Source organism: Streptomyces polygonati (assembly GCF_042650325.1).
GTDB lineage: Bacteria > Actinomycetota > Actinomycetes > Streptomycetales > Streptomycetaceae > Actinacidiphila > Actinacidiphila polygonati.
Window position 1 is genome coordinate 57,672 of the sequence record NZ_JBHSBB010000005.1, and the last position, 56,806, is coordinate 114,477.

Genomic DNA, 56,806 nt, shown 5'->3' on the forward strand with positions numbered 1-56,806 from the left:
CGGTGCCCAGCCAGCGGCCCGCCGTTCCGGGCGGGACGAAGAAGCCCATCCGGGAGTCGCCGAAGTCGGCGAGCACCGGGCCCGGCCGGCCCATCAGCCGGGTCAGGATGTCCAGGGTGGGATAGCCCAGCTCCCCGGACAGGATCAGTACGTCCCACACCCGCCCGGCGGGCAGCAGCGAGATCCCGAGCGGATTCCGCTCCCATTCGAAGCGGCACCCGTCGGGGTCGTCCGCCGCCGACACCAGCCATTCGATCGCGCTTCTCGATCCGGCGCCGCCCATACCGGCCCCTCCTTCTCTCCGTATGACCCGCGTGACGCTTGCCGTCACGGGAGGAGAGGGGGCCGGGCGCGGATTATGACGCGGGTTTCGCTACCGATCGGTGGTGGATTGCCGGCCGGGTGCGCGGGGCCGGCCGGCGGGCGGAGACGGGGACGGGAACGGCCGCCTCACACGTCGTACGCGCAGGGCAGCAGCGCCGGGTCGTCCATCGGCAGCAGCGCGATGCCCCCCGGGCGGTCGACGGCTTCGAACAGCAGCCGGGCGGCGGCGTCGTCGGGCACCTTGCCCTCGGTGCCGACGAAGTAGTCGGTCAGGAAGAGCCGGACCGGCTCGGAGGGGATCGCGGTCGCGCCGGCCAGCGAGGGGGCGGTGGCCAGCACTCCGAGCAGCATGCCCGGCACCCGCGCCGCGCCGGGGCGCAGCGCCGGCTGGAAGTACGGCGTGTCCAGCGCCCTGGCCCCCTGCCGCGCGTAGAAGCGCAGCCGGGCGGACGGATCCCCGCGCCGGGCGTCGGCCGCGTGGGCCGCCGGATGCTCTATCTCGGCCAGCGTGATCAGCGGGTGCAGTCGCTCCTGCCAGCTGCCGCGGACGGCCGACTCCATCAGCAGGCCGCCGATGCCGCCGGAGCGGGCGTCGCCGCGCACGGACATGTAGGCGAGCAGCAGGACACCGCTGTCCGCCGAGAACTCGCCCAGCGCCACCCCGACCGGCCGGTCGTGCGCCACGACCAGCGATCCGAGCATGCCGCCGCCGGCCAGCCCCGAGCGCAGCTCGTCCCGGGTGATCAGCTCGTCCGGCGGGAACGCGGTGACGAGCAGGTCGTCGTAGACGGCGTCCAGCAGGGGGTGGTCCGGGTCGAGGGCGGTCACCTGCATGAAAATTCTCCTCACCGTGACGGGGCGGACCGCGGGGACGACCGGTCTGTCGTCCTGGCCGGATCGTGCGCACAGCCTGACACGTCGGGGGCCCGCCGATACCCGGAACGCGGCCCCCGGCGGCGGGCCTCCCCTCTCGCGGGCCGGCGTCACGCCGCCGGATCGGCCAGCGGCTGTTCCAGGGGTGCTTCCAGTTCGTCGCGCAGGTGGAGCATGACCCAGTCGACCGTGGCGGCGAACTCCGTCTGGTCCCGGCCGAGGTCGCTTTCCGCCGGGCCGTCCGGAAGGCCGAAGGCGTTGTCGTCCTGGGCGTTGCCGTCCTGGGTGTTGCCGTCCTGGCCGGGCCGGACACCGCGGTGCGACCAGTAGGGGGCGAAGAGCGCGCCGATCCGTGCCCGTGCGGCGCGCACCTCCTCCGTGTGGCCCGCCTGCTCCGCCTGGCCGGCGCGGTCTGTCAGCTTCCGGCGGGCGCCGTCGTAGAGCGAGACGGTGTAGCGGGACGGGTACTGGTCGTAGATCTCCTGCCGGGTGTGGTAGACGTATCCGCGCAGCACGCTCCGGGCGTAGCAGTCGAAGGCCGCACGGAGGTCGCCTTCCGCCCAGGCGATGTCGCCGAAGGTCTGGGCGACGAACACCGGCAGTTCGTTCTCCTCCTCCTCGGTCATCCGCTCCTCGATGCCGGCCAGCAGGCCGCGCGCCACGTGCGGCTCGGTCGAGGCGTGGAGGTCGGCCTCCAGCCAGGTCGACCAGTTCGCGATCCACAGCTCCTCGTCCCGGGTGCAGGCGTCGGTGGCGGACCGGAAGAGGGCCGCGGCCCTGGCCCGGTCCGCTTCCGTGCCGGCGCTGCCGAACCAGGCGCAGTCGCCCTGCAGGATGCCCAGGAGGATGTGGATCCGGCGCAGGTCGGGATCTTCGGGGACCCGGCCGCGCCGGATGCCGAGGTAGCGGGCGACCGCGTCCAGGGCCGAGGCCGCCCGGTCCCAGCGCTTGCCGTCGGCTCCGGGCCGCTGGTGGGCGCGGCCCGCGACGTAGTTCTGCCGGAAGGTGTCGAGCCAGTCGACCCAGCGCAGGTCCAGGTCGGCGGGGAGCGAGTGGTAGGCCGCGATGAGCTGGCCGCAGTAGCTGGACGGCACTTCGGCGTCCCACCAGAAGAAGGCCTCGAAGAACAGCCGGATCATCGCGCGCCTGGCGGCGTTGAATTCCCTGCGGGGCATATGGGACGCGTGGTGCAGCCATTCCTGCGAGTCGCGCTGCCAGTCCGGGTTCTCATAACGCGAACCCGCCGCGTGCGGCGAGAGCTCGTCGAGTTCGTTCTCGAAATTCATGTGAACGCGGTAGTGGCGTTCGACCGCGGCGTGCTGCTCGGCGTACTCCTCCGGGCGTTCGTCGCGGAAGGCGCGGGCGAGGTTTTCGCGCAGGTAGTCGTGGAGTCGCCAGCCTTCGTTGACGTCGTCGTCGAAGGGGGTGGTGAGGTCGCTGCGGTGGAGCCAGTCGTACAGGCGGGTCGACTCCTCGGCGCTGACGCCGTGTTCGGCCAGCAGTGCCTCCAGGATGGCGGGGGTGCAGCGGCGCAGGACGGTGAGCAGGTCGAAGAGCGGGACGGGCCGGCCCAGCACCCGCTCGGCGTGGTCCTGGACGAAGGTGCGGACCGCCTCGAAGCCGCCCCGGCTGCCCCAGCCGGCGTCCCCGCCCAGCAGCCGCTCACGGGCCACGCCGACCGGGGTGTCGGCCGGCACCGAGCCGAGCAGGATCTCGCAGCAGGTCACCATGCCGATCGGGTGCCCCTTGGTGACGGAGGCGATCTCCTCCGCGCAGGCACGCGCCGGGCCCTCGCTCCAACCGCCGTCCACCAGCCTGCGGGTGACGTAATCAGCCGTCTCGCCCGGCGCGAGCAGCCCCAGCGTCACCCGCTGCGTACCGGCCGGCAGATCGGCGACGGCCGGCTGGGGGTGGCGGGCGTGCAGGACGGCGCCGGTGGTGACGCCGCGCAGTACGGCCATCAGCCAGCCGCCGACCGGAGTGCCCAGCACCCGCTGGGTGTCGTCCACCAGGGTCGCCAGTGGATGACTGCGCGCGATCATGTCCAGCACACCGGTCAACTGCCGCTGCATCTCCGCCAGTCGGACACCGGCGCCGGTTTCCCCGGCTCCCCCGGCTCCTGCGGCCGCTCCGACGCCGTCGGCGCCCGCGGTGCCGGTACGGTCCAGATAGACATCGCCGCGGGTGTTGGTCACGGTGACGGTGACATTCTGCGTGACGCTGGTGACCGGCAGACCGGCGTCACGGACGGTCAGGACCGCCGACTCCCAGTGCCGGCCCACCTCCCGGCTCAGCAGGGGCTGTTCGCCCTCGCCCGGGTCCCAGGCCCGGTGGAGGTCGGCGGCCAGCGCGTCGATGAGATACCGGCAGGCGGCGTAGTCGGCCATCGCCCGCTCGTCCTCGGCCATGGCGTGACCCCGCCCGTACTGCGGCGCGCTCGCGGTGATGAACAGCACCAGCCGCCCGTCCCGATGGAGCCCCGAGGCGACCTCGTCCAGCAGCAGCGTCTTGCCGCAGCCGGAATCCGCCACCACATCGAAGCGGACGCCGTCCCGGCTCCGCGCGGCGGCGAGGATCCGGTCGCGGGCGCGGCGCAGCGACGTCGTGTAGGCGACCGCCTCGGCCGCCTCGGCCCCCGCGTCCCGGCCGCTCGGCCGGGCGCCGCCGGTGAGCGGCCCGGGACCCGGCAGGGCGGCCGGCGCCGCGGGTGGACCGGCGGTGGCGGAGTCGATCAGGCTGACCTGCCCGCTCTTCCCCACCGAGAGGCTGACCGGGCCGGCGTCCGAGCGCACGGACCGCTCCACCAGGACGGTCTCCCCGCCGTCGAGCCGTACGTGCACCCCGGAGGGCTGCCCGGCTCCGGGCTGCTCCGGTCCGCCGGACGGCTCGTCCGGGGCCCAGCGGCGCACCGCGACAAGACCGAGGACCGACAGCACATAAAGGGCCAGGACGACCGCGCTCACCAGAGCGAACGAGCCGCCGAGTATTTCCCCCGCCACCTCGACGAGGACCGCGGCGCCGAATCCGGCGAGAAGAACGGGGTGGCTCGCGAGTCCTTCGGCAACCGTCGTCAGTACGGACAGATTCCCGGAGGAGGCCCCCGAGTCCGTCCCTCCCGCCGGGTCGTTCGAGTTCGGGTCGGACATCTGCGCCTCCGGTACTGGAACGCTTTCCCCGGCAGAATAGGAGCGGTTGAGCGGGGCCGGCAGTCATATCCGGAATTCGACGGCACTGGACCGATAACGATCCGGCGCCGCCGATGCCCGGCCGGCTCCTCAACGACCCGGCGACCGCACCCGGTCCACCCGCCCGCCACGTCCCGGAACGCCGCCGTTCCGGCCGGGCCTCTACGATGAACCCCCAGCCATCGGCCTCGGAAGGATGAGGATCCCGCATGCCCGACATCGCGACCGGTCAGCCGACCGGCACCCGCCTCGGCGGAGGCGGCGGAATCGACGCCTTCATCGCCGGACTGCCGAAGGCCGAGCTGCATGTCCACCACGTGGGCTCCGCGTCCGCGCGGATCGTGGCCGAACTGGCCGCGCGCCACCCCGGCTCGGCGGTCCCGGCCGACCCGGCGGCGCTGGCCGACTACTTCACCTTCCGCGACTTCGCGCACTTCATCGAGGTGTACCTGTCGGTCGTCGACCTGATCAAGGACGCCGAGGACATCCGGCTGCTCACCTTCGAAGTCGCCCGGGACATGGCCCGGCAGAACATCCGCTACGCGGAGCTGACCGTCACCCCCTTCTCGTCCGTCCTGCGCGGCATCCCGGACCGGGCGTTCATGGAGGCCATAGAGGACGCCAGGAAGTCGGCGGCCGCGGAGCTGGGCGTCACGCTGCGCTGGTGCTTCGACATTCCGGGCGAGCTGGGGCTGGAGGGGGCCGAGGAGACCACCCGGCTGGCCCTGGGCCTGCAACCCGAGGGTCTGGTGTCGTTCGGCCTGGGCGGACCCGAGATCGGCTTCCCCCGGCCGCAGTTCAAGCCGTACTTCGACCGGGCGCGGGCGGCCGGTCTGCACAGCGTGCCGCACGCCGGGGAGACCACCGGGCCGCAGACGGTGTGGGACGCGCTGAACGAGCTGGGCGCCGAGCGCATCGGCCACGGCACCACGGCCGCCGACGACCCGCGGCTGCTGGAGCACCTGGCCGAGCGGCGGATCGCGCTGGAGGTCTGCCCGACCTCCAACATCGCCACCGGCGCGGTGGCCTCGCTGGAGGAGCACCCGATCGGGCGGATGGTGGCGGCCGGCGTGCTGGTCACCGTCAACAGCGACGACCCGCCGATGTTCGGCACCGACCTCAACACCGAGTACGCGGTGGCGGCCCGGCTGCTGGAGCTGGACCCGGCGGGCGTGGCGGAGCTGGCGAAGAACGCGGTGGAGGCGTCCTTCCTAGACCCGGCGGGCAAGCGGGCGCTGGCCGGGGAGATCGACACCTACACCGCGGCGTGGGGCGGCTGACGATGGTGGACTTCCGGGTCACGGCGCAGTCGGTCGCCCATCGCGGGGATCCGTACCACTACCGCGAGAACACCCTGGCGTCGGTGCGGTCGGCGCTGGTCAAGGGCGCGGACGTGGTGGAGGTCGATGTCCGGATCACCCGGGACGGGGTGCCGGTACTGCTGCACGACGCGACGCTGGAACGGCTCTGGGGCTCGCGCGCCCGGGTGTCATCGCTGACGGCCGCCGAGGTCTCCCGGCTGACCGGTGGCGGGGTGCCGACCCTGGCCGCGGCGCTGGAGGAGCTGGGAGGCCATCCGGCCGCGCGCCTGCTGCTCGACCTCACCGAGACGGAGGACGCCGGCCCTTCGATCGCCGCGGTGCGGGAGGCCGGCCCGGCCGCCGGTCAGGTCTACTACTGCGGCAGCCTGCCGGCCATGGTCGCGGTGCGCGTCCACGACCCGGCCGCCGAGATCGCCATGACCTGGACGACCTCGCAGCGCCCGCCGGAATCGCTGGTCGCCGATCTCGCGCCCCGCTGGATCAACCTCCGCTTCGGCCTGATCGACCCGCCCCTGGTGCTCTGGGCGCGCGACCACGGCCTGCTGATCGGCGCCTGGACCCCCGACACCCCGCGGGCGATGAGCCGGCTGGTCCACCTCGGCGTCGACGCGATCACCTCCAACCGGCTGGAGACCCTTCAGCGGGTGCTGGCCGGCGGCGGGCGCTGAGGCGCGCGGCTGCGCCCGGGAAACCCCCGCCGTAAGGCCGCCGGCCGGGCTGGCCGGCGGCCCGTACGGCGGGCGGCGGCACGCGCCCCCCGCCGTAAGGCCGCCCGGGCACGGTCCCCGCGTCCGCGCTCACGCGTCCGGTCGCGCGTGGATCAGGCGTGGGTCACGCGTCCAGCGACGTCATCACGTGCTTGATCCGCGTGTAGTCCTCGAAGCTGTACCCGGACAGGTCCTTGCCGTAGCCGGAGTTCTTGAAGCCGCCGTGCGGCATCTCGGCGACCAGCGGGATGTGGGTGTTGATCCACACGCAGCCGAAGTCCAGCCGCTTCGACATCCGCATGGCCCGTCCGTGGTTCTTCGTCCAGACCGAGGAGGCCAGCGCGTACTCGACTCCATTGGCCCACTCCACCGCCTGGTCCTCGTCGGTGAAGGACTGCACGGTGATGACCGGTCCGAACACCTCGCGCTGGATGATCTCGTCGTCCTGCCGGAGCCCGGAGACCACGGTGGGCGCGTAGAAGTAGCCGCGCTCGCCGACCCGGTGGCCGCCGGTCTGGATCCTGGCGTGCCCGGGCAGCCGCTCGATGAAGCCGCTGACCTGGGCGAGCTGGGCGGCGTTGTTGAGCGGGCCGTAGAGGACGTCCTCCTCGTCGGGCAGGCCGGTCCTGGTCCCGGCGGCGGCCTTGGTCAGCGCGGCGGTGAACTCGTCGTGGATCGACTCCTGGACCAGGACACGGGTGGCGGCCGTGCAGTCCTGGCCGGCGTTGAAGAAGCCGGCCAGCGCGATGTCCTCGGCGGCCTTGGCGATGGCTTCGCTGTCCAGGTCGTCGAAGACGACGACCGGCGCCTTGCCGCCCAGCTCCAGGTGCACCCGCTTGAGGTTCTTGGCGGCGGACCCGGCGACCTCGATGCCGGCCCGCACCGAACCGGTGATGGACGCCATGGCCGGCACCGGGTGCTCCACCATCAGCCGGCCGGTGTCACGGTCTCCGCAGACGAGGTTGAAGACGCCCTTGGGCAGGACCGCGCCGAGGATCTCGGCGAGCAGCACGGCGGAGGCCGGGGTGGTGTCGGACGGCTTGAACACCACCGTGTTGCCGGCCGCGAGGGCGGGCGCGAACTTCCACACCGCCATCATCATCGGGTAGTTCCAGGGCGCGACCTGCGCGCAGACCCCGACCGGCTCGCGCCGCACGATGGAGGTCATGCCCTCCATGTACTCGCCGGCCGCGCGCCCCTCCAGCATCCGGGCGGCGCCGGCGAAGAAGCGGATCTGGTCCACCATCGGCGGGATCTCCTCGCTCGCGGTCAGCGCGAGCGGCTTGCCGGTGTTCTCGCTCTCCACGGCGATCAGCTCGCCGGCCCGTGCCTCCACCGCGTCCGCGATCCTCAGCAGCGCCCGCTGCCGCTCGGCGGGCGTGCTGTCCCGCCAGCCGGGGAAGGCGGCCGCCGCCGCGCTCATCGCCGCGTCGACATCGGCCTGCCGGGACAGCGGCGCCCGGGCGTACGGCTCCCCGGTCACCGGGTTGACCACCTCGGTGGTCCCTCCGTCGGCGGCGTCGCGGAATTCTCCGTCGATGTAGTTGCGCAGAGTACGGAGTTCGGTCACGGCGCTCGCTCCCTGATGGTTGTCCAATTACTGAGACACCATCCAGCTTAAGCACGATGGGGGTCGGCGAGAAGTTTGCCTGTGGACAACGGCCGGGCACCGGCGAGGCGGGCCGGCCGCGGCCGGACGGGGTGCCCTCCATCCGGAGGACCCGGCCGCCGCGCCTGCCGCCCGCCGCTCCGGCGGCGTGAATACGGTGCCGGGAGTGACCGCCCATCCCGCGGCTCGTTTGACGCAGTGGCGTTCGGCGCCCCTGTCGGACGGCCGAGGGAACGACCCGCGGAGGAACGGCATGGGGACCCCGCCCGACAACGACGTGCTCTGGGCCCGCGCCCTGCGGCACTCCTACCGGGGCGAGCCGGCCCTGCTCGGCGTCTCGATCAACGTCCGGGCCGGCGAGATCCTCACGGTGGCGGGGCATCGCGGCTCCGGCAAGTCCACCCTGCTGCACTGCCTGTCCGGGCGGCTGGTCCCCGAGGAGGGCGAGGTGTGGTTCAACAGCGCGCCCGTGCACACCCTGTCGGAGGGGGCGCGCGAAGCGCTGCGGCGCGACCGCTTCGGCTGGATCGGCCCGGGTGACCAGCTGGTGCCCGAACTGAGCGCGTGGGAGAACGCGGCGCTGCCCCTGCTGATGCGCGGCGACAGCCACCGGGAGTCCAGGGCGGTGGCCCAGGAGTGGCTGGAGCGGCTCGACATCGGCTCCGTCGCCCGCCGCCGGCCCGCCGACCTCCCGCACTCCCAGCGCCAGCGCATCGCGGTGGCCCGGGCGCTGGTCACCGGCCCGGACGTGGTCTTCGCCGACGAGCCGACCGCCCCGCTGCACCGCGCGGACCGCGATCTGCTGCTGCGCACCCTGACCAGCGCGGCCCGCTCGCACGGCATCACCGTGGTGCTCGCCACCACCGACCCGGAGCTCGGGCGGTACGCCGACCGCACCATCACCCTCGCGGACGGGCGCCCGGACACCGCGACGCGCCCGCACGACCGCGAACTCACCGCACCGGCCCGGGTATGAGCGGCCGCACGGCGGCGCCGCGCCCGCCCCGCGCCCTGGGAAACGCGGTGCCCGGGTGCTGAGCCTGCGGGTGCTGCGCGGCAGCCGCCCGGCCGCGCTGGCACGCTGGGCCCTGGTGGTGGTCGCCTCGGCCGGTACGGGGCTGCTGCTGCTGTCCTCGCTCGCCTGGGCGCTGGCGAACCCCGAGCACGGCGCGTACGACGCGGTCGTACGACTCGGCTGGTGCGCGCTGCCGGTGGCGGTGACCGCGCAGCTCGCGGTGGCGGTGGGGCGGTCGCAGCCCGCCGACTGGCCCGGTGCTGAGCTGGCGGCGGCCGGGCTCGGCCGGATCGGCGTCGTGCTGCTGGCCGCCGCGACTGCCGCGCTGGTCTGCGCGGTCGGCAGCGTCGTCGCGCTGCTGGCGTTCCTCCAGCTGCGCGGGGACGTGACCGGTGTGCCGTTCGACGGCGTCGGCCCGGGGCTGCTGGCCGCGGGCAAGACGCTGCCGCTGGCCGGGGCGGTCACCCTGCTCGCGCTGGTCCCGGCCACCGCCGCGGCGGCCACCGCGGCCCGGCTGCGGCCCGAATCCGCTCCCGCGCAGAACTCGCCCCGGGGCCTGCCCTGGGGGGTGGCGCTCACCGCGATCGGGCTGGCCGTCGAGGTCACCGCGCCCAAGGGGAACGCGCTCCCGCTGCCCAGCGGCCTCGGCGCGATCCCGCCCGGCGCGGTCGGCGGCTGGGTGCTCGCCACCGCAGGCCTGATGCTGGCCGGTCCCGGCCTGGTCCATGCCTGCGGCCGGCTGCTCGCCTCCTTCCGGCCGGGGGCGCTGCGGCTGCTCGCGGGGCGCGCCCTGCAGCACGAGTCCCGGGCGATCGGCCGCCCGCTGGGCCTGCTCTCCGCGACGGGGGCCGCCGCCCTGGCCGTCCAGGTCTTCCAGCACACCGCCGGCCACCCCATCGGCCCCGTCACCCTCTTCGCCACCGGCCTGATCGCCTTCTGCCTCCTGGCCACCTCCTCCCTCGCCCTGCGCCGGGCCAAAAGCACCCGCGCCGACGCCGCCACCGCCCTGCGCGACGTGGCCGCCTCCCCGACCCTCGTGCGCGCCGCCCTGGCCTTGCGCACCACCCTCGTCCTGAGCGCCCTGCTCCCCCTCACCCTCCTGGTCGCCTTCCTCTCCTCCATCCCCACACCGTCCTGACACCCCGCCGCGCCGGACTGCCGCACACCCGAACGCGTGGCGACGGCACCGCGGACCCCACCCGCACCGCCCGGACGGCTATCGTGCTGGACGTGCCCGCAGAGACGCCTTCCCCCGACGTACCGCCGACGCCCCCGCCGGGCGACAAGCACGGCAGCGAACCCCCGCCGCCCGCACCGGCGCAGGAACCGCCGGCCGGGACCGGCCCCGGGGTCAGACGGCCCGCGCAAGGCACCGTGCGGGAGATCGAGACGCTGACGGAGTTCGACCATGTCGCCGTCACCGGGACGTTCGCGGGTTACCGCGTGCAGGCGGTGGACCTGAGGGACCGCACCTTCGCGCTGCTGGTGGCCGAGACCTCGCAGGCGGTGTTCCTGGGCTGCCCGATGGAGCCGCAGGCCCTCGCCCATGTGCGGGCCAACGGAGCCCTGGTCTTCCCGCCCGTGCCCGAGCAGCCCTTCGACCCGTACCGGGCCACGCTCTACACGCCCGAGGAGCTCTACGGCGGTCTGGACGACGGCGGTTACCCGGCCACCGCGGACGCCCGGACCTACGGTTGGTTCCAGCGGACCGCCGCCGACGGCGACATACTCGCCTCGATGCTGCGCTCCATCCATGACGACGCGGTGGGCGACGCCCTCGACGAGGAGCTGCTCGGCCGGCGCGTCGTGGGCGTGATGGGCGGCCACGCCATGGAACGCGGCACCGAGTCCTACGCGGGGACCGCCCGCCTCGGCCGCGCCCTGACCCGCAAGGGGCTGACCGTGGCGACCGGCGGCGGCCCCGGCGCCATGGAGGCCGCCAACTTCGGCGCGTACGCGGCGCCGTTCGACGATCTGATGCTGGGCAAGGCCCTGACCGTGCTGGCCGGCGAGCCCTCCTTCCGCCCGTCCGTGACCGACTGGGCGTCGGCCGCCTTCGCCGTACGGGAGCGCTGGCCGGACGGCGGCGTCTCGTACGGCCTGCCGACCTGGTTCTACGGCCACGAGCCGCCGAACCCCTTCGCCGGCCGCATCGCGAAGTTCTTCGCGAACGCCACCCGGGAGGACGGCCTGCTGTCCCGCTGCACCGGGGGTGTCGTCTTCCTGCCGGGGGCGGCCGGCACGGTGCAGGAGGTCTTCGACGCGGCGACGCCGAACTACTACGAGTCGCGGGGCAGGCCGGCCCCGATGGTGCTGGTCGACCGGGACCACTGGACCACCCACCTGCCGGTGTGGCCGCTGCTGGAGGCGCTGGCCGACGGCCGGCCGATGGCCCGCCGGATCGCGCTGGTCGACAGCGTGGCCGACGTACCGGCCGCGCTGGACCGGCTGGACGCGGCCTGACCCGCTGACGGGCCACCGGCCGGCGCCGGTCGAACCGATCCCCGGTGCCTCATCGGCCGGCGGCGGTCCCGTCCAGTACGACGATGTCCTCGGCGGCGAAGACCGCGCCGACCCGGTCCCCCGGTGCCGGGGCGTCCCGCAGTCCGCACTCGGCCTCCAGCGCCGGCCCGCGCTCGGGCCGCAGCGTCACCGCGACATGCCCGCCGCGGAAGGTGCGGGCGAGCACCTCGCAGGCCAGACCGCTGTCCGGCGGCCCCAGCCGTACTCCGGTGGGCCGTACCAGCAGCAGGCCGGGACCTCGCGGGGTGCCGTCGGGGACGGGCAGTTCACCCCACGTGGTGGTGGCGGTCCCGCCGTCGACGGTGGCCGCGGTGATGTTGTCGAAGCCGAGGAAGCGGGCGACGAACTCCGAGGCCGGGCGCAGCCAGACCTCCAGCGGCGTGCCGGACTGGGCGATCCGGCCGTCCCGCATCACCACGACGCGGTCGGCGAGCGCGAACGCCTCCCCCTGGTCGTGGGTGACGGCCAGCACGGTGGTGCCCAACCGGCCGAAGAGCTGCCGCAGTTCGACCACGAGCCGTTCGCGCAGCGAGCGGTCGAGCTGGCCGAGCGGTTCGTCGAGCATCAGCAGCCGGGGCTCGGGGGCCAGCGCCCTGGCCAGCGCGACGCGCTGCTGCTCGCCGCCGGACAGGGTGGCGACGGCGCGCCGGGCGGCGCCGGGCAGGCCCACCAGGTCGAGGAGTTCGGCCACCCGGCGGTCGCGCGGCCCGCGCGCCACCTTGTGCATGCGCGGTCCGAAGGCGACATTGCCGCCGACGTCGCGCTGCGGGAAGAGCTGGTGGTCCTGGAACATCAGGCCCACCCCGCGTTTGTGCGCGGGCACCGTCCGCTGGTCGGCGCCGTCGAGCAGCACCCGCCCGGCGTCGAGCCGCTGGAGGCCGGCCACGGCCCGCAGCAGGGTGGACTTGCCGCTGCCGCTGGGGCCGAGCACGCAGACGATCTCGTGCGCGGCGACCTCCAGGTCCAGCGCGTCGAGGGCGGCGCGCGCGCCGAATCGTACGGTCGCCGCCTCCAGGCGCAGCAGCGGCCCGGTATGGGGCGCGGTGGCGGCTTGAGGCCGCGGACCGGGCGGGGGCTGGAGCCGGGGCTTTTCCGGCTGGGCCGGCTGGGCTGTCATCTAGAACTCCCCGGAGGAGTCGGCGCCGGTCCTGAGGTTCTCCAGGATCAGCAGCGAGGCGGCGCACACCAGCATCAAGATGGTGCTCAGGGCCATCGCCTGCCCGTAGTTGGCGGCGCCGGCCCGGCCGAGCAGGCGGGCGACGGCGACCGGGAGGGTGGGGCTGTCGGGGCGGGCGATGAAGACCGTCGCGCCGAACTCGCCGAGCGAGACCGCGAAGGCGAACCCGGCGGCGATGCCCAGCGCCCGCCCGACGAAGGGCAGTTCGACCTCGCGCCAGACCCGGGCCGGCGACGCGCCCAGCACCGCCGCGGCCTCCCGCAGCCGGTGGTCGACGGCTCGCAGCACCGGCAGCATGACCCGGATCACGAACGGCACCCCGACCAGTGCCTGCGCGAGCGGCACCAGCAGCCAGGAGTCCCGCAGGTCCAGCGGCGGCTTGTCCAGGGTGATCAGGAAGCCGAAGCCCACGGTGACGGCGGAGGTGCCCAGCGGCAGCATCAGCAGCGCGTCGAAGCCGCGGACCAGCCGCCCGGCGCCACGGACCAGCGCCGCCGCGGCCAGCCCGCCGATCAGCAGCGCCACGACGGTGGCGACGGCCGCGTACCGCAGCGAGTTCCACACCGTCTCCAGCGGGGCGACCAGGAAGGTGCCGCCGCTGGCGTCGGAGGAGGCCAGGGCCCGGTAGTAGGTGAAGCCGTAGCCGCCGGGGCCGTCCAGCGAGCGGGCGACGAGTACGCCGAGCGGCAGCAGGATCAGCAGCGCGACGACGCCGAGCACAGTGGCCAGCAGGACCCGTTCACCGCCGCGCGGCCGGTGCGCGGTGCGGGCCGCGTCGACCAGCCGCAAGGTCGCCTCGCGGCGCCGTACCGTCCAGGCGTGCACGGCCAGGATGCCGGCGACGGCGGCGAGTTGGAGCAGGGTCAGCACGGCGGCGGTGGGCAGGTCGAGGAGTTCCGCGGTCTGCCGGTAGATCTCGACTTCGAGGGTGGAGTACGTGGGTCCGCCGAGGATCTGGATCACGCCGAAGGAGGTGAAGGTGAACAGGAACACCATCAGCGCGGCGGCGGCCACCGACGGTCCGAGCGCGGGCAGCGTCACCCGCCGCCAGGCCGCGAACCGCCCGGCGCCGAGCATCCGGGCGGCTTCCTCCTGCCGGGGGTCGAGTTGCGCCCACAGCCCGCCGACGGTGCGCACGACCACCGCGTAGTTGAAGAAGACATGCGCGACGAGGATCGCCCACACACTGGTGTCCAGCCGGAAGCCGAGCAGATCGTCGGTGAAGCCGCCCCGGCCCAGCAGCGCCAGGAAGGCGGTGCCGGCCACCACCGTCGGCAGCACGAAGGGCACGGTGACGACCGCCCGCAGCAGCCGCTTGCCGGGGAATTCCAGCCGGGCGAAGACGTACGCGCCGGGCAGCGCGAGGGCCAGCGTCAGCGCGGTGGAGGCGGCCGCCTGCCAACAGGTGAACCACAGCACGTGCCGGACGGAGGCGTCGCCGAGCACGTCCCCGATCGGGCCGAGCCGCCAGCGGCCCCCCTGGTGCAGGCCGCGGCCCACGATGGAGGCGACGGGGTAGGCGAAGAAGACCGCGAAGAAGGCGAGCGGCGGGGTCATCAGGGCGAGCCGGATCGCGGTGCCGCGACCGGCGTGGGGCGCCCCGGCGGGGTCGGTGACGGGGTCGGCGGCGGGACCGGGATCGGCGGCCGGGGGCTTTCCGGGCAGGGACTCCCCCGCCGCCGGTGCGGTCACAGGACGATCGAGGTCCATGCCTTGACCCAGTCGTCCCGCTTGGCCGCGATCTTGTCGGGGGCCAGCGTGGTCGGGTGGTCGATCCGGGCGCCGTACTTGACGAACACCGCGGGTTCGGTGGCCCCCTCGCGCACCGGGTCCACGTACATCTGGAGCGGCATGTCCTCCTGGAAGGTCTTGCCGATCATGAAGTCGATCAGCGCCTTGCCGCCCGCGGTGTTCTTCGCGCCGTGCAGCAGCCCGGCGAACTCGATCTGCCGGAAGCAGGTGCCGGTGGACACGCCGACCGGGGACTGCGCGGGCTCGGGGCTGACGCCGACCACTTCGGCGGGCGGGCTGGAGGCGTAGGAGACGACCAGCGGCCGGTCACCCTTGGCCTTCTTGCCGGCGCCCGAGCCGGAGAAGCTCTGGTCGTACGCCTGCTCCCAGCTGTCGACCACCTGGACGCCGTTGTTCTTGAGCTGCTTCCAGTACGCCTGCCAGCCGTCGTCGCCGTAGGTGGCGGCGCTGCCCAGCATGAACGCCAGGCCGGGCGAGGAGGTGCTGACGTTCTCGGTGACCAGCAGGTTCTTGTACTGCGGCTTGACCAGGTCGGCGAAGGTCCGCGGCGGGCTGAGCTTGTGCGCGGTGAAGTAGGCGCGGTCGTAGTTGACGCAGACATCGCCGGAGTCGATGGGGGTGACGCGGTGCCGGGCCGCGTCGAGTTGGACGTCGGAGGGGATCTGCCCGAGGTCCTTGGCGGTGTACGGGTCGAACAGGCCGTTGTCGAGCGCCCGGGAGAGCAGCGTGTTGTCGACACCGAAGAAGACGTCACCGCGCGGGTGGTCCTTGGTGAGGATCGCCTGGTTGACGGCCGCGCCCGCGTCACCGCCGCGCAGCACCTTGACGGTGTAGCCGGTCTCCTTGGTGAACTCGGCCAGCACCGGCTTGGACGCGGCGAAGGAGTCGTGGCTGACCAGGGTGACAGTCTTGGAGGCAGGCCCGGCTTTCGCGCTGTCGCTCGCGGCGCCGGACCCGGAACCGCTGCCGCACGCGGCCAGGGCGGTGACTCCCGCGGTGGCGAGGACGAGCGCGCTGACGGCACGCCGACGGACGGTCTTCATGTGGTGACTCCCTACGCCGGTATGACCCGGATCAGGTAACGAGGGTCTGCGGCCTCGGGGGCCGCACTCTCAGCGCCGTCTCAGGCGCTCCCCTGTCGGAATGTTCATTTGTATGAATGCACGGTAGCAGCAGGTCAGCGTTCGGATGCCGCGAGCTGGCCGCAAGCGCCGTCGATCTCCTGGCCGCGGGTGTCCCGTACGGTCACGGGCACGCCGTGCGCTTCGAGGGCGGCGACGAACGCCCGCTCGTCCTGCGGCCGGGAGGCCGTCCACCGGGAGCCGGGGGTGGGGTTGAGCGGGATCAGATTGACGTGCACCCGGTGGTTCTTGAGCAGCCGGCCGAGCCGGTCGGCCCGCCACGCCTGGTCGTTGATGTCGCGGATCAGCGCGTACTCGATGGAGATACGGCGGCCGGACAGATCGGCGTAGCGCCAGGCGGCGTCCAGCACCTCGCGGACCTTCCAGCGGGTGTTGACCGGGACGAGGGTGTCGCGCAGTTCGTCGTCGGGGGCGTGCAGCGACACCGCCAGGCGGCACTTGAAGCCTTCGTCGGCGAACCGGTTCATGGCGGGGACCAGTCCGACGGTGGACACGGTGATGCCGCGCTGCGACAGACCGAGGCCGTCGGGCTCGGGGTCGGTGAGCCGGCGGATGGCGCCGACCACGCGGTTGTAGTTGGCCAGCGGTTCGCCCATCCCCATGAAGACGATGTTCGACAGCCGGGCCGCGCCTCCGGGCACCTCGCCGTCCCGCAGCGAGCGCATGCCGGCCACGATCTGGTGCACGATCTCCGCGGTGGACAGATTGCGGTCCAAGCCCGCCTGGCCGGTGGCGCAGAACGGGCAGTTCATTCCGCAGCCGGCCTGCGAGGAGATGCACATCGTCACCCGGTCCGGATAGCGCATCAGCACCGACTCGACGAGCGTCCCGTCGAACAGCCGCCACAGCGTCTTGCGGGTGTCGCCGTCGTCGCACGACGCGTGCCGGACCACGGTCATCAGCTCCGGCAGCAGCCCCTCGGCGAGCTTCCCCCGCGACGCGGCCGGTATGTCCGTCCACGCCGCCGGGTCGTCGGCGTACCGCGCGAAGTAGTGCTGCGACAGCTGCTTGGCCCGGAACGGCTTCTCCCCGAGCTCGGCCACCGCCTCCTTCCGCTCCGCGGGCGAAAGGTCGGCAAGGTGCCGCGGCGGCTTCTTGGCTCCGCGCGGCACAGCGAAAGTGAGTTCTCCGGGCACAGGCATGATGCCTCCCAGTGTCTCAGACCCGGCGCCATGGCCAGTCCGGACAGCAGGGTGACGGTCGTCTCCGGTCGTCCGTGGCCGTCTCTGGGCCGTCGCTTGACGGCCCAGAGACGGCCCGGCTTGCCGTGTGAGAGATCTCTGTGATCGGACAGCCGGATCTTTCGTCCTCCGTCCGAGGAACCGGCCCAACTGTCAACGATTCCCACACCCGCAGAGAATGGATCGCTAGCATGGCCATGTGGCATCTGACGATCGGATCATCGAAGTACCAGGAAGCGGAGCGCTTCCACCAGACGCGCGGATGGAACTAGAGATATGCCTCAAAGAGTTCGGAATAGATATCTCCACTGAGGCAAACAGACTTGAGGTCAGCTATCATGTCGGGAACGGGCCAGCTATCATCACCTCCAGCTATGTCCGCGAAGCATATCAGCTTGGCCGCCGAGGTCACATACAAAGACCCGTGCCCCCAGTAAAGCACCTGCTGGATATCGCCTCTTATACCGCAGCGGCCGTCGCGGGGGTTTTTGCGAGCAACCTAGCCAGCCCTGTCGGCTCCATCGGATTCGCCGTTTCACTGCTCGTCGGAATCTCCACCTATCTCGTAGGACGGAATCGATGAGCGAGTTCGCGGACGACTCTCATGAGACGCAGATCTCCCCCGATGCCAAGCGTGATGTCGAAGAAGTCTCACGTCAGATTTCTGACGACCTAATCCTTCGCGCTCGTCTCATCGCTGACGGTCGTGGTTCTAGGATGGTGGAGCGAGGAGACATTTATCTCGCTTCGCGCCACGAAGGCCAAAAGAGAAGAATTCTTGCCCAACTGACAGTAGTGAGATCACTAATTGTGATCATCCCGATAATCTTGGTGACGGTCGGTTTCACAGTGGTTATCCATGCGAGTGCCGGACTCCACCTACCCGCAGCGAACGCTACCGTGGCAACTGTGAGCGCCGCCCTGGGCGCTGCCATCGCTGCTGCTACTAGCTCTATCACTGCAAGGAAAACTCGGGAAGCAGCCGAGGTAGCAACGGACCTATCGCGCGGTGCCACAACGGCAATAGCTTACGAAATCGCCTCAGCTTGGAGCGATCTAGAGATGATGCTTCAGCAGGGAACACCTCAGAATACAATAGAAAATTTCAATATCAGGGAGTTGATCAATTCTTATACTACTAAAAATAATCTCCCGAAAGAGTTCTCGTCAGAGCTTCTCGACATACTGAGAGTGCGAAATCGAGTCGTACACAGACCCAAGGAACCCCTGACTAACGCAGAGGCAATAGAAGCACTCGACAAAGCGTTCGGTATTCTCAAAAAAATGGAGGAGCTACAGAGACGCAAGGGGGAGCAAACTTCGAGCGATAACACGAAGTAACCACTCACCCCTGCGCAAAATAACACGATGGGCGACTGCCAGCTCGCAGGCCATCACGAATAAAAGAATACGAAAAATTACTTAACTCCTAGAGAGAGAAAACGGGTGTCGTCAAAGGCTAGCCCGAGAGGAACCTACCCCCGACGGCAAAATCGCCCGCATCAAGACCGACTGCTACGGCACCGTAATGCGCTACCGCGCCCGCTACATCGGTCCGGACGGGTCGGAGCTGAGCGAGTCCTTCCCTAACTGACAGCGGCACCTCGCCGAGGAATGGCTCGCGCAGACCAACGCGAACATGATGCGTGGTACCTACGTCGATCCCAAGGCGGGCCGCACGACGTTCCGTCAGTTCGCCTTGCGCTGGTTGGACTCGCAGACCGCTGACCCGACGACACAGATAGCCGTAGAGACTCGTGTCAAACTGCACGGCCTGCCCCGGATCAACTCCCGTCCGCTTGACTCCTTCCGGCCGTCCCACATTCAGGCGCTCGTCAAGGCGCTGGAAGACGACCCGATGTCCGGCGGGTACGCGCGGATCATCTACGGCAACGTCCGCGCGGCCCTTTCCGCCGCAGTGGACGATGGGCTGTTGAACCGGAACCCATGCAAGGCGAAGTCCGTCCGGCCACCTGCTATCAGCGCGGCCCGTGTGGTGCCCTGGCTTCCTGAACAGGTGCTCGCGGTCCGTGCAGCACTCCCTCAGCGGTACCGGGCGATAGCGGACGTAGCCGTCGGATGCGGACTGCGGCAGGGCGAAATCATCGGCCTCGCCGAAGACGACGGGATCGACTTCGAGGCGGGGATCGTGCACGTGGTGCGGGAGGTGAAGCTCATCCGCGGCAAGGCCGTGTTCGCCCCGCCGAAGTGCAACAAGGAGCGGGACGTACCTTTGCCCGGGTCAGTCGCCGCCGCGATCCACGCGCACGTGGATGGCTGCAAACCGGTCTCGGTCACCCTGCCGTGGAAGAAGCCGGGCGGCCCGCTCGTTACCAAGCGGCTGTACTTCTCCAACCAGGCCAGCAGGATCGTCTGGCGCAGCAACTTCAACATCCAGGAGTGGGAGCCCGCGCTTGCCGCCGCGGGCCTCATCCCGGCCCCTGAGCCGGGCAGGCCGTACGACTCCGCACGCGAGCACGGCATGCACGCGCGGAGGCACTTTTACGCGCCGGTGCTGCTGGACGCTGGGGAGAGCATCAAGGCGGTAAGCGAGTGCCTCGGCCATGCCGATCCAGCGCTGACGCTTCGGGTGTACGCCCATCTCATGCCCAGCAGCCAGGAACGCGCCAGGCGAGCTATAGACCATATATTTGACTGCTGATAGACACTCTACGGGGATCTCGGCGACAACACAGGAAGGAAATGGGCGGCTCTCCACGAGAGCCGCCCATTTCCTTTTAAAAAGTTAAGCGCTTTCATGGCTTCCCTTCACACGATATGCACGCGCTCGGTTTCGCCGTCGGCGCTCCGGAGCAGTACATCGCTCCCGTTCCTCCTATGCGCTTCCAAGAAGGCGTAGATCTGCACGGCCCTATTAATTACATCCGTCTTGCTCAATCCAGTTACCTCAGTCAACTGACTGATGGCTTGGACTGCCGGCGGCACAAGGGTCACCGAGTACCGCTCGCTAGCGGGCGGCTGCGGGTGACGAGCCGACTGCTGCATGGGCCTCCCCTTCTCGCTTTCTGAGTCATCTTGATCTTACCCATACACATCGCGCCTGGTCATGGGCTACTGACGCACCAAGTATGGCACCTTACGCACCCATCCTCCAGACCCTAGGTGCATCAACGCACCAAAGATGCTAGCGTTCGAGCGTTCCCGGAGCTGGCGGCCAGCAACCGCCCTCCCCGGGGCGTCCGTCACCGACACGCGAGAGGACAAAGCCTTGGAATTACGACGCAATAACCCCCAGCGCCAACACGAGTAGCGGCTGCGGACCGCAAGAAGTAACCAGTCAGTGAGGAGGTGAAATCCATGTCGAGACCGCAACTGAGGCTGCTGCCGGTGGACACCTAGGTAAATGCCTAGGGCCGGCGCATGCGAGGTCCGAATGACTAGCGAGACGACGAACAACATTTCATTTGGCGACGAATCCTCCGGAGATGACCCCCAACCGTCCGGAGCATCGTTCGTCAAGATCACCACTACACCCTACGGTGTTACCTTCACGGCATCCGTGCCCGAGGGAGAAACCGGTCGGATGTTGGAGACGGTAACCCTGGTCTCCTCTATTAGCGGTATCGTGATTGGGCTGTTTGCTATGGCCAAGTCTCTGGAGATGATCGATTCCGGGATGCCTTGGCCGATCCGGGTCGCATGCCTTGCGATGGCTGCGGTCCTGCCGCTCGCCTGCTCCTGGCTGGCCCGGCGTCGCTAGCAACAGCCTCAGCCGCTTCGCCGACAGAGCCTGCCCTCATAGGAGCGCGGGCTCTGAGGCGTTCCTCAGCACCTGGGCAACTCCGCAGATCTGCTCGATCCCACGGCCCACGCATGGCCCAGGTTCGAGCACCCAGTCCTCTATTAGCCCGAAAGTCGCTGATGAGGGCCTCACACGACTCATGAGACTGCAAGTTCTCCGGGCACAGGCATGATGCCTCCCAGTGTCTCAGACCCGCGCGCCTGTCCCGGCCGCCGTATCGAGGGGGGCGGGGTGGCTGGGGGTCTGCCTCAGCCCTGGCCGACGAAGAGGACCAGGAGGAGCCAGACCACCGGGGCGGTGGGGAGGAGGGAGTCCAGGCGGTCCATGATGCCGCCGTGGCCCGGCAGGAGGGTGCCCATGTCCTTGATGCCGAGGTCGCGTTTGATCATGGATTCACCGAGGTCACCGAGGGTGGCGCTGCCCGCGGCGGCCAGGCCGAGGAGGATGCCCTGCCACCAGCGGCCGTCGTCGATCAGGAACTGCATCAGCAGGGCGCCGGCCACCATCGCGAAGCCCATCGCGCCGGCCAGGCCCTCGCGGGTCTTGCCGGGGCTGATCCGCGGCGCCAGCTTGTGGCTGCCGAAGCGCCAGCCGACGGCGTAGGCGCCCGTGTCGGAGATCACGGTGAGCAGCAGGAAGACCAGGACGCGGCGGGGGCCGTCGTCCGCGGCCAGCATCATGACCACGAAGGTGGCCAGGAAGGGCACGTAGAAGGTGGTGAAGACGCCGGCGGTGACGTCCCGGAGGTAGTCCTCGGCGGGCCGGGTCATCCGCCAGACCAGGACGGCCAGGGCGGTGAGCGCCGTCGCCGTCCACGCGCCGGTCGTGCCCCAGACGTATCCGGCCACCACCATCGCCGCCCCGCCCACCGCGAGCGGGACCAAGGGGACGTGGATGCCCTTGCGTTCGGCGAGCCGGGAGGTCAGCTCCCATACGCCGACCACGACCGCGGCTACCACCACGCCGACGAAGACCGCCTTGACGACGAACAGTGAGGCGATGATCACGGCGCCGAGCCCGACACCGACCCCGATCGCCGCCCGCAGATCGCGCCCGGCGGACTTCTTGGCGGGAGCCGGCTGGGGCTGCTCGGGCGACGGCGGGGGTGGCGGCATGGAAGGAGTCTTCCTCCTGGCCCCGGTCCCCGCCACGGAACCCGCCGTATACGGGGGTTCCACCACGTGGCCGGCGCGTGGCGAAGCGCCCCAGGAAGAGTCGTTCACGGAGCTTCGCCTCGCGTCGTCGTTGTCGGTCGTGGGTCGGTCGTGGATCGCTCGTAGGTGGGTCGTAGGACGGTCGTGGATCGGTGGTCGGACGCCGCCGCGGGACCGGCCGGAGGGTCAGACCTCCAGCAGTTCGGTCTCCTTGTGCTTGAGCAGGTCGTCCACCTGCGCCGCGTACTTGTTGGTGGTGTCGTCCAGCTCCTTCTCCGCGCGACGCACCTCGTCCTCACCCGACTCGCCGTCCTTGACCAGCTTGTCGAGGGTCTCCTTGGCCTTGCGGCGGACGGCGCGGATGGAGATCTTGGCGTCCTCGGCCTTGGTCTTGGCGACCTTGATGTAGTCCCGGCGGCGCTCCTCGGTGAGCTGCGGGAAGACCACCCGGATGATGCGGCCGTCGTTGCTCGGATTGACACCGAGGTCGGAGTTGCGGATCGCCTCTTCGATGTTGCGCAGGCTGCTGCTGTCGAAGGGGGTGATCACGGCCATCCGCGGTTCGGGCACCGCGAAGGAGGCGAGCTGGTTGATCGGGGTGATGGTGCCGTAGTACTCGGCAACGATCTTGTTGAACATCGCCGGGTGCGCACGGCCCGTCCGGATCGCCGCGAAGTCGTCCTTGGCCACGACGACGGCCTTCTCCATCTTCTCCTCGGCTTCGAGGAGGGTCTCTTCAATCACCATGTGCTCCTGGTATTCAGAAGGCAGAGCCTGGCCCCTGCGCGCGTCTTTCCTGCACGGTGTCCGACCGGCAGCGTGTTGTCCATCCCCGCACCGGGCAAGCCGGCCGCGGGTCCGGTGTCGGGCGTCCGGGCCGCCGTCACGCCCGGGTGCCCTGATCGTTGACCAGCGTGCCGATCTTCTCACCCTTGACGGCCCGTGCGATGTTGCCCTCGGCGAGCAGTTCGAAGACCAGGATCGGCAGCTTGTTGTCCTGGCACAGGGTGATCGCGGTGAGGTCGGCGACCCGCAGATCGCGGGCGATCACCTCGCCGTACTCCAGCGCGTCGAACTTCACCGCGTCCGGGTTGAGCTTGGGATCGGAGTCGTAGACGCCGTCCACGCCGTTCTTGCCCATCAGCATGGCGGTGGCCTCGATCTCCAGGGCCCGCTGGGCGGCGGTGGTGTCGGTGGAGAAGTACGGCATGCCCATTCCGGCGCCGAAGATCACCACACGGCCCTTCTCGAGGTGCCGGACGGCGCGCAGCGGGATGTAGGGCTCGGCGACCTGACCCATGGTGATGGCGGTCTGCACCCGGGTCTCGATGCCCTCCTTCTCCAGGAAGTCCTGGAGGGCCAGGCAGTTCATCACCGTGCCGAGCATGCCCATGTAGTCGGAGCGGGCCCGGTCCATGCCGCGCTGCTGGAGTTCGGCGCCGCGGAAGAAATTGCCGCCGCCGACGACGAGCGCGATCTCGTAGCCCTCTCTGACCACCGCGGCGATCTCCCGGGCGATGGCGTGCACGACGTCGGGATCGACACCCAGGCCACCTCCTCCGGCGAACGCCTCGCCGGACAGCTTCAGCAGGTAGCGGCGGTGCACGGCACCGCTGCGGATGCCGGTGTCCGTGTCGTGGGGCTGGTCGGCTCGGGGCTTGTCGGCGCCATCGTCCATCGGGGTCTCCTCGTGCACGTACAAAGGAGGCCATTGCCGTGGGTCCTCAGGGGTTCCCAGGACGGCAATGGCCTCCTCGTCACATCTGCGGTCGGCCGGCGGGCGGCCGACCGCGTACGACCCTAGCGGGGCCGTCGGACATTCGTCGGCCAGACGCCTCGGCGGGCCGAGGGTCTGCCGCCGCGGTGGTCAGACGCCGACGCGGAAGCGGGCGAAGGCCTTGAGCTTCACACCGGCCTCGTCCAGCACCTTCTGAACCGTCTTCTTGGCGTCCTTGGCGAACGCCTGCTCCACGACGACGTTCTCCTTGAAGAAGCCGTTCACCCGGCCCTCGACGATCCTGGGCAGGGCCGCCTCGGGCTTGCCCTCTTCACGGGCGGTCGCCTCGGCGAGCCGGCGCTCGTTCTCCACCGTCTCGGCGTCGATCTCGTCGCGGCTCAGGAACTTGGGGGCGAACGCCGCGATGTGCTGGGCGACGTCCTTGGCGGTCTGGGCGTCGGCCTTGTCCAGCTCGACCAGCACGCCGACCTGCGGGGGCAGGTCCGGGCTGGTGCGGTGCAGGTAGGAGGCGACGTAGCCGTCGGTGAACTGGGCGAAGCGGTCGAGCACGATCTTCTCGCCGAGCGTGGCGTTGGCCTCGTCCACGAAGGCCTGGACGGACTGGCCGTCCTTGATCTCGGAGGCGAGCAGCGCCTCGATACCGGCGGGCTTGGTGGCGGCGACGTGCGAGGCGATGGCCTCGGCGACGGCGACGAACTTGTCACCCTTGGCGACGAAGTCGGTCTCGCACTTCAGCTCGACCAGGACGCCCTCGGAGTTGTCCGCGGCGATCAGGGACACCACGGCGCCGTTGGAGGCCGAGCGGCCCTCGCGCTTGGTGACACCCTTCTGGCCCTTGACGCGGAGGATGTCGACGGCCTTGTCCAGGTCGCCTTCGGCCTCGGTGAGGGCGTTCTTGCAGTCCATCATGCCCGCGGCGGTGAGCTCACGGAGTTTCTTGACGTCGGCGGCGGTGAAGTTCGCCATGGGTTTAGGTCTCTTCCCGAATGGTCGGTGGATCTACGGGTCAACGGCGGGGGCGTGGGCCCCCGCCGTCGTCACGCGTGGTTCTCGTCGTGCTGTACGACCGGCTGCGGTGGCCGGCTGCCCGGACGAGTGCCGTCAGGCTCAGGCCTGCTCGGTGTCGCCCTCGCTCGCCGGGGTCTCGGCGGCGGGCTCGGCGACCGGCTCCGCCGCGGCCTCGGCGGCGGCTTCCGCCGGAGCCTCGGTCTCGGCCGGCGCCTCGGTCTCGACAGCGGCGGCTTCGGCCGCGGGGGCCTCACCGGCCGGGGTCTCGCCCTCGGAGTCGGCCTTCTTCTCGCCCTCGAGAAGGTCCCGCTCCCACTCGGCGAGCGGCTCGGCGGCGCCTTCGGCCTTCTTGTCGTTCAGCGCGGCACCGGACCGGGAGATGAGGCCCTCGGCCACGGCGTCGGCGATCACGCGGGTGAGCAGCGTGACGGAACGGATCGCGTCGTCGTTGCCCGGGATCTTGTAGTCGACCTCGTCGGGGTCGCAGTTGGTGTCCAGGATCGCGACCACCGGGATACGGAGCTTGCGCGCCTCACCGACGGCGATGTGCTCCTTCTTGGTGTCCACGATCCAGACGGCGCTCGGCACCTTCTGCATCTCGCGGATACCGCCGAGGGTCTTCTCCAGCTTGTCCTTCTCGCGGGACAGGACCAGCAGTTCCTTCTTGGTCAGGCCGGAGGCGGCCACGTCCGTGAAGTCGATCTCCTCGAGCTCCTTCAGGCGCTGCAGGCGCTTGTAGACGGTCGAGAAGTTGGTGAGCATGCCGCCCAGCCAGCGCTGGTTGACATACGGCATCCCGACGCGGGACGCCTGCTCGGCGATGGCCTCCTGCGCCTGCTTCTTGGTGCCCACGAACATGATGGAGCCACCGTGCGCGACGGTCTCCTTGACGAACTCGTAGGCGCGGTCGATGTACGACAGCGACTGGAGCAGGTCGATGATGTAGATGCCATTGCGCTCGGTGAAGATGAAGCGCTTCATCTTCGGGTTCCAGCGACGGGTCTGGTGCCCGAAGTGGACGCCGCTCTCGAGCAGCTCCCGCATCGTGACGACGGCCATGGCCGTACTCCTTGATGTGCTCGGTTACCGTGACCACCGGACGGCGGTCACGCCTGACGCCCCGACGCGCCGTGCCACGAGGGACCGAGGGGCGCGGCCACCGCCCCTGAACGGGGGTGAGTGGCGGGGCGTGCGAAGTCGACCCGGTGACCCGAATCGCCATAGGAAGTGTACGGGACGGGCGGAGTACCAGGCGACACCCGAGTTATCCACAGGCTGCCGACCAAGATCATCCCGACCGCGCCCCGCCACGCGATCATCACCTCATGACGTTCACAACGATGTGGTTCACGGTCCTGGCCGCCACGCTGCTGGCCGCCGCGCCGACCGCCGGCGGCGCGGGGCCGGCGCCCGGGGCCACGGCGGCGCGGGGCGGGGCGGGTTCGGCGACAGCCGCAGCGGCGGTTGCGGCGGCGGCGACGGGTCCGGGCACCGCTCCCGGGTGCGCGGGGACGCGCTGCTGGCCGGTGGCGGGACCGGGGGCGCGGGGGCGGCCGCTGGTCCTGCGCGCCTTCGACCCGCCCCCGGCACCGTGGGCGGCGGGGCACCGCGGGGTGGACTTACGGGCCGGCCCCGGCGCGGTGGTGCGCGCCGCGGCTCCGGGCCGGGTCTACTTCAGCGGGGAGGTCGGCGGCGTCCCGGTGGTGGTCGTCGCGCTGCCCGACGGCTTGCGCACCACCTACGAACCAGTGCGCGGCACCCTGCCGGTGGGCGCCGCGGTGCGGGCCGGCGACCGGCTGGGCACGCTGTCCGGCGGACTGCCGCACTGCCCCGGGCCGTGCCTGCACTGGGGCCTGCTGAACGGCGATGTCTACCTTGACCCGCTGACGCTGCTGCCGCCGTCGTTGCGCCGCTCGGAGCCGTCGAGGCTGCTGCCGCTGCCGGCCCGGGAGTAGGGGAAGGGGAGGGGCGGGGGCGGGGGGAGGGGGGGAGGGGGGGAGGGGGGAGGCCCCCGGGAAGCGAAAGATCAGCGGGAGACGCCGTGGAGGGCCATGGTGACCGCGGCTTCGATGATGCGGTCGGGGTGTTCGGCGGCGCCGAGTTCGATGCGGCGGACGGCGGCGTCGACGGTGCCCTGGAGCAGCATGGCGATCAGCCGGGGCTCGTCGTGGCCGAGGGCGGTCAGGGCGGCGCCGACCATGGCGACCAGGCCGCCGTGGGCGGCGCGGATCTTCTCCCGGGCGCCGGCTTCCAGTTCGCCGGCCGAGATGGCGACGACGGCGCGGTGCCTGCGGTCGCCGACCAGGCCGAGCTGGGTGCGGACGTATGCCTCGATCTGGGCCTCGGGGGTGTCCGCCGCGGCCATCGCGGCTTCGACCTCGGCGGCCCAGACGGGGAAGTCGACCGCGCACAGTTCTTCGACGACGGCGGCCCGGGAGCGGAAGTACTCGTAGACCGAGGAGCGGGCCAGGCCGGTGCGCTCGGCCAGGGCCGGGAAGGTGAGGGCTTCGGTGCCGCCCTCCGAGAGCAGGGCGCGAGCGGCGTCCAGCAGGGCGCGACGCTGCATCGTCCGGTGTTCGGCCACCGAGGCCGCTCGAATCCTGGGCATTGCTCCACTGTAGACAGTCCGCCCGGGGCTCAGCGTCCTACGTCGGCCAGCTTTGCCCGTAGTTGGAGTACCGACTTGGTGTGGATCTGGCTGACCCGGCTTTCGGTGACCCCGAGGACCTGCCCGATCTCGGCCAGGGTCAGGCCCTCGTAGTAGTAGAGGGTGACGACCGTTTTCTCCCGTTCGGGGAGGGTGTTGACGGCGCGGGCGAGCAGGCGGCGCAGTTCGCGGTCCTCGGCGACTTCGACGGGGTTGTCGGCGCCGGTGTCCTCCAGGGTGTCGACCAGGCTGAGGCGGTCGCCGCCCTCGCCGCCGGCGTGCAGGAGTTCTTCGAGTGCGACGACGTTGGCGAGTGACAGCGCGCTGAAGACGCCGTGCAGTTCCTCCAGCCCGACGCCCATTTCGGCGGCGACCTCCTGTTCGCTGGGGGTGCGGCGCAGTTTCGCTTCCAGGGTGGCGTAGGCGCGTTCGACGGCCCGGGCTTTCTGCCGGACGGAGCGGGGGATCCAGTCCAGGGCGCGCAGTTCGTCGATCATGGCGCCGCGGATGCGGGTGATCGCGTATGTCTCGAATTTGATGGCCCGCTCGGGGTCGAACTTCTCGATGGCGTCGATGAGTCCGAATACTCCGGACGACACGAAGTCGGCTTGTTCGACATTGGCCGGAAGTCCCACGCTGACCCGTCCTGCCACGTATTTCACCAGTGGCGAGTAGTGCAGGATCAGTTGTTCCCGCAGCCGAGCGTCCCCCGTGGACTTGTAGGTCCGCCACAGCGCGTCGAGCGAGGTGGGGGCGGCGGGCCGGGTGGCCGTGGGGGCGGCGGTGGCGGCCGTCGCCCGCTGCGACCCGGGGGTGTGCTGGGGCATGCGTCGTTGTGAGCCGTTCTGCCGTGGCGTTGTCATCGGATTGATCGGGAAATCGAGCCTCCGCGAGCGTAGCGTGACCATAGTGTCGCTGATTGCTACGGCATCCGTGTGGGACATGCGCAGATACGTTCCTCTACGGCTGCGGGAGCGCCGGGCCGGGTACGCGGCCCGGCGCGGGGGCAAGGCTGCCCACCGTGGCGCCATCATGCGGGGCTGCCGGGCTGCCAGCGGCCGGTCCTGGGATCGTGCCAGGTCAGAGCCTTCGGCTGTCACCTGATGGTGTGTTGATGGCGTCAACCTCGCCGGTGTGGCGGGCCGCCCGGGACGGTACGGACCAACTTCCAGCGGCCGTCCGCGCGTTCGACGAAGCCGAGTGCCTGCAATTCGTAGAGGCGGCCGAGCGTGTCCCCGGGGGCGGCGCCGGCGGCGGTCGCGATGGCCTCGGTGTCGGCGTCGCCGCGCGCGGGCAGAGCTTCCAGCACCCGGGCGGTGGCTGCGGCGAGCCGGTCGCGGGGCAGGATCGGGCCGTGCCGGGCGGGGGCGAGGTCGGCGCCGATCTCGCCGACCAGCTCGGCGACTTCGGCCGCGTCGGTGACCACGAGGGCGTCGGCGCGCAGCAGTTCGTGGACTCCTTCGGACAGCCCGCTGGTGCAGGGGCCGGGGATGCCCATGGTGACCCGGCCCAGGGCCGCGGCCCGGCGGGCGGTGATCAGCGAGCCGCTGCGGTAGCGGGCTTCGACCACGACGGTGCCGCGGGTGAGGGCGGCGATCACCCGGTTCCGCAGCACGAATCTGGCTCGGGTCGGGTGGTCGCCCGGTGGCAGCTCGCCGATGAGCAGGCCGTGTTCGGCGATCTCTCCGATCAGCCGGGCGTTGCCGGGCGGGTAGGGCACGTCGACACCGCTGGCCACGACGCCGATGGTGGCGCCGCCGGCTCCGAGGGCGCTGCGGTGCACGACGGCGTCGATGCCGTAGGCGGCGCCGGAGACGACCGCCCAGCCCGCGGCGGCCAGTCCGGCGCCGAGCCGGGCCGCCATGTGGGCGCCGTAGTCGGTGCAGGCGCGGGCGCCGACCACGGCGACGGACCGCAGCGCCCAGAGCCGCAGTGAGGGCCGGCCGCGGACCCACAGCCCGTAGGGCCGCTGCGGGCCGAGGTCGTCCAGTTGGGCGGGCCAGTCGCCGTCGCCGGGGCAGAGGAAGCGGGCGCCCGCCTTCCCCGCGGCGGCCAGGTCGGCCACCGGGGCGGCCCGCACGGCTCTGATGGCGTAGCTCTCGGTCTTGCGAGGGCTGGCCCCGGGCAGGCGCTCCCCCGCCCGGGCGGCCCGCAGCGCGGCGTCCACCCCTCGGTCGCGCAGCGCCCGGCCCATCACCTCGTCACCCGGGTCGGCGATCCGGGTCAGTGCCACCCGGGCCAGCCGCTCGGGCCATGGCACGGCGTATCCCAGTTCGTCCACCGGTCCGCGATCCGCCGGCCCGGGTCGAGGTCCGGGTCCGTGGACGTCCTGGGGGCGCCGTACCGCGTACAGGCGCCGCAGCTCGGCTTCGACGGCTTCGGTCGTCGTCGGCTTCCCGCCCGGCGCGGGGGGTCCGCGCCTTTCGTCCGGGGGCGCCATCAGGTGCTCCCGGTGAGTACGGCGCCGCGGTTGACGCCGGTGCGCAGTTGCAGGGCCTGGTGGACGTCGGTGGAGTCGGGGCGCGGATGGCCGGCCAGGTCGGCGAGGGTCCAGGCGACGCGGAGCACCCGGTCCAGGCCGCGGGCGGTGAGCAGGCCGCGTTCCATGTCGCGTTCGGCGGCGTGCAGGGCGCCGGGGGCGAGATGCCAGCGGGTGCGCAGGTGATGGCCCGGGATGTCGCTGTTGGTCCGCCACGGGCTTTCCGCGTAGCGGGCGGCGGCGCGGGCGCGGGCCTCGCGGACCCGGGCGGCCACCACCGCGGAGGATTCACCCCGGTCGTTGCCGATGAGTTCGCCGCGGGTGACCGCTTCGACTTCCACCCGCAGGTCGAGGCGGTCCAGCAATGGCCCGGAGAGCCGGGACTGGTAGCGGCGCACGGCCGCCGGTGAGCAGTCGCATCCGCCGCCGAGCATCGAGTGCCGCCCGCAGGGGCACGGGTTGGCGGCGAGCACCAGCATGAAGCGGGCGGGCAGCCGCATCACTCCGGCGGCGCGGGCGACGACGACGTGTCCGGCTTCCAGGGGCTGCCGCAGGGCGTCGAGTGCCCGTCCGCTGAATTCGGGGGCTTCGTCCAGAAAGAGCACACCTCTGTGTGCCAGGGAGACCGCTCCCGGCCGGGGGAGGCCGCTTCCGCCGCCGACCAGGGACGGCATGGTGGCCGAGTGGTGGGGGGCGCAGTAGGGCGGTGTGTCGACCAGGGGCCGGCCGGGCGGGAGGATGCCGGCCACCGAGTGGACGGCGGTGACCTCCAGGGACTCCTGCCGGGTGAGCGGGGGCAGGATGCCGGGGAGCCGTTCGGCGAGCATGGTCTTGCCGGCGCCGGGCGGCCCTTTGAGATACAGGTGGTGCCCGCCGGCCGCGGCGACCTCCAGGGCGAGCCGGGCCACCCGCTGTCCGGCCACGTCGGCGAGGTCAGGGGTGTCCTGGCGACCGTAGCCGCCGGAGCCCGCGCTGCCCGGTGGGGCGCCGGCGAAGGCGTTGCCGAGCCCGCTGGCCGCTCCCCCGCCCGGCATGGTCAGCCCGGCCAGCATCGGGTCGGGCCGCCCGTCGGAGTCGGCGCCGTCCTCGTCCTCCTCGGGCACCGGTTCGTCGTTGAGCACCGCGACCAGTTGGCGCAGGCTGCGGACGCCGAGGACGGCGATGCCGGGTACGAGGGCGGCCTCCGCGGTGGTGCGCTCGGGGACCACGACGTGCCGGTAGCCGGCGTCGGCGGCGGCGAGCACGGCGGGCAGGACGCCGCGCACCGGGCGGACCCGGCCGTCCAGGCCCAGTTCCCCGATCATCATCAGGTCGGCGATGGATTTGGGCGCGATGCGGTCGTTGGCGGCGAGCACCGCGCAGGCGACGGCGAGGTCGAAGCCGGAACCGCCCTTGGGCACGGAGGCCGGGCTGAGGCCGACGGTGAGCTTCTTCTGCGGCCAGGTCTCGCCGCTGTTGACGATCGCGGCGCGCACCCGGTCGCGGCTCTCGGTGAGGCTTTTGTCGGGCAGGCCGACGAGGGTGAAGGCGGCCACTCCGGGTTCCAGGTCGGCCTGGACCTCGACGACCACTCCTTCGACGCCGATGAGCGCGACGGAGCACGTACGGGCGAAGCCCATCACGCCACCCCCCGGACATGCTCGACGCGGGCGGCGCCCCGGGTGGGCAGGATGACGCCGATCAGGTCGATCCGGACGCCGCCGGGCGGTGCGCCGCCGTGTTCGGCGGTCCAGCGCTCCGCCAGTGAGCGCAGCCGGGCGACTTTACCGGGGGTGAGAGCCGCCATGGGGTGCTGGAAGGCGCCTTCCCTGCGGGTCTTCACCTCGCACACCACCAGGGCGTCCCCCTCGGACGCCAGGATGTCGATCTCGCCCCGCCGTCCCCACCGCCAGTTCCGACCGAGCACGGTCAGTCCGGCGTCCTTCAGCGTGCGGGCCGCCACATCCTCGCCGTACCGCCCCAGCGCACCTCGTGCGTTCATGCGTACCACCTCCGTCACTCACTGTGACAGAGCTGGTGCGGCTCGGGATGATCGTGAAGTCGAACCTGTGGATAACTCGGAGCCGCGGATCGGCTCAGCCGTTGAATCCGGCGTCGTCCTGCGGCAGATCGAGATCCGCCTTGTTGAGCTCCTCGATGTTCACGTCCTTGAACGTCAGCACCCGCACCTGCTTCACGAAGCGAGCCGGCCGGTACATGTCCCAGACCCACGCGTCAGCCATCGAGACCTCGAAGAACACCTCACCTTGGACCGAGTGCACCTGCATCTCGTAGTCATTGGTGAGATAGAACCTGCGCTCCGTCTCGATCACATACTTGAACAGGCCGACGACGTCGCGGTACTCCCGGTAGAGCTTCAGCTCCATCTCGGTCTCGTATTTTTCGAGGTCCTCGGCGCTCATGGCATGTTCCCCTTCAGCCGTACGTGCCCCCCATTGTGCGTCAGTCGCGCTCCGTTCCCAGCGGGATCGGGGATAGCGGGGGGCCTTCGTCGAGCAGCGTACGCAGCAGCCCGGCGAGCCTGATCGGATACACCGTCTCACGAGTGCGGAGAAGTTCCTCGCACGTCCACCACCGCAGCCCGTTCACGCTACGGCGTTCGAGGTCGGTGTGCCCGCTGATGTCCACGTCGAGGGTCTGCGTACGCCCCAGGAAGTACGTTTCGTCCTGCTCCCAGCGGCGGCCGTCGAACCGGAACGAGCAGTCGCGCCGCCACAGCCGCGGGCCCAGCCGCAGCCGGGTGATCCCGGTCTCCTCCGCGACCTCGCGCAGGGCCGCCGCTTCCAGCCCCTCCTCGCCCTCGACCCCGCCGCCCGGGGTGAACCACCAGGTCCGCGACGGTTCGGCCGGGTCGAAGCCATGCATCAGCAAAACGCGATCCGCCGGGTCCAGCAGCACCACCCGGGCGACCCTGCGCCGCCCCGCGCGCTCCTCGCTCACCGTCCGCCCCCGCTCGCCGTCCGCTCACCGTCCGCTCACCGTGCGCACATCACCCAGCGTCCGCTCATCGGCGCCGCCGCGCCAGCCCGGCCAGCGGCCCGTACGCCGCCCCGCCCAGGATCAGCGCCGCCCCGGCGATCACCGCGACCACCAGCCACTCCAGTGGCCCCTGCGACGGCAGTCCGCCGCCCGAGCCACCGCCACCCCCGCTGCCGCCGGCGCCACCGGAAGCCGGGACCGCCCCGAACGCCGAGGTCCGCGGCAGCATCCCGGTCCGCCCCAGCGGCCACACGGTCGCCACCACCCTGGCCTCGACATCGCTCGCCGGGACCGCGCCCTGCTGGGCGTCTTCGAGATGGACCCGGGAGTCCAGCGAGACATTCCGGTTGTCGCCCAGCAGGAACAGCTCGCCGCCGGGCACATCGGACCGGAAATGCTCCAGCGAGGCGGACAGGCCGCCGGCCAGATAGTCCTCATCCACCGGCGAGCCGTTCACCGTGAGCCGGCCCTGCTTGTCGCAGCAGGCCACCACATCCCCGCCGACGCCGACGACCCGCTTGACCATCGGCTCGTCGCCCCACAGCTTGTCCCGGAAGACCACCACGTCACCGCGGCGCACCTCCGCCCCGGTCGCGTGCTGGGCCAGCACCTTGTCCCCGGGGCTCACCGTGGGCTTCATCGAGTCGGTCGGCACGGTGTAGGGGCGGTAGACCACCGCCGCCCAGGCGAAACCGCCGACGAACAGCACACAGCCGAGAGCGACGGCCAGCCCGGACATCCTGCGTCCCAGCCGACCGCCGCCCGCGCCGTCATCCCTGCGTATCGCACCGCCCACGGTGCTTGTCGAGCTGCTCATGGACCGGCACCCTACCCGTCGGTACGCTCCGGGTCAGCCCTCCGGCCGAGCCTCACCCGGCGCCACCGGCCGCCGGGCCCGGCCGCACCCTCAGACGTCGCCGCCCGCCGGACCCGCACCCGGGGCGCTCCTGGCCTCGTCCTTCCGCAGCAGCCGCCGCCTGCGCAGCAGCACCAGCGGCGCCGCACCGGCCAGACCGGCCGCCGCGGGGACCGCGGCACCCGCCGCGCTGATACCGGGCTGGGAGAACGTCGACGGGATGGACAGCGCGTCCCAGCGGTTGATCGGCCAGGCCACCACGACGGCGCGGCCCACCACGTCACTGTCGGCGACGGTGCCGCCACCGGGCAGCTGCGTGTGGTAGCGGGAGTCCAGCGAGTCCTGGCGGTGGTCGCCCATCACCCAGATCCGGCCCTTGGGCACCGTGACCTTGAACGGGGTGTCCGGGGTGCACGCGGTGTTGCCGGCGAAGACGTACGGCTCGTTGAGCGCCTTGCCATTGACCTTGACCGGGCCGCTGCCCTCGCACTGGACCGTGTCGCCGCCGACGCCGATGACCCGCTTGATCAGGTCCTTCTCGTCGGCGGAGGGCATCAGGCCGATAAAGCTGAGGCCCTTTTGCAGCCCCCTGACCAGCGGATTGCTGCTGGCCGGCGGATTCTCCGGCAGCCAGCCGCCGGGGTCGTGGAAGACGACGACCTCGCCGCGGCTCGGCTCGGAGCCGAACCACGGGGTGAGCTTGTCGACCAGCACCCGGTCACCGCGCTGCAGCGTGTTCTGCATCGAGTCGGAGGGGATGGAGAACGCCTGCACGAGGAAGGTCTTGATGATCAGCGCCAGCACCAGGGCGATGACGACCAGCAGCGGGAGTTCCTTCCAGAACGAACGCGGCTTGGCGCCCCGCTCCGGGTCCGGCTCGTCACCGCCGCCCCCTCCGCCGTCACCGGGGCCGTTCGGACCCCCGAGGTCCGACGGGCCTCCGTACTGGGGGGCGCCGGCGTAGTCGTGGTGGACGGGACCCGTCCCGTCGGCCGGGGCGCCGTCCACCGGGGAGGCGGAGAACGCCGAGGACGGCGCGGAGTCCGAGGACGCCTGGAAGTCGGATGAGGCCGCCGGCTGGAAGTCGGGCGAGGCCGGAGAAGCCGGAGAAGTCGGGGACGCCTGGGAGAACGCCGGCGGCACCGGGGGGGTCTGCGGCACCGGAGGCACCTCGGCCTTCCCCTTTTCGGGCTCGCCTGATCCTGACCGTGCGCCCACCACGAGATCCCCCACATCCACTCCTCACTCCAGACCGCCGCCTGCCCCGTCTCCGGCGCAAGCCCGCCACTCCCAGAACGAACGGGAGTTCCGCAGGAGTCGGTAGCTGGTTCGTCCTGTGACCGTTGTTGGCGCTGCCCACCCTAGTGGGCATACCTGTGGCCGAAGCGCTCGCCGCGGGAGGGTCCGGGACCGACGAGAACGTGCCGGGCTCCCGCAGCCGCGTCCAGTGACCGACCGGCCAGGCGATGACGAAAGCCCTGCCGACCACCAGGTTCTCCGGAATCGTGCCGCCGCCGGGCTTGTCCGTGTGGTAGCGGGAGTCGGCCGAATCGGAGCGGTGATCGCCCATGACCCACAGCCGCCCGGCGGGTACATGGACGGTGAATTTCATCATTGAGGGTGGATTGCCGGGATAGACGTAGGGCTCGTCCAGCGGTTTGCCGTTGACCAGCAGCCGGCCGTCCTTGTCGCAGCACTGGACGGTGTCGCCGCCGACCCCGATCACCCGCTTGATCAGGTCCTGCTCGCCGGATGCGGGAAGCAGCCCGATGAAGGTGAAGAACTGCTTGACCTGCTTGACGACCACCGGGGACGGCTTGGCCTGCGGTTCGCCGGCCAGCCAGCCGCCGGGATCCTGGAAGACCACCACGTCCCCGCGCTGCGGCTTGGTGCCGAACCACGGGGTGAGCTTGTCGACCAGGACGCGGTCGCCGATCTGGATGGTCTGCTGCATCGATCCGGAGGGGATCACGAACGCCTGGAGCAGGAAGGTCTTGAGCACCAGTGCGATCACCAGTGCCACCACGACCAGCAGCGGCACCTCGGTGAGCAGCGAACGGCGCCGCTTGCGCTTGACCTTGCGGGCCAGCTTGCGGCGCTCGATCCGGGTGGTGCCGGTCAGCGGCGGCGCCTCGGGGGCGGCGGCCGCGGGTCCGGAGGAGCGCGGCTTGCCGCGGTTACCCATGCCGGCCGGCCGGGGGCGCGGGCACCGCGGCGAAGGTGGCCGGGCGGCCGAGCCTGGTCCAGTGCCCGACCGGCCAGGCGATCCACTCGGCCCGGCCGATCACCCGGTCCACCGGTACGGTGCCGCCCCCCGGATCGCCGAGGTGGTCGCGGGAGTCGGCGGAGTCGTCACGATGGTCACCCATGACCCACAGCCTGCCCTCCGGCACCTCGATGTCGAACGGCACCTGGGAGGGAACGTCCCCGGGGTGCAGATACGTCTCGTCCAGCGCCACGCCGTTGACGGTGATACGTCCCAGGTCGTCGCAGCAGGTGACGCGGTCGCCACCGACCCCGATCACCCGCTTCACGTAGTCGGTCCCGCCGGTCTGCTGGAACGATCCGTTGCCGTCGAACACGATCACGTCCCCCCGCCGCGGTGAGCCGCCGAAGCGGTACGCCAGCTTGTCGACCAGCACCCGGTCGCCGACCCGCAGCGTTCCCTCCATCGAGGTGCTCGGCACCTGGAAAGGCTCCACCACGAAGTGGCCGACGAGCAACAGGACGGCGACGCAGCCCGCGGCCAGCAGCAGCGTCCGCCGCCATTCCGCCCACCAGCGGGCCGCCGCCGAGCCGGCCGGGCCGGCACCGGACAACGCGTCCGTCCCGGCCCCGGCCCCGGCCCCGGACTCAGCAGGGGACTCAGCGGGGGACACGGCCGTCGACACGTCCCCGGAGACGACGGAACGCGACCGTTCCCCCGCCGCCGATGAGGCGGAACCGGGGGAACGGTCGCGTTCCGGAACGACTGCTTCGCTGTCCATCGAGGCCAGAGCTTATCCGGCCGCTCAGGGAAAGCGCGCGGGTGATCGCCCGTCGTGTTCCTAGTCGCGCTTCTCCTTGATCTTCGCGGCCTTGCCGCGCAGCTCACGGAGGTAGTACAGCTTGGCGCGGCGGACGTCACCGCGGGTGACGATCTCGATCCGCTCCACGATCGGGGTGTGCACCGGGAAGGTGCGCTCGACGCCGACGGAGAAGCTGACCTTGCGGACGGTGAAGGTCTCGCTGATGCCCGCGCCCTGGCGGCGGATGACGACGCCCTTGAACTGCTGCACACGGGAGCGATTGCCCTCGATGACGCGTACGTGCACGTTGACGGTGTCGCCGGGGCGGAACGCCGGGACGTCGTCGCGCAGGGACGCGCTGTTGAGGCCCTCGATGAGGTTGGTCATGATGTGGGTTTCTGCTTCCTCGCCGATGCCACAGGTCATCGGCGGAACGTCGTCAGGATGTCTGGGTGGCCGCCGGCCCCCGCGGCGTCGTTCCCCCTGTGGCAGGGGCGCGCGTCGGACGGGCAGCAGCCGCTCATTCTTCCACGGCTTCGGGGTTGCGCCCAAATCGGCCGTCCGGGCCGGCCATCCAGCCGAGGATGCTGAGCATCTCGCGGTCCTTCTTGTCGAAGGCCGCGGGGTCGGCCCGCTCGATCAGATCGGGCCGGTTGGCGGCGGTACGGCGGAAGGCCTCGTCGCGGCGCCAGCGGGCGATCTTCCCGTGGTGGCCGCTGAGCAGCACGTCGGGGATGTCGCGACCGCGCCAGACGGGCGGCTTGGTGTAGACCGGGCCTTCCAGCAGGCTCGCCATCGGGCCGGGCGCGAAGGAGTCGTCGGCGTGCGACTGGGCGTTGCCGAGGACGCCGGGCAGCAGCCGGGCCACCGCTTCGGTGATCACCAGCACGGCGGCTTCCCCGCCGGCCAGGACGTAGTCGCCGATGGAGACTTCGACGACCGGCAGCCGGGTGGCGTACTCGGCGGTGACACGGGTGTCGATGCCTTCGTAGCGGGCCGGGGCGAAGACCAGCCAGGGGCGGGCGGACAGTTCGGCGGCCAGTGCCTGGGTGAAGGGGCGGCCGCCGGGGGTGGGGACGACCAGCACCGGCTGACGGGCGCCGGCTTCGTAGCCGTCGGCGAGGGTCTGGTCGAGCGCCTCGCCCCAGGGTCCGGTCATCATGACCATGCCGGGGCCGCCGCCGTACGGGGTGTCGTCGACGGTGTTGTGCCGGTCGTGGGCCCAGCCGCGCAGGTCGTGCACCCGGACGTCGAGGCGGCCGGCCGCGCGGGCCTTGCCGACCAGCGAGACGTTCAGCGGTTCGAGGTACTCGGGGAAGATCGTGACGACGTCGATCCGCATCTCAGCCGCCGTCCCGCGGCGAAGCGTCGCCGTCGGACGCGCCACGGCCGGCCTGACCACCGGCGGCGGGCGCCTCGGCGATGTCCTCCAGCAGCCCCGGCGGCGGGTCGATCACCGCCCGCTGCTCCTCCAGGTCGATCTCCGGCACGATCTCGCTGACGAACGGGATCAGCACCTCGCCGCCCTCGGGGCGCGCCACGACCAGCAGATCCTGGTACGGCAGATGGGTGATCTCGGTGATCCGCCCGACCTCGCGGCCGTCGACGGTGACCACGTCCAGATCGATCAGCTGATGGTCGTAGAACTCCTCGGGGTCCTCCGGCATCTCCTCCGGGTCGACCTCGGCGATCAGCAGCGTGTTGCGCAGCGCCTCGGCGCCGGTGCGGTCGCTGACGCCCTCGAAGCGCAGCATCAGCCTGCCGCTGTGCACCCGGCCGGTGGCGATGGTGAGCGGGCCGGTCGAGGGGGGGTCGGTGGCGAGTACGGCGCCGGGTGCGAGCCGTGACTCCGGCTCGTCGGTGCGGACTTCGACGCTGACCTCGCCCTTGATGCCGTGGGCGCGGCCGATCCTGCCGACTACCAGCTGCATGGAGCGCGTTCACCTTTCGGGGACACGTGGGACGGGACGGGTGGTGAAGGGATGGGTGATGACGGGACGGGTGATGGGGACCGCACGAGACGGCGCGGGCCGGGAGCGGTGGAAGACCGCTCCCGGCCCGCGCCGGGTGTTCACAGGACCTGACCGCCTCAGCGCACCTGGTCCACGTCGACCAGGTCGACGCGGACACCGCGTCCGCCGAGCGCTCCTACCACGGTACGCAGCGCACGGGCAGTTCGGCCGTTGCGGCCGATCACCTTGCCGAGGTCCTCGGGGTGGACCCGGACCTCCAGCACGCTGCCGCGGCCCCGGGTGCGCAGGTCGACCTGCACATCCTCGGGGTTGTCGACGATGCCCTTCACGAGGTGCTCAAGGGCCTCCTCGAGCATCCTCAGGCCTCGGTGGACTCGGCCGGGGCCGCGGCCTCGGCGTCATCGGCCTTCTTGTCGGACTTCTTCGCCCTGGGGGTGATCGCCTCACCCTTCGACTCGTCCGCGGTGTCCTTGGCCGCGGCCTCGAACACGACGCGCTTGTCGGCCTTCGGCTCGGCGACCAGCAGCGGGGGCGGAGCCGGCTCGTTGCGGTACTTCTGCCAGTCACCGGTCAGCTTGAGGATGGCCAGCACCGGCTCGGTCGGCTGGGCGCCGACGGAGAGCCAGTACTGCGCGCGGTCCGAGTCGACCTCGATGCGCGAGGGGTTCTGCACCGGGTGGTACAGACCGATCTCCTCGATGGCCCGGCCGTCACGGCGGGTACGGGAGTCGGCGACGACGATGCGGTAGTGAGGCGAACGGATCTTGCCCAGACGCTTCAGCTTGATCTTGACTGCCACGGGAGCGGGTTCTCCTGGAATTGACGTGTTTGGGTACAGCGGACAGCCACGTGGGGTTGTGGGAGTCATGCGCCCGATGGACGCGTCAGCCGAAGGAGAGAGGGATCCTGCACGGCTGTCGAGTACTCAGCTGAACATTCTGCCACACTCCGCGAACACGACGAACCAGGCCGCTCCCCCGTCGGCCCCGGTCCGCCGCCTCAGCCGACCCCGACGACCTCCGGGATGCGGAACGGCTGCCCGCACGCGCCGCACATGATCGGTGCCTGCGCCAGGACGGACGGCACCACGCGCACATTGCGCCCGCAGTCGCACACCGCCTTGACCCGGACGCCGCCGCCCGAGGAGCCGTGCCGTGCGGCCGGTCCGCGGAAGGAGCGTGCGGTGTCCGCGGTGGTGGCCACGGTGTGCGCCTTCAGAGCGCGCTGGAGCCGGTCGATGGTGGCCCGATACCGCTTGCGGGTGTCCGGGCGCATCACCACCAGGGAGAAGCCGCTGCTGGGGTGGGGCTCGTCGGCGTGGTCGAGGCCCAGCTCGTCGGCGATGGCGAGGAATCGGCGGTTGTGGTAGCGGCCGGCACGCGAGGTGTCACGGATGCCGCGCGAGGCGGCGACGCCGTGTACGGCCTCGTGCAGCAGCCTTTCGAAGGAGAGCTCGTTGCCACAGGCGGACGAGGACTCACCGATGAGGGACTCGGGCGCGGCCAGATCGGGCAGTTCGGGATGGTGCCGTTGAATATCGGCCCATGCCACTGCCAGCTCGGCGGCCAGAACAGGTGGTGTCGTGCTCACGCCGTGACAACGAGCCGGGCGCTCCCGGTGTTCCGATTTGGGGCTAGCCCAATTAATTTGCACTGATCGGTCAGTTACGGATGATGCGCATGAGCAGGGGCGGGTGCGGAGGTCCCCGGAGAACAGGGGAGAACCCGCGCACCCGCCCCACGCCAGGACGTTCCACGTATTCCGTACGCCGCTTTTCGGTCAGCGGACGCGACCGCGGCCGGCCGGTACCCGGGCGGACCCGGCGGCCGGCCGCGGGGGGGCCTCAGTAGGCCCGGGCGACCACGGCGATGGTGCCGGGAGCGTCGTCCGCCAGCGGTACGGAGCCGTCCTCGGCGACCAGGCAGCGCACCGAGACGCCCTGCTCGGCGAGCTTGGCCTCGCCTTCCGGGCCCAGGTCCGCCCACGGGATACGGGCCCAGCCGGTGGCCGCGGCCTCGGCCGCCTCGTCGATGGTGGCCACGTCCACGGTCCGGGACGTACGGCGCTCGCGGGACTCCCGCAGCAGCTGCGCCTGGTCCTCCTCCAGCACGGTGGGCAGCAGGGACACCAGGCTGTCGATGGCGACCGGCGCCTTGCCGCCCGGGATGCGCCGGGCCAGCATCGCGGTGCCGGCCTCCAGGTCGCGCGGTCCGATCTCGACCCGTACCGGCACGCCCTTGAGCTCCCAGTCGACCGCGCGGCGGCCGAAGGGGGTGTCGGTGCGGTCGTCCACCACGACCTTCAGACCGGCCGCGCGCAGCGTGTCGCCGATCTCCCGCACCTTGGCGACGACCGCCTCGTCGTCCTTGATCGCCAGCACGACGACCTGGACGTGGGCCAGCCGCGGGGGCACCCGCAGCCCGTTGTCGTCGCCGTGCACCATCACCAGGCCGCCGAGCATCCGGGTGCTGCTGCCCCAGGAGGTCTGCCAGACGAGTTCCTGCGTGCTGTCCTTGGACAGGTACTGGGTGTTGAAGGCCTTGGCGAAGTTCTGCCCGAGCTCGTGGCTGGTGCCCATCTGGAGCGCCTTGCCGTCGCCCATCATCCCTTCCAGGGTGAGGGTGTTGATGGCGCCGGCGAACCGCTCCTTGGCCGTCTTGCGGCCGAGCACCACGTCGATCGCCAGCACGTTCTCCATGAAGTCGGCGTAGACCTCGCGGTGGATCCGGGCGGCGTACGCCCGCGCGTCCTCGAAGGTGGCGTGCGCGGTGTGCCCCTCCTGCCAGAGGAATTCGGTGGTGCGCAGGAACAGCCGCGGCCGCAGCTCCCAGCGGACCACGTTCGCCCACTGGTTGATCAGCAGCGGCAGGTCCCGGTAGCTCTGGATCCACTTGGAGAAGTACTCGTTGATGATCGTCTCGGAGGTCGGCCGGACGACGATCGGCTCGTCCAGCTCCTTGCCGCCACCGTGGGTGACCACCGCGAGCTCGGGGGCGAAGCCCTCCACGTGCTCGGCTTCCCGGGTCAGGTAGGACTGCGGGATGAACAGCGGGAAGTAGGCGTTCTGCGCGCCGGCGGACTTGATCCGCGCGTCCATGTCCTGCTGCATCCGCTCCCACAGGCCGTAGCCGTACGGCCGGATGACCATGGTGCCGCGCACCGGGCCGTTGTCGGCCAGTTCGGCCTTGTTGATCAGGTCCTGGTACCAGCGCGGGAAGTCGTCCGCCTGGGGCGTGAGAACGGGAGCCTTTGCCATGCAGGCGATGGTACGGCCCTGCGCGCGCCGAACGTGAATCGGTTTCCGCTAGGGGGACGTACGCCAAAATTACCAAGAACGGTACTTCTGGGGCCTGGACGGCGGCTGGATTCAGCAGTTGGCTGGTTGGGGGACCGGGCAAGCACGCAAGGACCGCGGGGGGCGACGCGTACGACGCTGCTGATTGGGGCTTCCATGGCACCTACGCTCTATCGCGGAACCAGGCCCGGTGCGGAGGGCAGGGCGCGGGACTGGGCGGAGATCCAGGAACGGATGCTCGTTCCGCTGTACGAGATCGTGTACGACCGGCTCGAAGTCGGCGCGTACACCCGGATCCTGGGGCTGGGCTGCGGCACCGGTCTGGCCCTGCTGCTGGGGGCCCGCCGCGGGGCGGCGGTCACCGGCTGCGACACCGACGAGAGCAGACTGGCGGTGGCCCGCGACCGGCTGCTGCCCGATCCGGCCTGGGGCGCCCGCGCCACCGGCCGGCCGGCCGGCCGCGGTACCGGCGGGGACCGCGGCGCGGACACCCGCGGGAACGCCTGCGGGGACACCGGCACCGGACGGGTGGCCCGTCCTGCCCGGCTGCTGTCCGGCGGTCCGCGGGACAACGCGCTGGGCGACGAGTTCGACGTGATCACCGCCTTCGACCCGGCGACTCCATCCACCGAACTGCGGCCCGCGCTGGCCGCGGTGGCCGCCGCCGCGTCCCCCGGCGCGACCGTGGTGCTGGCCGGCTGGGGCCCGCCGGAGCGCTGCGCCACCTCGCGGGTGCTGCGGATGGCGGCGCGGATGGCCGAACCGCGCGGACCCGGGCTGCGCGATGTCCGGCTCAGCGGCCGGGACGACCTGGAGGACCTGGCGCGGGGGGCCGGTCTGCGGCCGGACGGCTCCGGCCGTGTCTCCTGCCCGTTCGGCTACCCCGACCTGCCCAGCGCGGTGCGCGGTCTGCTGTCCACCGGAGTGTTCGACGCGGCCGTCGAGGCCACCGACCGCGAGCAGGTCGACAAGGAGATCACCGAGGCGCTGCACCCCTACCGCCGTCGCGACGGCACCATCCGGATGGACAACGTCTTCCGCTACCTCATCGCCCGGGTCTGACCCGGAAGCCCGGGTCCGGGCACCCCGGGTCGCGTCGGCTCAGCCGCCGAGGCCCGGCCACTCCTCGGCGGTCAGCGCGAAACGCTCGTGGTCGCGCCAGGCGTCGTTGATGTACAGCATCCGCGGCGAGAAGCCTTCGTGCCGGAAACCCAGCCGCTGGGCCATCGCCGTGGAACGCCGGTTGTCCGGCTGGACGTTGATCTCCAGCCGGTGCAGCCCGAGCCCTTCGGGATAGCTGGTGAAGCAGCGGTCCACGACCAGCCGCATGCCCTCGCTCATCCGGCCGGTGCCGTTGTACGGCAGATAGCTGTCGTAGCCCAGCGTGGCGTTGCGGAAGCGGGCGCGGACGATGTTGGCGACATTGCACTTGCCGACGATGCCGCCGTCCTCGTCGTTGACGATCAGATACGTGCGCAGCCCTGGGCCCTGCCGTCGCAGCAGCTCGTGGAACCCGTCCGGGTCCACCGGGTTCCACGGGCTGAGGTGCTCCACCGACCGCAGCACGGCCTCCCGGTGGGCCTTGGCGTCATCGGGGCGGGGAACGCGGATCGAGACCCGCATCAGCCCATGAACTTCTTGAAGTCCTCGGGCAGTTCGAAGTCCTTGCCGCCGCCACCACCGGGCAGGCCGAACGGTCCGCCGCCCTGCTCCTGGGCCGGCTCCCGGCTCTGCTGGTCGCGGCGGGCCGCCGCGGCGGCGGCCTCCTCGCGGCGCTTCATCGGGTTGCCGCTCTGCCGCTTGCCCTTGGCCTGCTTCTGCTGCTTCTTCTGCCGGCCCGGGCCGCCGCCCATGCCGGGGACGCCCGGCATACCCGGCATGCCGCCGCCCTGGGCCATCCGGGACATCATCTTGCGGGCGTCGAAGAACCGCTCGACCAGGCCCTTGACCGCGCTCACCTCGACGCCGGAGCCGCGGGCGATACGGGCCCGGCGCGAGCCGTTGATGATGTGCGGGTCGGCGCGCTCCCCCGGGGTCATCGACTTGATGATCGCCGCGGTGCGGTCGACGTCCTTCTCGTCCAGGTTGTTGATCTGGTCCTTGAGCTGGCCCATGCCGGGCAGCATCCCGAGCAGCTTGGAGATCGAGCCCATCTTGCGGACCTGCTCCATCTGCTCCAGGAAGTCGTCGAGGGTGAACTCCTTGGGGCCCTTCGCCAGCTTGGCCGCCATCTTCTCGGCCTCGGCCTGGCTGAAGGTCTGCTCGGCCTTCTCGATCAGCGACAGCACGTCGCCCATACCGAGGATGCGGGACGCCATCCGGTCCGGGTGGAAGGCGTCGAAGTCGTCCAGCTTCTCGCCGTTGGACGCGAACATGATCTGCTTGCCGGTGACGTGCGCGATGGACAGCGCGGCGCCGCCGCGGGCGTCGCCGTCGAGCTTGGACAGCACCACGCCGTCGAAGCCCACGCCGTCGCGGAAGGCCTCGGCGGTGTTCACCGCGTCCTGGCCGATCATCGCGTCGACCACGAAGAGGATCTCGTCGGGGCGCACGGCGTCGCGGATGTCGGCGGCCTGCCGCATCATCTCCTGGTCGACGCCCAGGCGGCCGGCGGTGTCCACGATCACGACGTCGTATTGCTGTGTGGTGGCGAAGCCGATGGAGTCCTTGGCGACCTTCACCGGGTCGCCCACGCCGTTGCCCGGCTCGGGGGCGAAGACCGCGACTCCGGCCCGCTCGGCGACCACGGACAGCTGGGTCACGGCGTTGGGGCGCTGGAGGTCGCAGGCGACCAGCAGCGGGGTGTGGCCCTGCTTCTGCAGCCACTGGCCCAGCTTGCCGGCCAGCGTGGTCTTACCGGCGCCCTGGAGGCCGGCCAGCATGATCACGGTGGGCGGCTGCTTGGCGAAGCGCAGGCGGCGGGCCTCGCCGCCGAGGATGCCGACCAGCTCGTCGTTGACGATCTTGACGAACTGCTGCCCCGGATTCAGTGCCCGCGAGACCTCGGCGCCCAGCGCCCGCTGCTTGACGTTCGCCACGAAGGCCCGGACCACCGGGAGGGCGACGTCGGCTTCGAGCAGGGCGATGCGGATCTCGCGTGCGGTGGCGTCGATGTCCGCCTCGGACAGACGGCCTTTACCCCGGAGGTTCTTGAAACTGGCTGCAAGGCGATCGGAGAGGGTATCGAACACGGTGTTTGCAGATCCTCGGGTCGGGGGGCGGGCACCATCGCCTTCCAGGGTATCCGGCCCGGGGCTCGGACCCCCCTCGCCCGACGGATTCGGTGGGCGAAGGGGTGTCCGGCCGGGACGGAAGGCGGGCGCGGAAAGCGGGCGCGGAAGGCGGGCGCCGGCCGCGGCGCCCGCTCAGCGCAGCGCGGCCTCGACCTGCCGGGCCACGTCCAGCGCCCTGGCCTCCGGCAGCGGATTCCCGTCCTTGCCGACGACGTAGAAGGCGTCGACCGCGTTCGCGCCCAGCGTGGAGATGCGGGCCGAGCGGACGGTGACGGCGGCGGAGGTCAGGGCCAGGCCGATGCGGTGCAGCAGGCCGGGGGCGTCATGGGCGCGGACCTCCAGGACGGTGGCGGTCTGCGAGGTGGCGCCCGGGGCGACGGTGACCCGGGGCGGGGGCGGGGTGACGCCTCGGCGGCGCGGGTAGGCGGCTTCGCGTTCGGCCAGCCGGGACTCGATGTCGAGGGTGCCGTCGAAGGCGCGGGCCAGGTCGGTACGCAGCCGGGACGTCTCGGGCAGGGCGCCGTATTCGGCGGAGACCCGCCAGCTCAGCAGGGCGACGTGGCCCTCGCCGATGGGGTCGAAGGACCGCAGGTCGGCGGCGCGGACGGTGAGCCGGTGCAGCGCGAGGACTCCGGCGGCCTCGGCGATCAGCCCGGGCCGGTCGGGGGCGGCCAGCAGCAGTTCCACGCCGAGCGCCTCGTCGCGGGCCTCGCCCTCGCCCTCGGGTTCGGTCTCGGCGTGCAGGGCCAGCACGGGTCCGCCGGTGCGGGCCGCCTCGATGGCCAGGCGCTCCTCCTCCGCGGTGGGTGCGCGCTCGCCGCTGTCGGGCAGGGCGCCGGTGTCGAGGGCGCCGGCCACCCGGCTCACCAGGTCGGCCAGCAGCGAGGCGCGCCAGGTGCTCCAGGCCGCCGGTCCGGTGGCGAGCGCGTCGGCCTCGGTGAGCGCGGCCAGCAGTTCCAGCGTGGAGGTGTCGCGGACGGTCTCGGCGACGGCGCGGACGGTCTCGGGATCGTCCAGGTCGCGCCGGGTGGCGGTGTCGATGAGCAGCAGGTGCTGGCGGACCAGCAGGGTGAGGGTGTCGACGTCGGCGGCGCTGAAGCCGATCCGGGTGGCGACGTCGCGGGCGATGACCTCGCCGGCCTCGCTGTGGTCGCCGGGCCAGCCCTTGCCGATGTCGTGCAGGAGCGCGGCGGTCAGCAGCAGGTCGGGACGGCCGACGCGGCGGGTGAGTCCGGCCGCGCGGACGGCGGTCTCGACCAGGTGGCGGTCGACGGTGAACAGGTGCACGGCGTTGCGCTGCGGGCGGCACCGCACCCGTTCCCAGTCCGGGATGAGCCGGGTGACCAGGCCTTCGGCCTCCAGCGCCTCCCACACCGCGACGGTGGACTCGCCGGCCCCGAGCAGGGTGACCAGCTGTTCGCGGGCCTCGGCGGGCCACGGTACGGGCAGCGGCTTGGTGGCGGCGGCCAGGCGGCGCACCGCGTGGATGGACAGCGGCAGTCCGGCCTGGGCGGCGGCCGCGGCGGCGCGCAGCGGCAGCACCGGGTCGCGCTCGGGCTTGGCGGACAGCGCCAGCACGGCCTCGCCCTCGAGTTCCACCACGCCTTCGGCGAGCGGTACGCGCTCGGGGGTGGCCTCGGGGAGGTTGCGGCCGCGGCCGAGCAGGCCGCGGCGGCGGGGGCGGGCGTCGCGGGCGCGCAGCACCCGGCCGACCTCGCGCCAGGTGACGTCGGAGGCGTAGGAGATACGGCGGGCGGCTTCGTAGACCTGGCGCAGCAGCGCGTCCGCGTCGAGCAGGCCGAGGGCGTCGGCGACCTGGTCCTGCTCCTGGAGGGCGAGCCGGTCGGTGGCGCGGCCGGTGACCAGGTGGAGGGCGTCGCGGGCGTCCAGCAGGCGGGTGCGGGCCTCTTCGAGGCCTTCGCGGGGGGCGTCGGCCAGCCAGGAGGCGGCGACCGCGCGCAGGGCGGTGGCGTCGCGCAGGCCGCCTCTGGCCTCCTTGAGGTCGGGTTCGAGCAGGTACGACAGCTCGCCCTGGCGTTCGGCGCGCTCCTGGCACATCTCGTGCAGGGCGGGGAGGCGTTTGGGGGCCTGGTTGCGCCAGTCGGCCAGCACGGCGCTGCGCAGGTTGGAGGTGAGGGCGGGGTCGCCGGCGATGTGCCGGGCGTCGAGCAGCCCGAGCTGGACCTTGAGGTCCTCGGCGGCGGTCTTGCGGGCCTCGGCGGGGGTGCGGACCGAGTGGTCGAGGGCGACGCCGAGGTCCCAGACCGGGTACCAGACGCGGTCGGCGAGCGCGGCGACGGACTTGGCGCCGCCGCGGTCGGGGTCGTGGAGCAGGACCAGGTCGAGGTCGCTGCGGGGGGAGAGTTCGCCGCGGCCGTAGCCGCCGACGGCGAGGAGGGCGTAGCCGCCGGTGCCGGTGGCCTCGGCGGCTTCGGTGGCGAGGGAGGCCAGCCACTGGTCGGTGAGGGCGGACAGGGCGGCGCGGCGCGGCGGCCCGGACTGCGCCTCCTGGGTGAGGAGGCGCAGCCGGGCCGCCGCGTAACTGCCGTCCTGCGCTTCGACGCTTTCGGTCACTCGTGCTCCAGCGCTGGGGTGGTGAATTGTCAGAGCGCGTCGGGCCCGCGCTCGCCGGTACGGACCCGGACGGCCGTGTCGACCGGGAGGCTCCACACCTTGCCGTCACCGATCTTGCCGGTTCGGGCGGCCTTGACGATCACTTCGATGAGCTGATCGGCGTCGGCGTCCTCGGTGAGGACCTCGATCCGGATCTTCGGTACCAGGTCGACGGTGTACTCCGCACCACGGTAGACCTCGGTGTGACCGCGCTGGCGGCCGTAGCCGCTGGCCTCGGTGACGGTGAGGCCGTGGACTCCGAAGGCCTGCAGGGCTTCCTTGATCTCGTCGAGCCGGTGCGGCTTGACGACGGCGATGATGAGCTTCACGCGTCCACCTTCTTGCTGGGGGAGGCGTCCGCCTCACTGCCGGCGCTGTCCAGACCGGTTCCGACGCTGCGGGAGCCGACGCCCGCGAAGTCGTAGGCGGTCTCGGCGTGCAGGATCTGGTCGACGCCGGTGACCTCCTCGTCCTCGGTGACCCGGAAGCCCATCGTGATGTCGATGAGCTTGGCGAGGATGACGGCGCACACCAGGGAGTAGCCGAGGACCGCGCCGACACCGATGAACTGCTTCCACAGCTGGGTGAAGCCGCCGCCGTAGAACACGCCCTTGGCGGTCTGGCCGACACCGCCGGTGGCGAAGAAGCCGATGAGCAGCGAGCCGATGATGCCGCCGACCATGTGGACGCCGACCACGTCGAGCGAGTCGTCGTAGTTGAAGCGGTACTTCAGGCCGACCGCGGCGGCGCAGAGCACACCGGCGATGACGCCGACGGCGATCGCGCCGAGCGGCGAGACCGAGCCGCAGGCGGGGGTGATGGCGACCAGGCCGGAGACCGCGCCGGACGCGGCGCCCAGGGTGGTGAAGGAGCCGTGGCGCAGCCGCTCGTAGATGAGCCAGCCGAGCATGGCGGAGGCGGTGGCGACCTGGGTGTTGGTGAAGGCGACGGCGGCGACGCCGTCGGAGCCCAGCCAGGATCCGGCGTTGAAGCCGAACCAGCCGAACCACAGCAGACCGCAGCCGAGCATGACCAGCGGCAGGTTGTGCGGGCGCATGGGGTCGCGCTTGAAGCCCTTGCGCTTGCCGATGACCAGGATCACACCGAGGGCCGCGGCACCGGCGTTGATGTGCACCGCGGTACCACCGGCGAAGTCGATGACGCCCTTCTTGAACAGCCAGCCGTCCGAGGCCCACACCCAGTGCGCGACCGGGAAGTAGACGACGGTGGCCCACAGGGTGATGAACAGCGACCAGGCGGTGAATTTCACCCGGTCGGCCAGGGCGCCGCTGATCAGCGCCGGGGTGATGATCGCGAACATCAGCTGGAAGACGGCGAATACGTAGATCGGAATACCGTATCCGGGCCAGAGCTCGGAGATCCCTATGTGGCGCATGCCCAGCCAGTCGGTACCGCCCATGAATCCGTTACCGGTGTCGAAGGCGAAGCTGAATCCGTACAGCGTCCACAGAATGGTGATGATGCCAAGGCTGATGAAGCTCATCATCAGCATGTTCAGGGCGCTCTTGACCCGCACCATCCCGCCGTAGAAGAAGGCGAGACCCGGGGTCATCACCATCACCAGGGCGGCGCTGATCAGCATGAACGCCGTACTTCCGGTATCGAGCTTGGGCGCATCAGCGGCCAGCGTCATGATGGCTGGTGCCATCGGCGTCTCCTCGTCATCCGAACGGCCCGTGCGGGCGGTGCAAAGGGTGGGCCGGTTTTCGCCATGAGATTGGCTGAGCCGGGTTTCCGTCGATGCCGTACGGTGTAACGCCGTCGTGACGAAGAAGTCGCGCATGTTACGCGAAGATGAACCGTCTCGTGGTGTGGTGAAGGATGTATACGAGTTACGGATGGGGCTGGCCCCGGTGGTTCGGACCGGGGCGCGCGGGCTAGGCGGACTCGGCGACTTCCGGGAGTTCCTCGGAGAGCCGGTCGGCGAGGTGCACCACGGCGGGTACGTCGCCGAAGTCGCGGACCGCGGTGTGGGTGGTCGTGCGGATGCGGGTGTTGACGCGCTCGGAGCGGACGCGCTTGGCGATGGTTATGGCCTGTTCGGTGAAGTCGGCGGCGGCTTCGGGCTCCCGCATCAGCAGATGGACGGAGCCCATGCCCACCAGGTTGAGAGCATAGGCCCGCTGATGCACCTGGTCCTCACGGAAGCCCTCCACGGCCAGCGCCATCTCCGGGTGGGCCAGGGTGGCGTAGGTGGGGCTGCGGCCGGCCACATAGGCGAGGTCGCGGTAGGAGTGGGCGTTCTCCGCGTGCAGTTCCGCCTCGTTGAAGAAGCTGATCCAGGCCGGGTCCTCGGCGGGGCGGCTGTCGGCGAAGGTGTCCTCGGCCATCCGGACCGCGCGGTGGCACTTGTTGACCTGGCCCATGTTGGCGTACGCGCGGGCCTCCAGCGCGTGCAGCATGGCCTGGGTGGTGGCGCTGGCGGAGTCACGGCTGCCGTACTGGGCCAGGTGCAGGAGTTCCAGGGCATCGTCGGGCCGGTCCAGATGGATCATCTGGCGGCTCATCGAGGACAGGATGAAGGCGCCCAGCGGCCGGTCGCCGGCCTCGCGGGCCGCGTGCAGCGCCAGCACCAGGTATTTCTGCGCGGTGGGCTGCAGCCCCACGTCGTAGCTCATCCAGCCGGCCAGCGCGGCCAGATCGGCGGTGAGCCGGTACAGGCGGCGGGTGACGCCCTCCGGGTGCTGCTCCTGGAGCAGGTCGGTGACCTCGTGCAGCTGGCCGACGACGGCTTTGCGGCGCAGGCCGCCACCGCACTGGTTGTCCCACTCGCGGAACATCACCGCGGTGGCTTCGAGCAGCTGGAGCTCCTGCTCGGACAGCCGGGAGGGGCGGCCGCCGGCCTCGCGGGCCGCGGAGATCAGCGGGGCGGGCGGGCCCGAGGGCGAGCTGGGCACCAGCCAGCGCTGCATCGGCTCCAGCAGGGCGGGGCCCGCGGACAGCGCCAATGAGGCGCCGAGGAAGCCGCGGCGGCCCAGCATCAGGTCGCTGCGGGAGAACTCGTTGATCAGCTGGACGGTCTGCGGCCCGGCCCACGGCAGGTCCACGTCGCCGCCGGCCGGGGGCTGGTGGGCGGAGCGCAGTCCGAGGTCCTCGACCGCGACGACACAGCCGAAGCGCTCGGAGAACAGCTCGGACAAGATGCGCGGGATCGGCTCGCGCGGCTGCTCGCCGTCGAGCCAGCGGCGCACCCGGGAGGTGTCGGTGCTGACGTGATGGGCACCCATCAGGCGTGCCCGGCGGTTGACTTGGCGCGCCAACTCGCCCTTGGACCAGCCACTGCGCACGAACCATGAGTTCAGTTGCGCGTTGGGCTCTTTCTCCACTGTGGCGCCCACGGCCAAAGCCCCCATCCCGCTTCCGTCAGACCCCTGGATACCAGGGTCTGTTGAGTCCTGTCGCCTGTATCCCGGGATCGGCTCCCGGCCGATCGTGCGGTACGCGGATGCCCGCGGCATATCCCGGAGTGCATCAGGAGTGCGCTCGGGACTCATCAACTGAACGTAGTCCTACGGTTACCCATCCAGCGACCGCTCTTGGGGAAACGCCACCATTCGCCACCCCTTCGAATGAACCCGACTCCCGTTGCAGACGATTCACTTGACACACGCGGATCGGATGAGGTCAGGCGGGTGCGTAACCATCGGCAGCGGCGATCCGTTGGAGGTGTCATGGTGTTCACGATCGGCGGCATGCGGGAGATCCGGGAGATCCGGCAGCAGCGGACCGGCGTGCGAAACGCCGCGCGGATGGGGGCGCTCATCGGCGCACGCACCGGCGCGCGACGCAGATCGCACGCCGCGATGTGCCTCAACGTAGCGGAGTACGCCGGGCTCTGCGGCTGGGCCGTGGTGCCCGGCGCGCGGGCTGTTCGGGGCGGTGGCGCCTGCTCGTGCGGGGACGACGGCTGTACGGCGCCGGGCGCGCATCCGCTCGCCTTTGCCGGTGAGATCCCGGCCGGGGCCGCCCTGGAGGAGGCCGCCGAGGCGTGGGCGCGGGTGCCGGGGGCGGCGGTGCTGCTGCCGGTGGGCCGCTCGTTCGACGTCATCGAGGTGGCCGAGGCGCCCGGCCGCCGCGCTCTGGTCCGGCTGGAGCGGATGGGGCTGGGTCTCGGCCCGGTGCTGCTCACCCCGACCGGGCGCGCGCAGTTCCTGGTGGCCCCCGGCGCCGCCGCCGAGCTGCCCCACCTGCTCTACCGGACGGGCTGGGACGACGCCCGGCTCGACCTGCGCTGTCTGGGCCCCGGTGACCATGTCACCGCTCCCCCCTCCGACCTGGGCGGCCTCGGCCCGGTCCGCTGGCTCCGCGAACCCCGCCTCGACGCCAGGCCCCAGCTCCCGGAGGCCCGGCTGCTCCTGGGCACGCTGGCGTATGCCAGCCACCGGGAAGGTGTCTCCGCGTAGGGCGCGGGGGCAGGGACTCCGGGCCGGGGGTCCTGGTACGGGTGAGGGGCCCCGCCTGATGGCGGGGCCCCTCACCCGTACCAGGACCGGGGGTGGGACGGGTCCGGCTACTCCCCGATCAGCGCGTCCACGAACGCCTCGGGTTCGAACGGGGCCAGGTCGTCCGCTCCCTCGCCGAGGCCCACCAGCTTGACCGGCACGCCCAGCTCGCGCTGGACGGCGACGACGATGCCGCCCTTGGCGGTCCCGTCGAGCTTGGTGAGCACGATGCCGGTGATGGCGACCACCTCGGCGAAGACCCGGGCCTGGACCAGGCCGTTCTGGCCGGTGGTGGCGTCGAGGACCAGCAGCACCTCGTCGACCGGGCCCTGCTTCTCCACCACCCGCTTGACCTTGCCCAGCTCGTCCATCAGGCCGGTCTTGGTGTGCAGCCGGCCGGCGGTGTCGATGAGCACGGTGTCGGCGCCCGCCGCGATGCCTTCCTTCACCGCGTCGAAGGCCACCGACGCGGGGTCGCCGCCCTCGGGGCCGCGGACCGTACGCGCGCCCACCCGCTCGCCCCAGGTCTGGAGCTGGTCGGCGGCGGCGGCGCGGAAGGTGTCGGCGGCGCCGAGCACGACGCTGCGGCCGTCGGCGACCAGCACCCGGGCGAGCTTGCCGGTGGTGGTGGTCTTGCCGGTGCCGTTGACCCCGACGACCAGCACGACGGCCGGGGTCTCCTCGTGGCTCTCGGTGCGCAGGGTGCGGTCGAAGCTGGGGTCGACGAGGGTGATGAGTTCTTCCCGCAGCAGGGTGCGCAGCTCCTCCGGGGTCCTGGTGCCGAGCACCTTCACCCGGGTGCGCAGCCGGCCGACCAGTTCCTGGGTGGGGGTGACGCCGACATCGGCGGTGATGAGGATGTCCTCGATCTCCTCCCAGGTCTCCTCGTCCAGCCGCTCCCTGGACAGCAGGGCCAGCAGGCCCTTGCCCAGCGAGTTCTGCGAGCGCGAGAGCCGGGACCGCAGCCGGATCAGGCGGCCGGCCGCCGGTTCGGGCAGCTCGATCGCGATCGGCGCCCGTGCCTCCTCGGGCGCCTCCGGGGCGGCGGTCCCGCCGGGCAGCGGGACTTCTTCGATGGTCCGGCGGGGTTCTTCCCGCGGGGTTTCGGCCTCGTCCCCGACCTGCGGTTCGGCTGGAGGCTTGGTGATCGTCGGGGCGCTCGGCGGCGGGGGCGGCAGCTGCTGCTTCTTGCGGCGGCTGCCGACCACCAGCCCGCCGGCCCCGAGAAGCACGACCACGGCGATGACGACGACAAGGATCACAATTTCCATAACCACCCCAGTATCTGCCTTTTATTGCCGCGGCCTCGCCTCCGGCCGCTGAGACCCGGTGTGGACGTACGACAGGCCGGGCAGACCTTAGCCCATCTCCTCCAGGCTCTTCCCCTTGGTCTCCTTGACGAAGCGCAGCACAAAGGGGATGGAGGCGACCGCGAAGCCCGTGTAGATGACATAGGTGCCCGAGAGATCCCAGCTCGCCAGGCTCGGGAAGCTCGCGGTGATCGCCCAGTTGGCGATCCACTGGGCGGAGGCGGCCACTCCCAGCGCGGCCGCGCGGATCTTGTTCGGGAACATCTCGCCGAGGAACACCCAGACCACCACGCCCCAGGACAGGGCGAAGAAGAGCACGAAGACATGGGCGGCGACCAGTGCGACCGTGCCCTGCAGATTGGGCAGGGTCGCGCCGTGCTTGTAGGAGAAGGCCCACGCCTCCAGGGCCAGGGAGACCGCCATGCCGACCGAGCCGATCAGGGCCAGCGGCCGCCGGCCGATACGGTCGACGAAGAGGATCGCGATCACCGTACCGATGATGTTCACGATCGAGGTGGTGAAGGAGTACAGGAACGAGCTGCTGGGGTCGATGCCGACCGACTGCCACAGGGTCGAGGAGTAGTAGAAGGCCACATTGATGCCGACGAGCTGCTGGAAGGCGGACAGGCCGATGCCGATCCAGACGATCGGCAGGAAGCCGAACCGGCCGCCCAGCAGATCGCGGAAGCTCGCCTTGTCGTCACGCCTCATCGCGGTGTTGATCTCGGCGACGCGGGCGTCGAGGTCGACATGCCCGCCCTCGACGTCGGCGAGCACCGAGCGGGCCTCGTGCTCGCGGCCGACGGTGAGCAGATAGCGCGGGGATTCGGGGATGGCGAAGGACAGCAACCCGTAGATCACCGCGGGGACGACCATCACGCCGAGCATCAGCTGCCAGGCTTCCAGGCCGAGGATGTGGCCCCGCTGGTCGCCGCCGGCTCCGCGCAGTATGGCGTAGTTCACCAGCTGGGAGACGGCGATGCCGAGCACGATGGCGGCCTGCTGGAAGGAGGCCAGCCGGCCGCGGTAGGCGGGCGGGGAGACCTCGGCGATGTAGGCGGGGCCGATGACGGAGGCCATGCCGATCGCGAAGCCGCCGATGATCCGCCAGAAGGAGAGCTCCCACAGGGCGAAGGGCAGCGCCGAGCCCACCGCGCTGATCACGAACAGCGTGGCGGAGATCTTCATGCAGCGGATGCGGCCGATGCGGTCGGCGATCCGGCCGGCCACCGCGGCGCCGATGGCCGAGCCGATCAGCGCGATGGCGACGACCTGCGCCAGCGGCGCGGAGCCGATGCCGTACTTGCTCCGGATGGCTTCGACGGCGCCGTTGATCACCGAGCTGTCGTAGCCGAAGAGGAAGCCTCCCATGGCGGCGGCGGCGGCGATGAAGATGACGCGGCCGAGGTGCTCGGGCGGCGACGGTTTCGGACCGGTGGCCGCTGTTGTCCTGATGGTCGTCAAGGGGGTCCTCCTCGGGCTCGGCGTTGAGCCCTCACATGAGGGTCTGGATCTTCAAGTGTTGGCCGAGCTCTTCCCGGCCACCACTCGAACGTCTCGGCAGAGTCGCGCAGACTATGCCGACGGATCCCGCTGTTCCCTCAGACGGGCTGCCGCTTGCCGTGCCTCAGCCGCTGGCTGATCACCTTGGACACCCCGTCGCCCTGCATCGAGACGCCGTACAGGGCGTCGGCGACCTCCATGGTGCGCTTCTGGTGCGTGATGACGATCAGCTGGGAGCTCTCCTGGAGCTCCTCCATGATCCGGATCAGCCGCTGCAGATTGGTGTCGTCCAGCGCCGCCTCGACCTCGTCCATCACATAGAACGGGCTCGGCCGCGCCTTGAAGATCGACACCAGCATCGCCACCGCCGTCAGCGACCGCTCGCCGCCGGACAGCAGCGACAGCCGCTTGACCTTCTTGCCGGGCGGCCGGGCCTCGACGTCCACCCCCGTGGTGAGCATGTTGTCGGGGTCGGTGAGCAGCAGCCGGCCCTCGCCGCCGGGGAACAGCCGGGAGAACACTCCCTCGAACTCCCGGGCGGTGTCGTGGAAGGCCGCGCTGAACACCTGCTCGACCCGCTCGTCCACGTCCTTGATCACCTGGAGCAGGTCGGCGCGGGTCTTGCGCAGGTCCTCCAGCTGCTCGGTGAGGAACTTGTGCCGCTCCTCCAGCGCCGCGAACTCCTCCAGCGCCAGCGGGTTGACCTTGCCGAGCTGCGCGTATGCCTTCTCCGCGGCCCGCAGCCGCTTCTCCTGGTCGGCGCGTACATAGGGAACGGGCTGGTTGCGGGCGGCCCCCGGGTCGTCGGGCAGGATCTCGCCCTCGGCCGGCGGGGACGGCGGCACCTGCTGGTCCGGGCCGTATTCGGCGACCAGCCCGGCGGGCTCCATGCCGTGCTCCTCCAGCGCCTTGGCCTCCAGCTGCTCGATGCGCATCCGCTTCTCGGCGCCCAGCACCTCGCCCTTGTGGACGTCGCCGGTGAGCCGGTCGAGTTCGCTCTTCAGCTCACGGCCGCGGCGGCGCTCGGTGCCGAGCGCCGCCTCCCGCTGGGTCCTGGCCTCTTCCGCCGCGGCGCGCTCGGCCTCGGCGCGGCCCAGCGAGACCTGTACGCATTCCAGCAGGCCGCGGGCGCCGGCCACCACGGCGGCGGCCACCGAGGCCTCGTACGCCAGCCGGGCCCTGCGCTGCTCGGCCCTGGCCCTGGTCTCGCGTTCGGCGCGGGCGGCCCGGTCGAGTCCGTCGGCGCGTCCGGCCAGGCCCTTGACCCTTTCCTCGTGGGTACGCACCTGGAGGCGGGCCTCCATCTCGGTCTGCCGGGCGTTGGCGCCGTCGGCGGCGAGGCGGTCGCGGACGAACGTGTCCGGTTCCTCGTCGCCGGGCTCCTCCTGGGCCTCGCTCAGCCGGTAGGACAGCTCTTCGAGTTCCTCCCGCGCGGCGGCCCGCGCCTCCTCGGACCGTACGACGGCCGCCGCCGCCCGGTCGGCCTCGCCGGCCGCGGCACGCGCCTGCCCGCCGAACCGGCCGAGCTGCTGGGCGACCGACGACTTCTCCTTCTCCGCGGCCCGCCGCCGCTGCCCCAGCTCCTCCACCGTCCGGGCGGCGGCGGCCCGCCGCTCCTTGGCCGCCTGCTGCTGCTCGGCCAGCCGGCCGCACAGCTCCTCCAGCCGGACATGCTCGGCGGTGGCCTCGTCGACCTGGGCCTGCACCTCCAGCAGACTGGGCGCCTTGGCCGAACCGCCCTGGGCGAGGTGGGCGGCCAGCACATCGCCCTCGGCGGTGACCGCGGTCAGCGCGGGATGCCGTATCACCAGCGCCTCGGCGTCGGCCAGCGAGTCGACCACCGCGGTGCCGGCCAGCAGCCGCCGTACGGAGCCGCTCAGTTCCTCGGGTGCGGCGACCAGGTCGGCCGCCCAGCGCGCGCCGGCCGGCAGGCGCGGCGGCTCACCGGCCGGCCCGGAGTGGGCCGGCTCGACG

50 protein-coding genes, 2 pseudogenes and 1 riboswitch (2 of these 53 only partly in view) are annotated in these 56,806 nt (G+C 71.4%); of the genes and pseudogenes, 12 read left to right on the forward strand and 40 right to left on the reverse strand.

Going from position 1 to position 56,806, the window contains the following annotated elements; genetic code table 11:
• From ACFO3J_RS03800 to ACFO3J_RS03810, 3 genes are all read right to left on the reverse strand, one after another.
• Positions 1–283 carry the 5' portion of a hypothetical protein gene (locus ACFO3J_RS03800; RefSeq protein ID WP_386426128.1) on the reverse strand. The gene continues 167 nt to the left of window position 1, outside the view, so the window shows 283 of its 450 coding nt (coding positions 1–283); its start codon is at positions 281–283; its stop codon lies beyond the left edge, outside the window.
• A gap of 167 nt (positions 284–450) precedes the next feature.
• Entirely contained in the window at positions 451–1,158 is a 708-nt protein-coding gene (locus tag ACFO3J_RS03805) for an N-acetyltransferase (RefSeq protein WP_386426130.1), read from the reverse strand.
• A 149-nt stretch (positions 1,159–1,307) separates the two neighbouring features.
• The gene (locus ACFO3J_RS03810) at positions 1,308–4,343 is read right to left on the reverse strand and encodes a hypothetical protein (protein ID WP_386426132.1); all 3,036 of its coding nucleotides are present in this window, start codon (positions 4,341–4,343) and stop codon (positions 1,308–1,310) included.
• Between the two features lie 248 nt (positions 4,344–4,591).
• On the opposite strand from ACFO3J_RS03810, the gene ACFO3J_RS03815 reads away from it, so the two are divergent.
• Together ACFO3J_RS03815 and ACFO3J_RS03820 are read left to right on the forward strand one after the other, a co-directional pair.
• A complete protein-coding gene (locus ACFO3J_RS03815) occupies positions 4,592–5,662 on the forward strand; it encodes an adenosine deaminase (RefSeq protein WP_386426134.1) in 1,071 nt (356 codons plus the stop codon).
• A 2-nt stretch (positions 5,663–5,664) separates the two neighbouring features.
• A complete protein-coding gene (locus ACFO3J_RS03820) occupies positions 5,665–6,372 on the forward strand; it encodes a glycerophosphodiester phosphodiesterase (RefSeq protein WP_386426588.1) in 708 nt (235 codons plus the stop codon).
• 163 nt (positions 6,373–6,535) lie between these two features.
• Here ACFO3J_RS03820 and ACFO3J_RS03825 read toward each other — a convergent pair whose 3' ends face one another.
• Positions 6,536–7,981 carry a gamma-aminobutyraldehyde dehydrogenase gene (locus ACFO3J_RS03825; RefSeq protein ID WP_386426135.1) on the reverse strand — a complete coding sequence of 482 codons (1,446 nt, stop codon included), beginning with the start codon at positions 7,979–7,981 and terminating at the stop codon, positions 6,536–6,538.
• 292 nt (positions 7,982–8,273) lie between these two features.
• On the opposite strand from ACFO3J_RS03825, the gene ACFO3J_RS03830 reads away from it, so the two are divergent.
• The 3 genes from ACFO3J_RS03830 (at position 8,274) to ACFO3J_RS03840 (ending at position 11,498) form a co-directional block, all read left to right on the forward strand.
• Positions 8,274–8,996, forward strand: coding sequence for an ABC transporter ATP-binding protein (locus ACFO3J_RS03830; RefSeq protein ID WP_386426136.1), 723 nt, complete (start codon positions 8,274–8,276; stop codon positions 8,994–8,996).
• Between the two features lie 55 nt (positions 8,997–9,051).
• Positions 9,052–10,173 (forward strand): hypothetical protein, encoded by a 1,122-nt coding sequence (locus ACFO3J_RS03835; RefSeq protein ID WP_386426137.1) that lies wholly within the window; start codon positions 9,052–9,054, stop codon positions 10,171–10,173.
• A 236-nt stretch (positions 10,174–10,409) separates the two neighbouring features.
• Complete coding sequence (locus tag ACFO3J_RS03840) at positions 10,410–11,498, forward strand: LOG family protein (protein ID WP_386426589.1); 1,089 nt, start codon at positions 10,410–10,412, stop codon at positions 11,496–11,498.
• A gap of 49 nt (positions 11,499–11,547) precedes the next feature.
• Here ACFO3J_RS03840 and ACFO3J_RS03845 read toward each other — a convergent pair whose 3' ends face one another.
• The 4 genes from ACFO3J_RS03845 to rlmN form a co-directional block, all read right to left on the reverse strand.
• Positions 11,548–12,582, reverse strand: a complete 1,035-nt coding sequence (locus ACFO3J_RS03845; protein ID WP_386426591.1) for an ABC transporter ATP-binding protein — start codon at positions 12,580–12,582, stop codon at positions 11,548–11,550.
• 93 nt (positions 12,583–12,675) lie between these two features.
• Entirely contained in the window at positions 12,676–14,292 is a 1,617-nt protein-coding gene (locus tag ACFO3J_RS03850; RefSeq protein ID WP_386426592.1) for an ABC transporter permease, read from the reverse strand.
• A 131-nt stretch (positions 14,293–14,423) separates the two neighbouring features.
• Complete coding sequence (locus ACFO3J_RS03855) at positions 14,424–15,530, reverse strand: thiamine ABC transporter substrate-binding protein (protein WP_386426139.1); 1,107 nt, start codon at positions 15,528–15,530, stop codon at positions 14,424–14,426.
• Positions 15,522–15,634: riboswitch (TPP riboswitch) on the reverse strand. It overlaps the preceding gene by 9 nt.
• 30 nt (positions 15,635–15,664) lie before the next feature.
• Positions 15,665–16,771, reverse strand: a complete 1,107-nt coding sequence (gene rlmN, locus ACFO3J_RS03860; protein ID WP_386426141.1) for a 23S rRNA (adenine(2503)-C(2))-methyltransferase RlmN — start codon at positions 16,769–16,771, stop codon at positions 15,665–15,667.
• A 238-nt stretch (positions 16,772–17,009) separates the two neighbouring features.
• On the opposite strand from rlmN, the gene ACFO3J_RS03865 reads away from it, so the two are divergent.
• The 4 genes and pseudogenes from ACFO3J_RS03865 to ACFO3J_RS03880 all read left to right on the forward strand — a co-directional run bounded on the left by ACFO3J_RS03865 (position 17,010) and on the right by ACFO3J_RS03880 (position 20,531).
• Positions 17,010–17,393 (forward strand): hypothetical protein, encoded by a 384-nt coding sequence (locus ACFO3J_RS03865; RefSeq protein ID WP_386426143.1) that lies wholly within the window; start codon positions 17,010–17,012, stop codon positions 17,391–17,393.
• Complete coding sequence (locus ACFO3J_RS03870) at positions 17,390–18,151, forward strand: hypothetical protein (RefSeq protein WP_386426144.1); 762 nt, start codon at positions 17,390–17,392, stop codon at positions 18,149–18,151. Before ACFO3J_RS03865 ends, ACFO3J_RS03870 begins: the two co-directional genes overlap by 4 nt.
• A gap of 151 nt (positions 18,152–18,302) precedes the next feature.
• A pseudogene (locus tag ACFO3J_RS03875) lies at positions 18,303–19,472 on the forward strand (tyrosine-type recombinase/integrase).
• A gap of 732 nt (positions 19,473–20,204) precedes the next feature.
• Positions 20,205–20,531, forward strand: a complete 327-nt coding sequence (locus tag ACFO3J_RS03880) for a hypothetical protein (protein WP_386426145.1) — start codon at positions 20,205–20,207, stop codon at positions 20,529–20,531.
• 290 nt (positions 20,532–20,821) lie between these two features.
• Here ACFO3J_RS03880 and ACFO3J_RS03885 read toward each other — a convergent pair whose 3' ends face one another.
• The 5 genes from ACFO3J_RS03885 to rpsB form a co-directional block, all read right to left on the reverse strand.
• Positions 20,822–21,754 carry a phosphatidate cytidylyltransferase gene (locus tag ACFO3J_RS03885; protein WP_386426593.1) on the reverse strand — a complete coding sequence of 311 codons (933 nt, stop codon included), beginning with the start codon at positions 21,752–21,754 and terminating at the stop codon, positions 20,822–20,824.
• A gap of 159 nt (positions 21,755–21,913) precedes the next feature.
• Entirely contained in the window at positions 21,914–22,471 is a 558-nt protein-coding gene (gene frr, locus ACFO3J_RS03890) for a ribosome recycling factor (protein ID WP_386426595.1), read from the reverse strand.
• A gap of 139 nt (positions 22,472–22,610) precedes the next feature.
• Positions 22,611–23,405 (reverse strand): UMP kinase, encoded by a 795-nt coding sequence (gene pyrH, locus ACFO3J_RS03895; protein ID WP_386426147.1) that lies wholly within the window; start codon positions 23,403–23,405, stop codon positions 22,611–22,613.
• A 189-nt stretch (positions 23,406–23,594) separates the two neighbouring features.
• Positions 23,595–24,431, reverse strand: a complete 837-nt coding sequence (gene tsf, locus ACFO3J_RS03900) for a translation elongation factor Ts (protein ID WP_386426149.1) — start codon at positions 24,429–24,431, stop codon at positions 23,595–23,597.
• Between the two features lie 141 nt (positions 24,432–24,572).
• Entirely contained in the window at positions 24,573–25,532 is a 960-nt protein-coding gene (gene rpsB / locus ACFO3J_RS03905) for a 30S ribosomal protein S2 (RefSeq protein ID WP_386426151.1), read from the reverse strand.
• A gap of 266 nt (positions 25,533–25,798) precedes the next feature.
• Here rpsB and ACFO3J_RS03910 point away from each other — a divergent pair, with 266 nt between their 5' ends.
• Positions 25,799–26,428 carry a M23 family metallopeptidase gene (locus tag ACFO3J_RS03910; protein ID WP_386426152.1) on the forward strand — a complete coding sequence of 210 codons (630 nt, stop codon included), beginning with the start codon at positions 25,799–25,801 and terminating at the stop codon, positions 26,426–26,428.
• A 71-nt stretch (positions 26,429–26,499) separates the two neighbouring features.
• On the opposite strand, the gene ACFO3J_RS03915 is transcribed toward ACFO3J_RS03910, so the two are convergent.
• The 18 genes and pseudogenes from ACFO3J_RS03915 to proS all read right to left on the reverse strand — a co-directional run bounded on the left by ACFO3J_RS03915 (position 26,500) and on the right by proS (position 41,671).
• The gene (locus ACFO3J_RS03915; protein ID WP_386426597.1) at positions 26,500–27,057 is read right to left on the reverse strand and encodes a TetR/AcrR family transcriptional regulator; all 558 of its coding nucleotides are present in this window, start codon (positions 27,055–27,057) and stop codon (positions 26,500–26,502) included.
• A gap of 53 nt (positions 27,058–27,110) precedes the next feature.
• A complete protein-coding gene (gene whiG / locus ACFO3J_RS03920) occupies positions 27,111–27,947 on the reverse strand; it encodes an RNA polymerase sigma factor WhiG (RefSeq protein WP_386426154.1) in 837 nt (278 codons plus the stop codon).
• Between the two features lie 293 nt (positions 27,948–28,240).
• The gene (gene dprA, locus ACFO3J_RS03925) at positions 28,241–29,401 is read right to left on the reverse strand and encodes a DNA-processing protein DprA (RefSeq protein WP_386426156.1); all 1,161 of its coding nucleotides are present in this window, start codon (positions 29,399–29,401) and stop codon (positions 28,241–28,243) included.
• Positions 29,402–29,559: 158 nt separating this feature from the next.
• On the reverse strand, positions 29,560–31,218 hold the full coding sequence (locus tag ACFO3J_RS03930; protein ID WP_386426158.1) for a YifB family Mg chelatase-like AAA ATPase: 1,659 nt from the start codon (positions 31,216–31,218) through the stop codon (positions 29,560–29,562).
• Complete coding sequence (locus ACFO3J_RS03935; protein ID WP_386426159.1) at positions 31,218–31,580, reverse strand: YraN family protein; 363 nt, start codon at positions 31,578–31,580, stop codon at positions 31,218–31,220. Before ACFO3J_RS03935 ends, ACFO3J_RS03930 begins: the two co-directional genes overlap by 1 nt.
• 94 nt (positions 31,581–31,674) lie before the next feature.
• Positions 31,675–32,001: a DUF2469 domain-containing protein gene (locus ACFO3J_RS03940; protein WP_386426161.1), complete on the reverse strand. Its 327-nt coding sequence runs from the start codon at positions 31,999–32,001 to the stop codon at positions 31,675–31,677.
• 40 nt (positions 32,002–32,041) lie between these two features.
• Positions 32,042–32,539: an NUDIX hydrolase gene (locus tag ACFO3J_RS03945; RefSeq protein WP_386426163.1), complete on the reverse strand. Its 498-nt coding sequence runs from the start codon at positions 32,537–32,539 to the stop codon at positions 32,042–32,044.
• Positions 32,540–32,603: 64 nt separating this feature from the next.
• Complete coding sequence (gene lepB, locus ACFO3J_RS03950) at positions 32,604–33,395, reverse strand: signal peptidase I (protein WP_386426164.1); 792 nt, start codon at positions 33,393–33,395, stop codon at positions 32,604–32,606.
• 90 nt (positions 33,396–33,485) lie between these two features.
• Positions 33,486–34,442 (reverse strand): signal peptidase I, encoded by a 957-nt coding sequence (gene lepB, locus ACFO3J_RS03955; RefSeq protein ID WP_386426166.1) that lies wholly within the window; start codon positions 34,440–34,442, stop codon positions 33,486–33,488.
• A 151-nt stretch (positions 34,443–34,593) separates the two neighbouring features.
• Positions 34,594–35,619 (reverse strand): annotated as a pseudogene (gene lepB / locus ACFO3J_RS03960) (signal peptidase I); the annotation flags it as partial.
• Entirely contained in the window at positions 35,612–36,421 is an 810-nt protein-coding gene (lepB, locus tag ACFO3J_RS03965) for a signal peptidase I (RefSeq protein ID WP_386426167.1), read from the reverse strand. The gene lepB (ACFO3J_RS03965) and the pseudogene lepB (ACFO3J_RS03960), both read right to left, overlap by 8 nt.
• Positions 36,422–36,481: 60 nt before the next feature.
• Entirely contained in the window at positions 36,482–36,829 is a 348-nt protein-coding gene (gene rplS, locus ACFO3J_RS03970) for a 50S ribosomal protein L19 (RefSeq protein WP_386426598.1), read from the reverse strand.
• Positions 36,830–36,962: 133 nt separating this feature from the next.
• The gene (trmD, locus tag ACFO3J_RS03975; RefSeq protein ID WP_386426168.1) at positions 36,963–37,784 is read right to left on the reverse strand and encodes a tRNA (guanosine(37)-N1)-methyltransferase TrmD; all 822 of its coding nucleotides are present in this window, start codon (positions 37,782–37,784) and stop codon (positions 36,963–36,965) included.
• A 1-nt stretch (position 37,785) separates the two neighbouring features.
• Positions 37,786–38,373, reverse strand: a complete 588-nt coding sequence (gene rimM / locus ACFO3J_RS03980; protein WP_386426169.1) for a ribosome maturation factor RimM — start codon at positions 38,371–38,373, stop codon at positions 37,786–37,788.
• Between the two features lie 158 nt (positions 38,374–38,531).
• Positions 38,532–38,771: an RNA-binding protein gene (locus ACFO3J_RS03985; protein ID WP_386426171.1), complete on the reverse strand. Its 240-nt coding sequence runs from the start codon at positions 38,769–38,771 to the stop codon at positions 38,532–38,534.
• A 2-nt stretch (positions 38,772–38,773) separates the two neighbouring features.
• The gene (gene rpsP, locus ACFO3J_RS03990; protein WP_386426173.1) at positions 38,774–39,214 is read right to left on the reverse strand and encodes a 30S ribosomal protein S16; all 441 of its coding nucleotides are present in this window, start codon (positions 39,212–39,214) and stop codon (positions 38,774–38,776) included.
• Positions 39,215–39,414: 200 nt separating this feature from the next.
• On the reverse strand, positions 39,415–40,005 hold the full coding sequence (locus ACFO3J_RS03995) for a hypothetical protein (RefSeq protein WP_386426175.1): 591 nt from the start codon (positions 40,003–40,005) through the stop codon (positions 39,415–39,417).
• Positions 40,006–40,258: 253 nt separating this feature from the next.
• Entirely contained in the window at positions 40,259–41,671 is a 1,413-nt protein-coding gene (gene proS, locus ACFO3J_RS04000; RefSeq protein WP_386426177.1) for a proline--tRNA ligase, read from the reverse strand.
• A 195-nt stretch (positions 41,672–41,866) separates the two neighbouring features.
• Here proS and ACFO3J_RS04005 point away from each other — a divergent pair, with 195 nt between their 5' ends.
• Positions 41,867–42,772, forward strand: a complete 906-nt coding sequence (locus ACFO3J_RS04005; RefSeq protein WP_386426179.1) for a class I SAM-dependent methyltransferase — start codon at positions 41,867–41,869, stop codon at positions 42,770–42,772.
• Positions 42,773–42,811: 39 nt separating this feature from the next.
• Here ACFO3J_RS04005 and ACFO3J_RS04010 read toward each other — a convergent pair whose 3' ends face one another.
• The 6 genes from ACFO3J_RS04010 to nsdA all read right to left on the reverse strand — a co-directional run bounded on the left by ACFO3J_RS04010 (position 42,812) and on the right by nsdA (position 50,930).
• Positions 42,812–43,333 carry a GNAT family N-acetyltransferase gene (locus ACFO3J_RS04010; protein ID WP_386426181.1) on the reverse strand — a complete coding sequence of 174 codons (522 nt, stop codon included), beginning with the start codon at positions 43,331–43,333 and terminating at the stop codon, positions 42,812–42,814.
• Entirely contained in the window at positions 43,333–44,901 is a 1,569-nt protein-coding gene (gene ffh / locus ACFO3J_RS04015; protein ID WP_386426182.1) for a signal recognition particle protein, read from the reverse strand. Before ffh ends, ACFO3J_RS04010 begins: the two co-directional genes overlap by 1 nt.
• 174 nt (positions 44,902–45,075) lie before the next feature.
• Complete coding sequence (locus ACFO3J_RS04020) at positions 45,076–47,517, reverse strand: [protein-PII] uridylyltransferase (RefSeq protein WP_386426183.1); 2,442 nt, start codon at positions 47,515–47,517, stop codon at positions 45,076–45,078.
• Positions 47,518–47,546: 29 nt separating this feature from the next.
• A complete protein-coding gene (locus tag ACFO3J_RS04025) occupies positions 47,547–47,885 on the reverse strand; it encodes a P-II family nitrogen regulator (RefSeq protein ID WP_093734776.1) in 339 nt (112 codons plus the stop codon).
• A complete protein-coding gene (locus ACFO3J_RS04030) occupies positions 47,882–49,225 on the reverse strand; it encodes an ammonium transporter (RefSeq protein ID WP_386426185.1) in 1,344 nt (447 codons plus the stop codon). The genes ACFO3J_RS04025 and ACFO3J_RS04030 overlap by 4 nt, the downstream gene beginning before the upstream one ends.
• 229 nt (positions 49,226–49,454) lie before the next feature.
• A complete protein-coding gene (nsdA, locus tag ACFO3J_RS04035) occupies positions 49,455–50,930 on the reverse strand; it encodes a transcriptional repressor NsdA (protein ID WP_386426186.1) in 1,476 nt (491 codons plus the stop codon).
• Positions 50,931–51,248: 318 nt separating this feature from the next.
• On the opposite strand from nsdA, the gene ACFO3J_RS04040 reads away from it, so the two are divergent.
• On the forward strand, positions 51,249–51,980 hold the full coding sequence (locus ACFO3J_RS04040) for a bifunctional DNA primase/polymerase (protein WP_386426188.1): 732 nt from the start codon (positions 51,249–51,251) through the stop codon (positions 51,978–51,980).
• 107 nt (positions 51,981–52,087) lie between these two features.
• Here ACFO3J_RS04040 and ftsY read toward each other — a convergent pair whose 3' ends face one another.
• The 3 genes from ftsY to smc all read right to left on the reverse strand — a co-directional run.
• Positions 52,088–53,290, reverse strand: coding sequence for a signal recognition particle-docking protein FtsY (gene ftsY, locus ACFO3J_RS04045; RefSeq protein WP_386426190.1), 1,203 nt, complete (start codon positions 53,288–53,290; stop codon positions 52,088–52,090).
• 87 nt (positions 53,291–53,377) lie between these two features.
• Entirely contained in the window at positions 53,378–54,793 is a 1,416-nt protein-coding gene (locus ACFO3J_RS04050; RefSeq protein WP_386426191.1) for a sugar porter family MFS transporter, read from the reverse strand.
• A gap of 137 nt (positions 54,794–54,930) precedes the next feature.
• Positions 54,931–56,806, reverse strand: the 3' portion of a protein-coding gene (gene smc / locus ACFO3J_RS04055; protein ID WP_386426193.1) for a chromosome segregation protein SMC. Its footprint extends 1,727 nt past the window's final position; only the last 1,876 of its 3,603 coding nucleotides appear in the window; the start codon falls outside the window, past its right edge — the gene reads right to left on this strand; it ends in the stop codon at positions 54,931–54,933.

Excerpts from the sequence above, each read along its gene's own strand:
- ACFO3J_RS03815 (WP_386426134.1), top strand. The coding sequence starts at position 4,592 with ATGCCCGACATCGCGACCGGTCAGCCGACCGGCACCCGCCTCGGCGGA.
- tsf (WP_386426149.1), bottom strand. The coding sequence starts at position 24,431 with ATGGCGAACTTCACCGCCGCCGACGTCAAGAAACTCCGTGAGCTCACC.
- proS (WP_386426177.1), bottom strand. The coding sequence starts at position 41,671 with ATGGCAAAGGCTCCCGTTCTCACGCCCCAGGCGGACGACTTCCCGCGC.
- ACFO3J_RS03870 (WP_386426144.1), top strand. The coding sequence starts at position 17,390 with ATGAGCGAGTTCGCGGACGACTCTCATGAGACGCAGATCTCCCCCGAT.
- ACFO3J_RS04010 (WP_386426181.1), bottom strand. The coding sequence starts at position 43,333 with ATGCGGGTCTCGATCCGCGTTCCCCGCCCCGATGACGCCAAGGCCCAC.
- ACFO3J_RS03910 (WP_386426152.1), top strand. The coding sequence starts at position 25,799 with ATGACGTTCACAACGATGTGGTTCACGGTCCTGGCCGCCACGCTGCTG.
- ACFO3J_RS03985 (WP_386426171.1), bottom strand. The coding sequence starts at position 38,771 with ATGCTCGAGGAGGCCCTTGAGCACCTCGTGAAGGGCATCGTCGACAAC.
- ACFO3J_RS04005 (WP_386426179.1), top strand. The coding sequence starts at position 41,867 with ATGGCACCTACGCTCTATCGCGGAACCAGGCCCGGTGCGGAGGGCAGG.
- lepB (WP_386426167.1), bottom strand. The coding sequence starts at position 36,421 with ATGGACAGCGAAGCAGTCGTTCCGGAACGCGACCGTTCCCCCGGTTCC.
- trmD (WP_386426168.1), bottom strand. The coding sequence starts at position 37,784 with ATGCGGATCGACGTCGTCACGATCTTCCCCGAGTACCTCGAACCGCTG.
- lepB (WP_386426164.1), bottom strand. The coding sequence starts at position 33,395 with ATGAGCAGCTCGACAAGCACCGTGGGCGGTGCGATACGCAGGGATGAC.
- ftsY (WP_386426190.1), bottom strand. The coding sequence starts at position 53,290 with ATGGAAATTGTGATCCTTGTCGTCGTCATCGCCGTGGTCGTGCTTCTC.
- rplS (WP_386426598.1), bottom strand. The coding sequence starts at position 36,829 with ATGACCAACCTCATCGAGGGCCTCAACAGCGCGTCCCTGCGCGACGAC.
- rimM (WP_386426169.1), bottom strand. The coding sequence starts at position 38,373 with ATGCAGCTGGTAGTCGGCAGGATCGGCCGCGCCCACGGCATCAAGGGC.
- ACFO3J_RS03805 (WP_386426130.1), bottom strand. The coding sequence starts at position 1,158 with ATGCAGGTGACCGCCCTCGACCCGGACCACCCCCTGCTGGACGCCGTC.
- rpsB (WP_386426151.1), bottom strand. The coding sequence starts at position 25,532 with ATGGCCGTCGTCACGATGCGGGAGCTGCTCGAGAGCGGCGTCCACTTC.
- ACFO3J_RS04040 (WP_386426188.1), top strand. The coding sequence starts at position 51,249 with ATGGTGTTCACGATCGGCGGCATGCGGGAGATCCGGGAGATCCGGCAG.
- ACFO3J_RS03830 (WP_386426136.1), top strand. The coding sequence starts at position 8,274 with ATGGGGACCCCGCCCGACAACGACGTGCTCTGGGCCCGCGCCCTGCGG.
- nsdA (WP_386426186.1), bottom strand. The coding sequence starts at position 50,930 with ATGGGGGCTTTGGCCGTGGGCGCCACAGTGGAGAAAGAGCCCAACGCG.
- ACFO3J_RS03855 (WP_386426139.1), bottom strand. The coding sequence starts at position 15,530 with ATGAAGACCGTCCGTCGGCGTGCCGTCAGCGCGCTCGTCCTCGCCACC.
- ACFO3J_RS04030 (WP_386426185.1), bottom strand. The coding sequence starts at position 49,225 with ATGGCACCAGCCATCATGACGCTGGCCGCTGATGCGCCCAAGCTCGAT.
- whiG (WP_386426154.1), bottom strand. The coding sequence starts at position 27,947 with ATGCCCCAGCACACCCCCGGGTCGCAGCGGGCGACGGCCGCCACCGCC.
- ACFO3J_RS03850 (WP_386426592.1), bottom strand. The coding sequence starts at position 14,292 with ATGACCCCGCCGCTCGCCTTCTTCGCGGTCTTCTTCGCCTACCCCGTC.
- ACFO3J_RS03940 (WP_386426161.1), bottom strand. The coding sequence starts at position 32,001 with ATGAGCGCCGAGGACCTCGAAAAATACGAGACCGAGATGGAGCTGAAG.
- ACFO3J_RS03820 (WP_386426588.1), top strand. The coding sequence starts at position 5,665 with ATGGTGGACTTCCGGGTCACGGCGCAGTCGGTCGCCCATCGCGGGGAT.
- pyrH (WP_386426147.1), bottom strand. The coding sequence starts at position 23,405 with ATGGACGATGGCGCCGACAAGCCCCGAGCCGACCAGCCCCACGACACG.
- rlmN (WP_386426141.1), bottom strand. The coding sequence starts at position 16,771 with ATGCCTGTGCCCGGAGAACTCACTTTCGCTGTGCCGCGCGGAGCCAAG.
- ACFO3J_RS03810 (WP_386426132.1), bottom strand. The coding sequence starts at position 4,343 with ATGTCCGACCCGAACTCGAACGACCCGGCGGGAGGGACGGACTCGGGG.
- ACFO3J_RS03880 (WP_386426145.1), top strand. The coding sequence starts at position 20,205 with ATGACTAGCGAGACGACGAACAACATTTCATTTGGCGACGAATCCTCC.
- ACFO3J_RS03935 (WP_386426159.1), bottom strand. The coding sequence starts at position 31,580 with ATGAACGCACGAGGTGCGCTGGGGCGGTACGGCGAGGATGTGGCGGCC.
- ACFO3J_RS03930 (WP_386426158.1), bottom strand. The coding sequence starts at position 31,218 with ATGGGCTTCGCCCGTACGTGCTCCGTCGCGCTCATCGGCGTCGAAGGA.